Source organism: Anaerotruncus sp. 1XD42-93 (genome assembly GCF_009917605.1).
Taxonomy (GTDB): Bacteria; Bacillota; Clostridia; order Oscillospirales; family Ruminococcaceae; genus Anaerotruncus.
Window position 1 is genome coordinate 57,672 of the sequence record NZ_QZEG01000001.1, and the last position, 56,955, is coordinate 114,626.

A 56,955-nucleotide genomic window follows, 5' to 3' on the forward strand; every position below is an offset into this window, starting at 1 on the left:
CGGTCTATTATGTGCAATATGCCCACGCCCGGATCTGTTCGATCCTGCGCAAACTGGCGGAGGAAGGGGTATCGCCGCGCGCGTGTACCGCTGACGAGCTGGATGCAATGGACGGCCCGTTTGAAACCGAACTGATCCGCTGCCTGGCGCGGTTCCCACAGGAGATCGTCGAGACAGCGCGCAGCTATGACCCTGCCAAACTCACCAAATATGCGGTCGAAGCCGCCACCCTCTTCCACAAATTCTATGACAAGTGCCGGATCCGGGGCGAAGCAGAACCGCTGATGCAGGCCCGGCTGAACCTCTGCCTGGCGGTGCGGACTGTGCTGCGCAACGTGCTGACCATCCTGAAAATAACCGTCCCGGAATCCATGTGACGGTTGCAAATAAAAGAAAGGAACAGGAAAACTGTTATGAACGAAAACGGCCGATTGTGCCTGCCCCTGCTGCTTGATGGGGCAACCGGCACCCAGTATATGAAAGCAGGAATGCCCAGCGGCGTCTGTGTAGAACAGTGGGCGAGCGAGCACCCGGAGGTGATCCGCCAGGTGATTTGCGGCTACGCCGACGCGGGCAGTGACATCGTTTATGCCCCAACATTTCTCGCCAATGCCGGCAGCCTCGCGGCTTACGGCCTGGAGGGGCAGGTGTCCGCCCTCAACCGGAAGATCGTCGGAATCGCGCGGGAGGCGCTCGACGGGCGGGCTTCGGCCAAGCTTGCTGGGGATATGTCCACCACCGGGTTGATGTGCGAGCCGTTTGGGGAGGTCCCCTTTGCCCGTCTGCTCGAAATCTATGATGAACAGGCGCAGGCGCTCTCAGAGGCCGGAGTGGACCTGCTGGTAATTGAGACGATGAGCTCACTGTCCGAATGCCGGGCCGCGGTGATCTCTGCCCGTAAAACCGGTCTGCCGATCTTTCTGAGCATGACGGCCAACGGAGAGGGGCGCACCATGTGGGGGGACGACATCCTCGCCTCGATGCTGATTCTTCAGGACATGGGGATTGCGGCCTTCGGGCTGAACTGTTCGGAAGGCCCGGACGATATGGTTTCGCTTTTCGAGCGGATCGCACCCTATGCCAAAGTCCCGCTGATCGCCAAGCCCAATTCGGGAAACCCGCCGCTCACCCCGATCCAGTTCAGCGACCGCTGTGCGCGGCTCATGCGGCGCGGTGTGTCGATCATCGGCGGCTGCTGCGGCACCGACCCCGAGTACATCGCTGCCTTGCGGCATATGGTCGATAATTTCGATGTAGAGAAAGTCAGGATCAAGCCGGTTGATTATGAAATCCTGGCGGCAGCGCGCGACGTATACTATCTCGATAACGGTCTCGAATACTCCGAGCCGATCACCTGCGAGATGGATATGGCGGATGCACTGCTCGAAGTCTCGCATGAAAGCTGCGACGCGGTGCTCATCCGGCTGGATACCCCGGATGATGGCTACCAGTTTTCGCTCAACGCCCATATGGTGGATATGCCGGTAGCGTTTGAGTCCGAGTCGCTCGAGGCGCTCGAAAATGCGCTCCTGCACTACCACGGAAAGGCTTTGGTTGTTTCAACCTCCTGCGCGCTCGAAAAGGAAGAGCTGGAATTGGTGGCTGCGCGCTATGGTGCAACTGTGCTCTGATATTCCCGGCAGTTTGTCCGATTTCAAAATAGGAATGATGGAAAAGCCCCGGCAGAAGCCGGGGCTTTGATGTTTCCCTGAGGAATATTTTAAAGGGCTTTTACTTGCCAAAAGCCCTCTGTCCAACAGGAGCTTATCCCAATACCACTAACATAAAGTTTAATGTTGAAAAGAGATTGCACAAGCAATGAAAACAGATACTGACATATATATTCTTTTTCTTATATGCCATATACGCAGCCGGCGCAAATGCGAATATACGAAATAGATTATTAAAGGGAAGCCAAAGGTGATATAGCGAAAATAAAACAGTTATAATGATCGGTGTAAATGGCGTTTGCTTTTCATAATGTGATGTTAAATATCCTCTGAAAAATAATTCTTCTGTGATCGGTGCAACGAGCACATTGAACGCAGCATAATACACACAGGTTATCATCCGCACAGGTCTCGAGAAAGCTTTCAGATACTCGTAATTTGTCCAGTCAAAGCCTGCTGGCAGACGATTCAGTATATTGCTTCTTAACCCTGCAAAAAGCTGATTTTCAACCGGTGCAATCAGAACGGACAGCAGGCCTGCAATTATAAAAAATATAAACGCAACCGCCAGCGTCTTACAGATGGGAGGTTTTTCCTGCCCTGCAAACGCACTTCGAAGGGAATATTCACCATATTCACTTTTGCTTGCTTTCAAAATCATAGCAAGCTCTGCTGGTACTAAAAGAAACGTTCCCAAAATACAAAACAGCAAAATATGTGGTATACTGCAAAAAAGCCCCAGCACTAAATAGCTTAAACTAAAAACCACAGCAGGTGCAAATATTTTTAATAGAAGTACTTTTGTATCTATCTTGTACATCTTATCCCCCCGTTCAAACTCCGCTTTGCCATAAGCCAAGTATACTATCAATGCGAATGATATTCAACCCCATAGATACCGGCAGCAGCAAGCAATTCCATCAATGTATGCCTGACGCCGCTGATTGGCGGCCAACGGCTTTCAATCCCCTCGTGCACCGGCGCAGCTCCGAATGGACCAGAGCCGGGGAAAGGAAAGAGCGGCCCAGCCTCTGCCGGGTCGCTCCTAAAGCGTTCCGCGCCCTGCGGAGCGCGGCCAAAGGCTCTGCCTTTGGAAACCGCAATTTTTTGGAAAAAATTGAGTAAAACTTTTAATGCTGAACAGGCTTTAAGAGAGCTTCAGCTTTTCTGCGGAATAACGCTTGAACGCTGCTTCGTTATAGGTGACGTCCGAAAGTGCGATGGCCCACTCGGCGATCAGCGCATCAAACTCCTCGGCTTTCATCTCCGCGAGGATGCTCGCTTTGCGGGAGGTGAAATCATTTTCATTTTCGGTGATGTCATAACGGGTGAACAGGAAGATGCTGTTTTCATCCTCAAATACGGTCGGCACACCGTTTGCCGCGGCAAAAATCGCATCGGTCACCGGCTGGCCGTACTGGGAATTGTTGCGGTTCACAAAGGTGTACGAACTGCCCGCCTCCGGTTTTTCCAGGTCTTCGTCGCCGGTCGCCTGTTTGCGCGCTTCGTAAACCAGGTCTTCCATATCCTCCCCTGCGTCAGCGCGCTGCTTATAGCCGTTGATCGTATCACGGGTATTCTGGTCGGCCTCTTTCTTGGTTTCCTCGTCCTCGGAACCGCTGAAACTCAGCGGGATCACGATGATCTTGGCGTAGTCGGTCTCAAATTTGGCGCGGATTTCGCTTTCAGGGACCTCCTGGCTGCCGCCCTCCCCATAGATCGCGTTGAACACCTGCGATTTTTTGGTGGTATTCTCGAGGGTTTTGGTATACGAGTCGATCGAAACACCGTTGCGCTCATAGACCTGTCCAACATACTGCCAGTACATCTCCGCGTTCTGGGGGATCGCCTCAAACGCAAGCGGTTCCGGCGTCAGGCCAAGCTCGTCGAACTTTTCTTCCACCGCGATGTATGCATTGAGCGCGGCCCGCGCGTTGTCCGAGACCTTCTGCGATCCGGACTGCCCGTCGAACTGTGTTTTCAGCAGTGCATCATCCTCGACCCCCGATTCATCCAGCAGGCCATAGTAACCCTCGACCATCTGGATCAGGTAGACGCCAGCCGGGACCGTCTGATCGCCAAATTTCGCGACCCAGTTGGTATCGCCGCCGATGCTGCATGCACCCAGGCTGCCCGCCAGCAGCAATGCCATCGCCGACGCAGCGGTTTTTTTCAAATAGTTCATCCTTTTCCGTTCCTCCTAATGGGGTTTTTGCGGTGCGGTTTTGTGTTGCGAACCGGCAACTGCAAAAGGAAGCCTGCGGCACCGCCGCGGCAGGCTTCCGCGAGAGTGGTTTTTCATCGAATCGCCGGCAAGGCTCCGCGGTGTGAACCGCCGCTTTGCCTTTTGGCTTCTGCGCACCATTATAGCGCAGTTTACCGAAAAAGTCCACTAGAAATTATGAACAATGCTATGTAGCGCACAAGGAACAAAGCCTCTCAGTCCAGAAAGTCCTTGAGGCGTTTGCTCCGCGAGGGATGGCGCAGCTTGCGCAGCGCCTTCGCTTCGATCTGCCGGATACGTTCGCGGGTAACATTGAACTCCTTGCCCACCTCTTCCAGGGTGCGGCTGCGCCCGTCTTCCAGCCCAAACCGCAGGCGGAGCACCTTTTCCTCACGCGGGGTGAGGGTCTGGAGCACCTCGGAAAGCTGCTCCTTCAAAAGGGTGTGGGAAGCCGCCTCCGCAGGAGCGGGGGCTTCCACATCCTCAATGAAATCTCCGAGATGGCTGTCCTCCTCTTCACCGATCGGTGTTTCGAGCGAGACCGGCTCCTGTGCCACCCGCATGATCTCCCGCACCTTGTCAGCGGGCATATCCAGTTCGGCAGCGATCTCCTCAGCGGACGGCTCGTGCCCGTTTTTGTGCAGGAGCTGTGAACTGACCTTCTTGACCTTGTTGATCGTCTCTACCATATGCACCGGGATACGGATGGTGCGTGCCTGGTCCGCGATTGCGCGGGTGATCGCCTGCCGGATCCACCAGGTCGCATAGGTGGAGAATTTGAAGCCCTTGGTGTGGTCAAACTTCTCGACCGCCTTAATCAGGCCCAGATTGCCCTCCTGAATCAGGTCGAGGAACTGCATCCCGCGGCCGACATACCGTTTTGCAATACTGACCACCAGACGCAGATTGGCTTCCGAAAGGCGTTTGCGGGCTTCGATATCCCCTTCTGCCATCCGGACCGCGAGGTTGATCTCCTCATCGGCAGAGAGCAGCGGCACCCGACCGATCTCCTTCAGATAGACCTTGACCGGGTCGTCGATATTGATGCCTTCGGCGGCGAGCGCCACATCCAGATCGGTGTCCTTGCCGATGTTTTTGAAGTCCTCTTCCACCGGCGTGATCATATCCTCCACGATCTCGATGTTGTTCTGCTCGAACATATCATAGAGCTTATCCACCTGCTCAACATCGTAATCCAGCTCCTCGAGCGCGTCGCTCAGTTCCTTGGTGGTCAGCTTGCCCTTGGCCTTTCCGGTTTCGATCAGCTCTTTGAGTAATGCTTTCTTTTCCTGTGCTCCCATCAGTTTTTTGTCCCCCTGTTTTTTTTGGATGCAAGCGAGGTGATGTATGCCATCAGGTCGTCATCCGACATGGCAGCGACCTCGTCCTGCGATTTCTGTTCCCGGTAGCTTAATATGGTCTCGATGTACGCGTCCGCATCCGCGGGGTCAAACGCCATGCCCGAAATCGAATTCAGCAGTTCTGCGGCAATCCCCATCTGGTCGATCGAGAGCACCGCAGAAAGCATGGTCAGTTCAACCGACTGCCCGTTTTCCAGCCGGTCGAAAAGCACCTGTGCCAGCTCCCGGTTGCGGTCGGTTACAAAATCCCCGATCTGTATTTGCCCGGCAATATGCCGGTAATAGTCAGGATTTTTCATCAGGATCGCGAGCAGCTTGTCCTCGGCCAGCGCATACTTGATGTTGCGCGACCGCTGGAGGTCCACCGCCCCGTATGTTGGCCCGCGGGCCTCGCTATAGACCTTCAGTTCGGAAGCCTCCCGCCGTTTCCCCTTACGGGCGGCGCGTTTCAGCTCGTAGTTTAGCTGGGTGGTAATCGCGGTTTTATCGACCTCAAGCTCGGATGCCGTCTTTGCGATGTAGACATCCCGCTCGATCGGGTTGGAAACCCCGGTCATCAGCTTGACAAATTCCCGCAGAAAGCTGACCTTGCCATCCGCTGTCTCAACCGGGTATCTCTGCCGCAGCTTGGCAATCTCGAATTCGGTCGCATTGGAAGCGTTTTCGATCAGCAGGCTGAACCGCTCGGCCCCAAATGTTTTGATATACTCGTCCGGGTCCTTGGCGCCGCTCATCGTCAGCACCCGGATTTTGACCCCGGTTTCCGCGAGCAGCCCGACCGCGCGTCTGGTCGCGGTCTGCCCGGCACCATCCGAATCATAGGCGATCGTCACCTGATCGGTATATTGGGCGATCAGCCGCGCCTGTTCGCCGGTCAGAGCGGTCCCAAGGGTTGCAACCGCGTTGTCAAACCCCGCCTGATGCACAGCAATCACATCCATATAACCCTCGCAGAGCAGAAGCCCCTTGCGCTTGGATGCCTTGGCGAAGTTGAGCGCAAACAAATTGCGGCTTTTTTTGAATACCGGCGTATCTCCCGAGTTGAGGTATTTCGGCCCGCCGTCCGACCCCATGACCCGTCCGCCAAACCCGATCACATTGCCGCGCAGGTCGATGATCGGGAATACCACCCGGTTTCGGAACTGGTCATAAAGCCCGCCCCGGCTGTTCCGGGCGGCAACCGCAGCTGTGACCATCTCCTCATCGGTGAACCCCTTGCCGCGCAGATACCGGGCAGTCAGGTCCCAGCCGTTGGGCGCGAACCCCAGTCCAAACCGGATGATCGTCTGGTTGGAGAGCCCCCGCGCATGCAGATAGTCCAGACCCGTCCTGCCGGATGGCTGTTTCAGAAGGTCGTGATAATAACGGGCGAGTGTGCGGTTCAACTCAAAGACACGAACCTTCAGCCGGGCGGCCCGGTCATCCCCGACATCCTCGGGCATTGCCATCCCGGCCCGCTCCGCCAGAAACTTGACCGCCTCCACATATTCAAGGTTTTCGATCCGGCGGATGAAAGTGATAATGTCCCCTCCCGCGCCGCAGCCAAAACAGAAAAAGCTCTGGTTGTCCGGATAGACGGTAAACGAGGGGGATTTCTCGGAATGGAACGGGCAGAGCCCGGTGGAAATCCGCCCCCGCCGGCGAAGTCTGACATAAGAGGAGACGACTTGTTCAATGTCACTGTTGTTTTTCAGCTCCTGCAAAAACAGGTCAGAAATCAAGGGCTGCCCTCCTTTTCAACTGTTGGTTGCCCTTCGAACAGCGCTTCACCCGGAAAAGCACCGTTCCGGTGGACCGGGGGCTCTGCCCCTCGACCCCGCCACCTTTGAAAAGGTGGACGAAACTTTTGAATCAAGATCAGATGGAAAAGTGCTCCCTGCCTGCCGGGGTGGGGCCTATGGGGAGGGGGCACTGCCCCCTATCCCATAAGACAGCCCGCAGGGGCGTCGCGGCGTATGCCGCGCTTCGGGACCAAAGGCCCGAGAAGCCCCGAGGAAGGCGCCTCGCGCCTGAAAGTTTGGGCTGGAACCAAACTTTCACTGTCTCACTGCCCCTCGCCCCCGCCACCTTTGAAAAGGTGGACGAAACTTTTGAATCAAGATCAGATGGAAAAGTGCTCCCTGCCTGCCGGAGTGGGGCCTATGGGGGCGCTCAGATGCTCCAGGGCTGTGGCACATACAGCCGTTCATAAATCGCGACTGCATACCGGTCGGACATGCCCGAGATATAGTCACATGCCGCACGCGCCTCGTCCGAATCCTTCAGAATCTGCTGGTATTCCTGCGGAAGCTCCTTAGGATGTGCCGTAAAATAGGCATATAGCTGTTCTACAACCGCCTGTGCCTTTCCCTCTTCCCCTTTGGCGGCGGGACTGGTGTAGACCGCATCGTACATAAATTTGTGAAACTGCTTGAAAGCCGCACCTGTGGTGGGGTCCATTCGGATGTCTTCGCCGCTGTTTTGGACAATCGACTCGATCAGAGCGGTGATCCGCTGGGATTTGGTGCGCCCCAGGTCGTATTTGATCGTCCAGGGGATCTCTTCCTCCGAAAGCACCTGGGCGCGCATCGCATCTTCCAGGTCATGGTTGAGGTAGGCGATCTTGTCCGCATAGTAGACCACCCTGCCTTCGAGTGTCAGAGCAGCCCCCTCGGCGGATGGGTTGGAATACGAGTGGCAGCCGATCCCGTTGCGCACCTCAAAGGTGAGGTTCAAGCCTGCGCCGCCATTTTCCAGCTTCTCCACCACCCGCACGCTCTGCATCGGATGAGAAAAGCCGTAGGGACAGCAATGTTTGAGTGCCCGTTCCCCCGCGTGCCCGAATGGGGTATGCCCCAGGTCATGCCCCAGCGCGATTGCCTCGGTCAGCTCCTCGTTGAGCCGCAGGGCAGATGCGATGGTGCGGGCAATCTGGCTGACCTCGAGCGTATGGGTCAGACGGGTGCGGTAATGGTCGCTTTCCGGTGAGAGGAACACCTGTGTTTTGTGCATCAGCCTCCGGAAGCTCTTGCAATGGATAATCCGGTCCCGGTCGCGCGCATAGGCGGTGCGGATTGGGCAGTCCTCAACCGGGCGTTCCCGGCCGCGGGAATTTTGGGGAAGGCTGGCGTATTTTGAGAGGTTTTCCGCCTGCATGTGTTCGGTTTGTTCTCGGATCGTCATGGCTGTCCACCCTTCCTGAATGCTGTCATTCGGCCGGTTCCCGGTTTCGCTCTAATATATTATACTCCGCCAAAAGAAAAATTCCTGCCCTATGCAAAAATTTCTTGCAAAAGACAGGAATCGACCGGCTTATCCTTCGATACATGCAAACCGTTTTTCGATGGCCTGCGGTACCACCTGCGCCGCAGTCAGCTCGGTAAGCTCCTTTTCAAACGGTGGGAGGTCGCAGTCCCGCAGCAGGATCTGTAACCGTACCACTGCACCAAAGTCGGAAAAGGTCGTCCGGGCGTGATATTTGGGCAAAATATAGGAGATTTTCCCATAAAGGTCGTAGCCGAATTCCAACGCCAGCTCGGTGCATTCGCTCACTGTCATCCGCTCCGCCGCATCGACCGCGAGCTTTGCCCCATGCGAATAGGCGCGTACCAATCCGCCCGCGCCCAGCAGAATCCCGCCAAAATAACGGGTCACCACCACTACGATGTCGGTCAGCCCCTCCTTTTGCAGCACATCGAGCACCGGCATCCCGGCTGTACCCTGCGGCTCTCCGTCGTCCGAATAGCGCCGGGTCTGCCCTTCCCGCAGGATATAGGCATAAACGTTGTGGGCAGCATCCCAGTGCGCAGACTTTTTCTCATTGATGAACGCCACAGCTTCCTCTTCGGTGCGCGCCGGCCGGATGTACCCGATGAACCGGGAGCGCCGTTCGGTGAATTCGTCCGAAGCGTCCGAACGGACCGTTGTATATTCGATCATAGGCTTTCCCCCAGCCGTATCAGGGGCGGCCAAATACCACACCCTGCGGACGATTTAAAATGGTTCGGCGATACAAAAAACTGGCGCTGGAATCCCTCTCCTGCGCCAGGTACACACGCTGGAATCCATGGCACTGCCAGCGGCAGAACCATGGATTGGATGCATACGTCTTATTTTTCGTCGGAAGTTTCGGTGAATGCGATAACATCCTCTTCGACTTCTTTTTTGGCATTTTCATCAATGCCCAGCTTGTCCTGCACCTTTTTCTTGGCCCTGCGCCAATAGATGCCGATGACTGCACCCACTGCAACAATGACACCTGCTACCACCTGGATGGTATAGGTCATGACCGAGGGGTCGAGATAAGCGGATACGGCGGTGGAAAGGATCACCGTCAAACAGACCATCTGAAGAATACGGTTGAACAGTTTCATCTGAAAAAGACTCCTATACAGCATTTGTTAATTTTCACGTGCATTTTATCATATCGCTTTTTTTGTGAAATGTCAATGCCAAAACCGGGCCGGGATGTACAAAAATCCCGGCCTGTGCGGGGATTCAGGCAGGCCCTAGTCCCCAAACGAGATGCCGAGGCTCCGCGCAGTAAAAACCATCTGGTCGTCCGGGGTGACAAATTTGGTCTTGCCCGCTACATCGGAGAGGCTGTTATGCATTACCCGGTTGTTCTGCTCCGCGACCGCGACCCCGAATATCTTCTTGCTGACCAGCTCGGCGGCATATACGCCAAACTGAGAGGCGAGAACCCTGTCATAAGACGAGGGAGAACCGCCGCGCAGATAGTGCCCCGGCACCACCACACGGGTATCAAAGCCGGTCGCCTCAGCGATCTGGCGCGCAATCCGGTTGGTAGCGGTGGTCTCACCTGCGGCTGCCCGCCGCTCGGAGCGCTCCTTCTTTTTCATTTTGGCCTCAGCAGTGTCGAAGGCTCCTTCTGCCACCGCAATGATCGAAAAGCTCTTGCCATCATTGGCGCGCCGCTCCACCGCCTTAATCACTTTTTTTATGTCATAGGGGATTTCCGGGATCAGGATGATGTCCGCACCGCCCGCAATCCCGGTATAGAGGGTGAGCCACCCAGCCTTGTTTCCCATGATCTCAATGACCATGACCCGTTTGTGGCTGCTGGCGGTGGTGTGGATCCGGTCAACGACCTCGGTGCCGATATCCACCGCAGTGTGGAACCCAAACGTCACATCGGTGCCCCAGATGTCGTTGTCAATCGTCTTGGGAAGCCCGATAATGTTCATTCCCTCCTGCGAGAGCAGGTTGGCGGTCTTGTGAGTGCCGTTTCCCCCGAGCGTAAGCAGGCAGTCGAGCTTCATCCGCTTGTAGTTTTCCTTCATCTGTGCAACCTTGTCCACCTCGTTCTCGACAACCTTCATGCTTTTATAGGGGGTGCGCGCAGTGCCGAGGATGGTGCCGCCCTGGGTGAGGATTCCGGAGAAATCGGATGGCTTCATCTCGTGGTATTCCCCTTCGATCAGGCCCTTATACCCATCGACGATCCCCACCATCTGCACATCGTCCATCTTCTGGTACATCGCTTTCGCCACCCCGCGGATGGTCGCGTTCAGCCCAGGGCAGTCCCCGCCCGCCGTCAAAATACCGATTCTTTTTGCCATGTTCCATTCCTCCTGTCTTCAGTGTCTCCAGAAAAGCCATATCAGTATAGCGGCCTCCGCCAACGTAATCAGCGGTATGCCCCACACAAAATACCAGTGTTTTGTCTTATGGCGGAACAGGTACATCCCTGCCCAGACACCCGGCCCGCCGCCAAGCAGCGCGGTCAGAAAAAAACTGCGCTCCGGAATCCGCCAGCGTTTCCGTTTCGCTCTGCGCTTGTCCACTCCGCAGAGGAGCAGCCCCGCCAGATTAACCGCCAGCAGATACCCCAGCCCGCAGGCCATCCCCCATTCCATCTCAAGCCCCCTCTTTTCCTTCCTGCCGCCTGCCGGAACCTTTATCCGGCCTTTCTTCTTTGAACGTCCGGATGGCCGCGGGCACCCGCCCCGCCGGCTGTCCGGGGCCACAGATAATTGTGATATAATGGCCGCTTGTAACCATTATATCACAAATTTATCCAGACCACAACGCCCAGTTTCTTTTCCAGACGCAAAAGAACTGGGGCGCCGGTTTCGGTAATGCACAGGGATGCGGGGCGGAAAAAAGCACCGCAAGCGTTCATACGCTCGCGGTGCCATCAGCATCCCTGGTTTTGGCAGGCTCCTATTCCGGCATTTTGGCGAAAAGGGTGCAGGCATAGCCATGGGTATAGCCGTTGCGCTCCCCGACATAAACGCCGACCCCAACATGGGTATAGCCCTCTTTGATCATGTTCTCGTAGTGGGACTGGCTCTCGACCCACTCATCGAACCAGAAGTCAGCGGAAAGTGCATCATTGCAGTTTGGGTCGTCATATCTGGTGGTACAGAGGTTTTCACCCGCGAGCTTGTCATACGCGACCGGCACATCATCCTGAAGGACCGTAAACCAGCTGCGGTCATCCGGGCGGCGGTGGGCAAAGGTGTCACTGTCAAACAGCTCCTTGCTGCGGATGCGTGCGCCTTCCTGAAGTTCCTCCATAAAGACCAGCTCATTCAGCCCGATCCGGGCGCGCTCGGCATTGATTTTTTCGATAATCTGTTCTTCCACTGCGCTCTGGAATCCCGCACCGCCCGAAGGGGATTCGGCGGACAGCACCTGAGACATGCTGCTCCCATTGGTTTCCCCATCCGGCGCTGTCTGTACGGCGGAGGACTGGGGCTGTCCAGAGGATTCGGAAAGGGCTGCGGTGCTGCTGCACGCGGTCAGCAGGGTGAGCAGGGCAAGTAAAACCGCTAATTTTTTCAAAACGGCATCTCCTTTTTTCTATTTTCAAAGTAAGAACCTGTATTCATAATCAGAGGATGCCGGATGGGCGAGGGATTTTGCTGCCCTGCAAGGCGAAAAAACGCAGACAATACTTTGTGTATTGCAAGATTTTTCAACGCGGCAGGCCGGCAAAAGACCCGCTCAGACGGTGTCGAATGGTTGTGAATACGGGTTCTAAAATTTAGAAACGGCCTTTCCCTAATCCTAGCATAAATATCTGCCAAGTGCAAGATTTGCGGATTGGATTTTTCTGCTTGAAGTGTTATACTATACTACATCTACATGTCCGGATGTGCCGGAACCTGCCTGAGGACCGGGAATCGGCTTTGACGGTTCAGGCAGTCCACAGCGCGCACAGGGATGCAGACAGGAAGGAGAACAAGATGAAATTAGAAGACGCCGCGGAGCGGGTGAAGGAGCTGCGCGAAACCATCGAACGCCACAACCACAGCTATTATGTTCTGGATAACCCAACCATTTCCGACTATGACTATGACCGGCTTCTGCACGAGCTGATCGACCTGGAGGCGGAATTCCCCGCACTTGCGGCTGAAAATTCCCCGACCCGGCGGGTGGGCGGCGCGGCTTTAAACACCTTTGCGCCGGTGCGCCACGAGGTGCAGATGGGGTCGCTTCAGGATGTGTTTGACGTGGAGGAGCTGCGTGCGTTTGATACCCGGGTACGGGAAACGGTCGCGTGCCCGGTCTATACAGTGGAGCCCAAGATCGACGGGCTTTCGGTCTCGCTCGAATATCGAAACGGGCAGTTTGTGCGCGGTTCCACCCGGGGGGACGGGATCACTGGGGAGGATGTCTCGGAAAATTTAAAAACCGTCCGCTCGATCCCGATGTCGCTGCGGGAGCCGCTGCCATTCCTCGAGGTGCGCGGGGAGGTCTATATGCCGCGCGCCAGCTTTGACCGGGTGGTGGCCCGCCAGCTCGAGAACGAAGAGGAGCCGTTCAAGAATCCCCGCAATGCGGCAGCCGGTTCCCTCAGGCAGAAGGACAGCCGGGTCACCGCCCAGCGCGGCCTGGACATCTTCGTATTCAACATCCAACAGGTCGAAGGGAAAAACCTTTCGGCGCACAGGGAATCGCTCGATTTCTTACAGGAACAGGGATTCAAGGTGATCCCGACCTGTAAGCGGTTTTCCGAAATAGAATCTGCGATCGCCGAGGTGGAGCGGATTGGAGAAGCGCGGTACCAGTTCCCGTTCGACATTGACGGCGCGGTCATCAAGGTGGACAGCTTCGCCGACCGGGAACTGTTGGGTGCAACCTCGAAGTTCCCGCGCTGGGCAGTCGCGTTCAAATACCCGCCCGAAGAAAAGGAAACCACCCTGCGCGACATCCTGATTCAGGTCGGGCGTACCGGTGCGCTCACCCCTACCGCGGTTTTTGAGCCGATTACCCTTGCTGGAACAACGGTCAGCCGCGCGGTTCTCCACAACCAGGATTTTATCAACGAAAAAGGGGTGGCTGTCGGGGACCGGATCATCGTGCGCAAGGCGGGGGACATCATCCCCGAAGTGGTGGCGGTTGCGCACCATCAGGAGGGGGCGCCGCCCTACCAGATCCCTTCCATCTGCCCCTCCTGCGGCAGTATCGCTGAACGCGAGGAAGGGGAAGCGGTCCTGCGGTGTGTCAATATGGCCTGCCCTGCACAGGTGGCGCGCAATCTGGTGCATTTTGCCAGCCGCGATGCCATGGATGTGGATGGGCTTGGCCCGGCGATCGTCCACCAGCTTCTCGACGCGGGATTAGTGCAGTCCTTTGCCGACCTTTACACGCTGGAGGAAGGCCAGCTCGCAAAATTGGAGCGGATGGGAAAGCGGAGCGCCAAAAACCTCGTAAATGCCCTCGAAGCCTCCAAAAGCCGCGACCTTTCCAGATTGCTCTTCGCGCTCGGCATCCGCGGGATCGGCCAGCGTTCCGCGCAGCTTCTCGCGCAGCGGTTCGGGGAGATGGACGGGGTGATGTCCGCCACAGCGGAGGAGATCGCCGGTATCGAAGGCTATGGGGAGATCATGGCACAGAGCGTGGCGGACTTCTTCGCGCTCGAACAGAACCGGCGGCTGATCGAACGCCTGAAAGAGCTGGGACTCAATATGCGCTGCGATACCGTCCCTGCTGCCGGCACCCTTTCGGGAAAGACCTTCGTGCTGACCGGCACCCTGCCGACCCTCTCCCGCAGCGAGGCCAAAGCGATGATCGAAGCAGTGGGCGGCAAGGTGAGCGGGAGCGTATCCAAAAAGACCGGCTATGTGGTAGCCGGGGAAGAGGCGGGCAGCAAGCTCACCAAAGCGAACGCATTGGGGATTCCGGTAATCGGGGAAGACGAGCTGCGCGCCATGATCGAAAAAGGAGGGAATCCCCTTGCTGAATGAAGACCCAATCCTCAAAAAACTGCTGCCCTATATCGGGGTGACTGCACTGGCCTTCTACCTGCTTCCGCTCGCGGGGCGGGATACCGGCAGTTTCATCCTGATCCTTCTGGTGCTCATCCCGCTGATCTGCCTGTTTACCGCGGTGGTATTCGCGTTCCGCCACGGGCTGGTCTGGTGGTATTTCCTGCTGATCGGTGGGATGTTCCTGCCGAGCATCCCCCTCTATTACAACAGTTCAGCCGTTTTCTACGCGTGCTTTTTTGGGGTGATTGCCCTGTTGGGCAGTCTGGCAGGCGGCTATTTCCACAAAAAGAAATAGGACTGCCCGCAGCGGCATCCGTTTCCAGAGATGCCAATAAACGCTTGACCAGCCCAAAAAAGCGGACATTTCGATGCTTCCAACAGCCCTTATGCCATAAACCCGGCCAACAGGCCCTGGGCCATCGGCTGATAGGCGGAACTGCCATCCAGAATTGTTCCAAACGTGTCCACCCAATACGGGATATAACCGCATCGGTTCGCCACCATCCGCGAACCGATGTTTGTGACAGATGCCGAATAAAGCGGGACGATCCCGCGTTCCAGCGGTTCCCGCGTCAGCCCGCTTACCAGACGGGTCGCCAGACCTGCGTTTCTGTGTCCCTCCACGACATCCACACCCACCTCCCACACATCGTCCACAACAGATTCTGCGGAGCCTGCAATTTCAATGATCTCGTGCTGCTCTTTCGCGACACAAACAGCTTTCGTGGGGGTGGAACCGTTGGCATCAAATGCCAGCGCGTTTTCAAAGCCGGACAGCCCGTTCAGAGACTGAACCTCTCCCCCAAAGAGGAATGTACCGGAGGCATCCGGCCATGTGGGCCGACCCTCCCTGCCGCGGTGGCCGGGAACATAGTGGATTGTCTGTCCATAAACAAGCGGGACCTCAAACATTTCGTCCCTGCTTTTGCCCTGTAAGAGTTCCCGGACCTTTTTATGCAGGTCTTTTGAGGTACAAATGACCACACAGTTCCGATATGCCAGCAGTTTTAGGATGCGCTGCCCTTCCTCAGGGTGCACCGAATAGACCGTCTGTTTTCCGTTTCATTCCGCCCGGCTGCAGGCATACTCCTTTGACAGCAGCTCCTCGATTTTGTCTTTTATAAGCTCTTTCATCCGTCCTTCCTCCCTTCTCCCCATTATAGGACATGCCGCGGCCGATCGCAAGATATACCGCCAGAACCGCCTGTAACCACGGGAAAAGGGGACTGTCCCGACATTGACAGATCGGTGGTTTTGCTATAAAATCAAACTGGTGTATCATACTATAGATAAAGCACTGAAACACAAACACATGGCTCCCAGCGGCAGGCTTTTGCCCGCCAGCACACAAAGCATACCGGTTCGGGGAAGGAGGAAAGGCCGATGGTCCAAAAACTGCTGCGCATTGCGGCGGCACTGTCCCTCTGTCTGACCCTGTCCTCCTGCAATGGCTTTGATCCGGTGCTTGAAAACCTGATGAGCCCACCCCGCCTGACCGCCGGGCAGAAGGAGATTGAGGAGGCGCTGTCTGCCGCTGCGGTCACTGCGAACCCGATTCTGAAATACCCCAAAAGCGGTGACTACCGCTCGGCGTTTGTCTTTTATGACCTCGATCAGGACGGTGACGAAGAAGCGATTGCCTTTTATGCGACCGATTCGAACGACTATACCCGCGCCTGCCTGCTGGACCGCGACCCATCCGGGCAGTGGTACTCCCCCTGTGAGATCGCGGGCGCGGACAAGGACATTGATTTCATCGCATTTGCCAACATATCGGGCCGCAGCTCTCCGGATATTGTGATCGGCTGGAGCAACCCCGATGAGGAGAAGATGACGCTCGGCGTTTACACCTACGACACCCTGAAAGGGAGCCGCCCCCATCTGAACAGCCTTTTGAGCCATTCGGAGGATGTGTCCTTCAACCGCTATCTCATCAGCGATCTTGACAACGACGGCCTGGATGACATTTTCCTGCTGACCCACAACACCAACTCCTCCTGGATCAAGATGGTTTCGTACATCGGCTACAACGTCGGGGTGACAGATGACCTGCCGCTTTCGGACTCGATCGTCCAGTTTGCGGGGGCGGCCGCGGGCAGGCTGTTCCCCACAGACGGCCGGCTCTGCATCTTCATCGACGAGCTGCTTGCCGGAAACGAACTTGTGACCGAGGTTTTCACAATGGAAGCCGGTTCCCTGACCCCGGTCATTTTTCAAGAGATGGAACAGCCTGGCCCTGACCCGGTGACCGAAGAATCCCGGCCTTCCCTCTATGAACAGACCCGCCGGTCCAACACCGTCTCCTCCGGGGAGCCGCCCGCGCCGGTCTGCATGGATGTGGACGGCGATTCGGTGGTCGAAATCCCGACCGCCCGTCCCCTTCCCGGTTATGAAGACCGGGTCAGCGACGAATCCGAGCGGATTTATCTGACCGAGTTCCACCGGTTTTCCGAAGACGCCCTGGAACGGGTATTCGCCGGTGCATTTAACCGGCAGGCGGGTTACCGGGTCGAGTTCCCGCCCGAGTGGATCGATACTGTCACGGTGGTCAACCAGATTGAAAACGGTGAATGGATTTTTATTGTCTACAACGACACCCTGCGCCGGCCGCTTGAAGCCCTTTCGGGGGAGCTGGCGCGGATCCGGGTGGTGAGCACCTCGGATTATCAGGACAAATTCCTTGAAAGCTACATCCGGCTATGCGAGCCGCGCGGGGCATTCAGCTATTATGGGTATGTCCCGGAGACGCCCAACAGCACGCTTGCCGTTACCGCTGAGGTGCTGAAAGACGAACTGTTTTCCCTCATCTAGGGGTTGTCTGAAAAAGCAGGCCCCCAATCTTCCAACAGAAAGGTGGTTTTCCGGTTTATGAAGCGTATTCTGGTCGTTGAGGACGAAGATGTCATCCGCGATTTTGAAGTTATCAACCTCAAACGTTCGGGTTATGAGGTCGTCGATGTCCCCAGTGGGGAAGAGGCAATGCTTGTTTTCGATCGCAATCCGTATTATTTCGATGTTGCTCTACTCGATGTTATGATGCCGGGCATCGACGGATTCGAGGTCTGCCGCCGGATGCGGGAGAAAAACCAGTCGATCGGCATTATCATGCTCACCGCCAAAAGCCAGGAGATGGACAAGGTCAACGGCCTGATGATCGGCGCGGATGATTATGTTACCAAACCGTTCTCCCCATCCGAACTGGTCGCGCGGGTCGATGCGATCCATCGCCGGGTCACGATGGCGGCGGAAAAGGCACAGGCCCCGGTGGTCAGCGAGATGGCTTCCGGACCGTTTGTACTCAATACCAAGAGCCGCACCCTCACCAAAAACGGCAAGGCAATCGAGCTGACCCAGGTGGAATACCAGATCCTTGAGTTTTTTTTCCACAACCCCAACACCGCGCTGGGGCGGCAGGAGATTCTGGATAAGGTCTGGGGCGAGGGGTACTTCGGGGATATCAAAATTGTGGATGTCAACGTGCGGCGGCTGCGCATGAAGCTCGAAGATGAACCATCCAGCCCCAAACATCTGCTCACCGTCTGGGGCTTTGGCTACAAGTGGGTCCAGTGACAGCGTAAGCTTGGTTCCGGGCCGGCTTTACAAGTGCAAAACGTCCCCATCCCAGCCAAAACAGTTTCTGTTTTCCGTATTCTCGCGCAGCTTTGACGCTCGGGGGCATTTGGCGGCGAGGGAGCCGCCGCATACAAAAGATGCCTCACCGCTGTACAGAAAGGAGTGCGCCCGATGGCTGTCAAAAAGATCACGAAACGATGGCTTTTCAACAATCTGGGGGTCATTCTGGTGATCCTGATCGCGCTGGAAGTCATCTTTGCGTTTGGCATCCGGGAATTTTACTACAGCTCGGTGCGTTCAACGATTCTGGCACAGTCAAGCGTGATCACCAGCCAGCTCACCTCCTATGCGGAGGACAGTTCTGCGGTCTTTGCCTCGCAGGTGCGCACGCTGGTCGAAAACTTCCAGGAGCGCGAACGGATGGAACTGATGGCAATCGACATCAACGGCAAGGTCACCTTTACGTCGAGTGGGTTTGAACCGGGCAATGAGGTCTATATGCCCGATTTCACTGAGGCGCTGCGCTCGAACAGCGGCACAGCCGAAATGGTCGATGTCGTCAACGGCGAGAAGATCATGGCCATTACCGTGATCTCCCCGGTTGTCGGGGAACAGCTCGCGGCCATGCGGATCGCGGTTTCACTCGACCGGATTGACCAGCAGATCATCCTGTTTATCCTCGTTATCACCCTTGTGTGTGTGGCGATCCTGTTTTTCGTGATCTTCTCCAGCTCCTATTTTATCAACTCGATCGTCAATCCAGTAGGCGAGATCGGCGCAACCGCCCGCAAGATCGCTCAGGGGGATTTCGGGGCACGCCTGCACAAAAAGAACGACGACGAGATCGGCGAGCTCTGTGATACCATCAACTATATGGCCGAGGAACTTTCGGCCAACGAACGGATGAAAAACGATTTTATCTCGTCGGTTTCACACGAACTGCGCACCCCGCTGACCGCGATCAAGGGCTGGGCGGAAACGCTGAACGACATGCACGAGGAGATCGACCGGGAAACCCTCGGGAAGGGGATGCGGGTCATCAACGGGGAGACCGAGCGCCTGACGCAGATGGTCGAGGAGCTGCTCGATTTCAGCCGGCTTCAGAGCGGCCGCATCCAGCTGATCCGGGAGAATCTCGACCTGATCGCCGAGCTTTCGGATGCTGTGATGATGTACGAAGAGCGTGCAAAACATGAAAGCAAACAGCTTGTCTATGAGGAACCGGACCTGATCGCTCCTTTTTACGGCGACCGTAACCGGCTGCGCCAGGTGTTTGTCAACATCATCGACAATGCCCTGAAATATTCCGACAAAGGGGACACCATCACCATCCAGGCCAGGTTGTCGGAAGGGATGACCTGTATCGAGGTGGCGGACACCGGATGCGGCATCCGGGAAGCCGACCTTCCCCGGATCAAGGAAAAATTTTTCAAGGCGAACGCGACCCGGCGCGGCTCAGGGATCGGGCTCGCGATGGCGGACGAGATCGTCTCGATGCATGGCGGCTCGCTCGAGATCACCTCAAAGGAGACGGTCGGCACCCGGGTGACCATCCGGCTGCCGGTCGGGCAGGGTTGACTTGCCGGCGCGGTTCGGCGTATAATAGATTCTGCATCCTTTCCTGGAAAGCGCCCTGACGGTCCCCCAGCCGCCCCATTCTCATAAACGGTTCGCCAGCCCTTTCGAGGGCTGCACCGCTGCAGCGGCGGCGGGATAAAATAAGCAGCGAGAGAAATGGTGGATGCTTGGTAAAAACGAGCGGCCGCAAGGAAAAAGCGCGGGAATATCTGGCGTACTCCGCGCATTCTTTGATACAGCAGATGCCGCTTTTGGCAGAAAAAGCGGCTGTCCCGATTTTTCAAGCAGTCCCTGACCAGATACCTGCCGAACGGCGGAAAAAGGTGATGATTTGTCTAAACAATCCAGTTCAACCAAAAAGACCTCGATCGGCGGGCAAGCCCTGATCGAAGGGGTCATGATGCGCGGCCCATACACCTCCGCAATGGCGGTGCGCAAGCCGGACGGTGAAATCTATCTCGAAACCTGGGAGACCAACGGAACCGGCTGGTACACAAAGGTACCGCTCCTGCGCGGAGTCTGCAACCTGTTCCTTTCGCTGGCGACCGGCTATCGCTGCCTGATGAAGTCCGCCGAGATTTCAGGCATGGCAGAGGAGGAACAGCCCTCCAAATTTGACCTGTGGGTCGACAAGCACCTCGGCGACAAGGCGGTCTGGGTGTTCAACCTGTTGGTGACAGTGCTGGCGATGTTCCTGAGCATCGGCCTGTTCATGCTCCTGCCCTCCGCGATTGTCAAATGGGTCGGCAGCCGGTTTGCCGCCCCCGCGTTTGTCTTGACCTCCATTGAGGGGCTGATTAAAATTGCTGTTTTCATCCTCTACCTCTTCGCGGTAAGCCGGATGAAGGACATCTACCGGGTATTCCAGTACCACGGCGCGGAACATAAGACGATCGCCTGCTACGAAGCCGCTGCGGAACTGTCCCCTGATAACGCCAAAAACTATCCGCGGTTCCATCCGCGCTGCGGGACGAGCTTTCTGCTGATCGTTCTGGTCATCTCGATCCTCGTGTTCTCGGTGGTCACCTGGTCGAGCGTCTGGATGCGTGTCGCACTCAAAATTCTTCTACTGCCGGTGGTGGTAGGGATTGCCTATGAGATTATCCGGTTTGCCGGGCGTCACGACAACCCGCTGACCCGCGCGGTTTCCGCTCCGGGGCTGTGGCTCCAGAACCTCACCACCTTTGAGCCGGACGAGAGCCAGCTCGAAGTGGCGATTGCGGCAATGAAGCCCTGCATCCCGGACGATGGCACCGACAACTATTGAGGTCTTTCCATGACGGTTTTACAGCTTTATCAAACTGCATACCAGACGATTCTGCAAAACGCACAGGAACCGGGTTCCTGTGCGTTTGATCTGTCCTGCCTGCTCGAACTGGTCTTTGGCTTTGACCGGTTCCATCTGCCCTCCTGCGGCAGCCGGGAGGCTTCCCCTGCACAGGCAGAACAGTTCCAGGCCCTCTGTGCCCGCTATCTTTCCGGGGAACCGCTCCAATACCTGCTCGGCGAGTGGGAATTTTTCGGCCTGCCCTTTGCTGTCGGCGAAGGGGTGCTGATCCCCCGCCCGGACACCGAAACCCTCGTCGAAACCGGGCTTTCGCTCCTGCGCAGGACTGCCTCCCCTGTCATTGCCGACCTCTGTGCCGGCAGCGGCTGTGTGGGCATTGCGCTCGCCAGCCAGCGTCCGGATGCCACCGTCTACGCGCTCGAGCGCTCGGAGCAGGCGTTCGGCTATCTGCAAACCAATATCGGAAAGAACCATGCACAAGGCGTGCGGGCGCTCCTCGGCGACGCGCTCTCCCCGCCTGTACTGCCCCCCTTGGACTGCGTGGTCTCCAATCCGCCCTATATCCCGCGCTGTGAGATGGAAACCCTCCAGCCGCAGGTGAAGCACGAGCCGCGGATGGCGCTGTTCGGCGGCGAGGACGGGTATGACTTCTACCGGGCGCTGCCCGCCCTCTATCTGCCGCGGCTCAAGCCGGGCGGCGCGATCGCATTTGAGGTCGGCTATAACCAGGCGGAGCAGGTTTCCAACCTGCTCGCTGCCGCCGGTTACATCGGTGTGGGCGTCGAGCACGATCTCGCCGGGATCGCGCGGGTGGTTTACGGCAGGAAACCGCTGGACAGCCCGACACCGGTCCGCACAAAAAGTCACGCATGATCTTTCCAGCTGTTCTATAATGGAGGCACAGAGAGAAACGAAAGGGGGCTGTGGGGATGGACTGGACGACCGGGCTGCAACGGGCGATCGACTATGTAGAGGATCATCTGGCCGAGCCGCTTGACTATGCGGAGATTGCGCGGCAGGCATATTCCTCGAGCTTTCATTTCCAGCGGATTTTCAGTATTCTATGCGGTTATACGCTCGGCGAGTATATCCGCAGCCGCCGGCTGACCCTCGCAGGGAATGAACTGCTCAGAACCGACAGCAGGGTGATCGACGTTGCGCTCAAATACGGCTACGACTCCCCCGAGAGCTTCAGCCGGGCGTTTGCCAGATTCCACGGGGTCCTCCCTTCCCGGGTCAAATCCGGGACAATCCCCCTCAAATCCTTTTCCCGCCTCTCTGTGAAACTCATTTTAGAAGGAGGGTCTCTCATGGATTACAGAATCGAGACCAGCAAAGGATTCCGGATGCTTCTCAAAAAGACCCGTTTCAAACAGGGCAGCGAGATTACCAAGCCGCAGATCCACCAGTTTTGGGGCCAGTGCAACGCCGACGGTACCACCTCCATCCTGAGCCGGCGCACCCGCCCGGACAGCATGTTCGGTGATGCGATCATCGGGGTCTGTTTCAACGACCCGGAGCGCGGGGACTTCGACTACGCGATCGGCGTACCCTACGACGGCGGCGAAGTGCCCGAGGGGTTTGCAGTCGAAGAGATTCCCGGCGGAAGCTGGGCGGCATTCCGGTGCACGAAAAAACAGGAGCCAATTTCCGACTCGTTTCAGGCACTCTGGAAGCAGATTTACTCCGAATTCTTCCCCACAAGTGAATTCCAGCCCGCACATGGGGTTTCTCTCGAGCTTTATGAGAGCGATCGGGTCAACGAGGAAGGATATACCTTCGAAATCTGGGTTGCAGTGCGCAAGCAGTGACGAAAAAATACGGACGCCAGATAGAACATTTGGCGTCCGTATTTTTTTATTCGAATTCCGCATCTTCCGGGAATCCTTCCTCTTTCCGCGGCTCCGGCATCGGGAGATGTGCATTCAGCCAGCCAAGCAGGTCGCCGTACACCTGTACCCGGTTGACCTCCCCGAGCATCTCATGCCGCCCGCCCTCATACAGCTTGAGTTCCACGTCCCGCACGCCCGCCTTCCGGTAGCGCTCATACACCTGGGAAGGGCCTTTCCCGTACTCCCCTACCGGGTCCATTGTCCCCGCAAACAGCAGGATCGGCAGCTCCTTTCTGGCCCCCTCGAAGCAGGAACGGTCGTTAGACCGGCTCACGAGGGTGAACAGGTCGTAAAACCCCGCGGAGGTGAACAGGAACCCGCAGCGTTCGTCCGACACATACTGGTCAACCCATGCGGTATCCCGGGAGAGCCAGTCGGATTTGGTGCGCCACGGCTGGAACCCCTTGAGAAACGGGCCAAAGACCATCCGATTGAGGTCCCGGTCGATCGCGCCCGGCCCGTATTTGCGGACCGACCGCGCCGCGGCACGCTGCGCCAGCTCCACCTTCAGCCCGCTTCTGGCAGTGCCGCTCAGGATCATCCCACTGAGCGTAGAAGGGTATTTCATCGCATAAAGCCGTGTGACAAACGAACCCATGCTGTGCCCAAGGAGCACCGACCGTTCACAGAACGGCACCTCGCTGTGCACAATCTTGTGGAACTTGTATTGATCCTCGATAAGGGTGCGCCAGCCGTCTTTTTCCCCGAACCAGCCAAACTTGTTCTCGTAGGACGAGCGCCCATGCCCGATGTGGTCAACCCCGCAGGCGACATAGCCATGCTGCGCCAGAAACCGCATAAAATCATGGTAACGGCCCATATGCTCCGACATCCCATGGCAGATCTGCACGATACCCCGCATCTCCCCTGCCGGGATGTAAAGCCATCCGAAGATGGTGTTCAGCCCATTGGTACTTTTATACTCAATCTGTTTGACAGTAATATTCAAAGCTCATCTTCCTTTGCTCGCTTTACTGGACAGCGGGGGCGGCGTCCGAGGCCGGGTCCATCTTGGCCGGCGGCCGGTGGAAAGTCCGGTCGACTACCTCGTGCAGCTCCCCGCGCTGGGTCACCGTATAAAAACGGACGTTCAGCAGCCGCTTCCACATCTGCACAAGGATCGAGCGTTCGTTCTGCGGCATACCGGTCACCGCATTGACCACATGGTTTTCCCGGATATAATGGACAATGGCGCTCTTCGGGTTATCTGAAAACTGTACGGTCATCTGTGCGCTGTACTCCTTGGCTACTTCAAACAGGTGTTCCAATGCAGCAGGGTTGGTCTGCGAACCGTTTTTCATCACGCTCAGAACAAGCAGTTCGGTATCGGAAAGGTCGGCGATCACCCTGGCGGATTTGATAATACGTTCACAGGCAAACTGGTCTGTCACCAGAACAAGCGTGGCATATGCGGACATCTGTGTGCGATTCATGGCGATCTCCTTTTCATCATTGTCACTCTCAGCAGTGGTTTGCATTTCATAATTCAAGTATACAGCATATTTGTAAACAAATCTATGCAAACTGCGGGAATTTCAAAAAATTTTACCGGAATTTCACCTGGTAACCACACACTTTTCCATATACAATATCTCCCCCGGATTTGTTCATCCGGGGGAGATGGTTCCCCTTATGCGTCAGTTGAAGAAGTAGTTGAAGAACTCTTCAAACTGGTCGTAGCCAGGATTCTGGGTGCTGTCGGGGGTCTGCGTGTTATTGGGGGCCTGCTGCTGCGGAATCTGCTGTTGGTTGGCAGGGGTGGACGTCCCGCCCATATCCTCCATCAGCTCAACGGTGATATTGAAGAACCTGCCGCTCTCTCCATAGCGGCTGCCCTGACGGTAAACCTCCAGTTCGACCGTGTCGCCCGGTTTTTTCCCATCAAGCACATCACTGAGCGACTGGAACCCATCCAGCTCCTGCCCGTCCGCCTTGGTGATGATGTCATTGGGTACCACGCCTTTTTTCGAGATGTCCGAGCCTTCCTCGGTCGACTGCACCAGAAGCCCGGTCGGCCACTGGTTCAGGCGTGCGCGCACCTCGTCCACCGCCGAAGCGGTGATCCCGAGCATGACCCGCCCGGTAACCCGTCCATACTGGATCAGGTCATCAATAATCGGTTTGGCCTCGCTGGTCGGGATCGCAAAACCCATACCGTCCGAGCCGGTTGCAATCACCTTTGCCGAGTTGATCCCGATTACCTGCCCATATTCGTTCACCAGAGCGCCGCCCGAGTTACCCGAGTTGATCGCCGCGTCGGTCTGGATCAGGTTGGAATAGGTTGTCATTGAGCCGAGGTCGTCCCTAGCGGTGAGGGTCCGGTTCAGCCCCGAGACGATCCCCTGGGTCACACTGCCGGCAAACTCAAGCGACTGTGGGCTGCCGATCGCCAGCACCTTCTCACCCACCTTGGTCTCTTCCGAATTGCCGAATTCCGCCGGGGCCAGGCCGGTGGCATCCACCTTGATGACCGCGAGGTCGGTCTTGGTGTCAATCCCCACGACCCGGCCTTCATATTTGGTTTCCGCATCGCTCAGGATAACAGTAATCCCCTGTGCGTTTTCCACCACATGTGCGTTGGTGACGATATAGCCGTCCTCCCGCATGATAATGCCGCTGCCAAGCCCCTGCCCGCTGTAGCCCTGGGTCTCGAAATAGGTGGTGATCGCCACAATGGAAGGCTGGATTTTTTCGACGATCTGCTCGGTCGTGAGACGCCCGTTGGAAAGCTGCTCATCCGGCACATTCTGCGGCTTGTTGTTGAGCGTGATACTAGGCAGGTCGGATGCCGGAACCCGCACCGTCTGCTGGTCATCCGGAAGCTGTACCGTATCGGACGGAGCCGGGGCAAAGGTGGAATAGATGCCAACCCCCGCAAAGACGAGCACCGAAGCGGCAAGCACTGTCCCGAGCAGGATGCCGAACACCATCAGCCCCTTACGTTTTTTGCGCGGCTTGACCGCTGCGGCCTGTGCCTGCTCATATTCGGCGTAGTTCCACTGGTACGGCTCTTTCTCTTTTTCAGGGCCTGCGCCGGACCCGGCCCTCGGGTTGCCCCATCCCTGACCCGGCTGCTGGGTGAAGGGCGGCTGATAACCCTTACCCTCCTGCTGGGGCGGCGCCTGCCAGACGTATGGGTTGCCGTTTGGCGGCTGGTTGGGCTGGCTGGGCTGACCGTATCCGCCGCCGGAGGATTCCGGAGAATCCTGCATCTCGTTGGGGTTATAATTCATATTATCGCTCATATATTTCATCCCTTCTGGTCCAGTTCAGTCTGCTCTGATTCTTTGGATTTGTTTGATTATAGTATATCGGATAATTGTGAAATTAAAATAAACGGTATTTGAAAAGATTGTCTGATTTTGTGAAATACCGGTTAACAAACCAGTCTGTCTGCTGCCAAAATATGAAAAAGGGGAACAGCCTTGCAGACAGCTCCCCGATAAGCCGGAATTTATCGTTTTCCTGTCTTAATAAATTCAATTAGCTTTTCCACATCATCAAAATTATCATAATCACCAATGATTCCTTTACGATGATATCGGATTCCTCTTTTTTCATTTTCCTCAAGGCAGTCAAGAAGTTTCTCTATACCATATCTTTTTATAAACAATGTAAAACCATATGGCTTGATTTTGTTCAGTAATCCTCTTTTGCAATCCATTTCACAGGCATAACAGCCTAAGAATCCCTTTTCGATGGAGCATTTTCTATTTTCACATTGGGTGTAGTCCGGACAGTTATCCGAATAACAGCCATTGCATTTTATATTTTCTGAACACAGGCAACAAGCAAGTCCACATCTTGCGATTCCTAATTCTCGTTTCATTGTTTGCCCTCCCCCAATTCCGAGCAGGTTGGCGATCGAGCGCACGATATGCGGCTCCAGCCCCGCGCCCTCCCTTGTATGGTGTGGTGCGAAACTACTTTCTGTTTGGTTTTCTTTTGATTCTCAACAGTCTGATGAAATCATCAAACAAAGCGGTATCCGTTGGCTCAAACATCAGCCATTTCCCGTCATGATACGTTTGCGTTTCATCGTAAATCCTCTGCACTTCTTTGGAATAATTTTCCCTGTCTGCCTCAAATTTTAACCTTTCGTCTTTCCCTAAGATCACCATAAATCCTACGCAGTTTTCCTTCGCATATAATGCGCACAGCGTTTTTCCTCCCCGACGGTATTTATATTCATATTTCCACGCTTTCCCGCCTTGATCCCACGAACACTCCATGTCATATCTTTCATCAATAGCAGCATTTAATTGATTCCAAATATCGTACAGCGATCCCCCCACTAAAATTACCATCTCTTCCGCACCAGGTATAAGATCAAGCATCATAATAGCCTCCTGTCCAAATTTCAATTTGTGATTCTGATTTTACCATGCGCTTGGATGCGGGCAGGTTCTCAGGAAACCGGCGGTTCCTTCTCTTTTTCCCGTTCTTTTTCCTTGTCCTTCTCCTTTTTTGCCCGCGCCTTGGACTGTGGGTTCGGGATAGTAAAGACAAACTCGCTGTATTCCCCCTCTACACTGCGCACGATGATATCTCCGCCATGCAGGTTGATGATCGAGCGCACGATATGCAGCCCCAGCCCCGCGCCGCCCTTGTCCCGGCTGCGGGATTTGTCGGTCTTATAGAACCGGTCAAAGATGTGGGGAATCTCGTCCTTCGCGATGCCATCGCCCGAATTCTTGATCCCGACTGCGGTGCCTGCATCACTCTCTGTATAATTTACTTCAATATATCCACCTTCGTTGACAAATTTAAACGCATTTTCGATCAGGTTATAGACGACCTGATGGATCAGGTCGGGGTCGGCCTCGACCATCACCTTTCCGCGGTCCAGCCCGCGCACCTCGATCTGTTTTGCCTCAAGCGGCTGCTCAAAGGTGAACACCGTCTTGATAACGGTATCGTTCACATCGAACAGGTCGGGCTTCATCTCCAGTTCCCCTGCCTCAATCCGGGCGATGTTGAGCATCGAGCGCACCAGGCGGGAAAGCCGTTTGATCTCGTCCGAGACGATCCGCAGATAATCATCCCTCCTTTCAGGGGGGATAGTGCCGTCGAGGATGCCGTCTACAAACCCGGCGATCGTAGTCATGGGGGTGCGCAGCTCGTGGGATACATTCGCGGTGAACGACCGCCGGGCAACCTCGGTGGTCGCGAGGGAGGAAGCCATGTTGTTGAACGAAATCGCAAGCTGGCCGATCTCGTCATAGCTCTCGACCGGGACCCTCATGGTAAAGTCCCCCTTGGAAAAGCTCTGGGTTGCAGCGACCATCTTGCGCAGCGGGCGCACCAGATCGGCAGTGGTGAAATAGACCCCTGCAAATGCCAGAATCAGCACCGCCAGGGAGCTGACAATAAACATCCGGAGAATCTCGGAGAGGAATACGCTCAATGCGCCCGCCGAAGCGGAGACAAAAACTACGGCCGCACGTTTTCCATCCTCGGTATAGATCGGCGTGCCGACTGTATAATGCCCATCCTTGTAGATTCCGTTCATCTTGCCAAGCTCTTCATACTCGCCCTTGTCAAACGCAGCATTCAAGACCTCCTGCGGGATCTCCTTTTCCTCCCGTTCGGAGGAGGAGCCGCCTGCAAACAGCAGGATCTTGCCGTTGGTATCAGCCAGATAGATGTCCGCGTCGATCGAATTGGCAAGTACCGCGTAGGACGGCAGGACAATCCGCGCATTGACCGCCTGATACTCATTGTTTTTCAGGCTGGAATAGGTGAGGGTCGCCGCCAGCTCTGCATTATGCCCCAGCAGCTTGTAACGGTCCTGCTTAAAATACTGAGAGGCAAAGGTCAGCAGCACCGCCCCCAGAACAACCAGGCTCAACAGGATAATGGCTGAAACCATTATGAAGTGTTTGCTAAACAACGTCTTCCGCATAAAACCACCGTCTTTTAAAAAAGGCCGCCGGAACAGGCAGCCTTCTCGATTCTTATTCTTTCACTTCAAATTTATAGCCAACGCCCCAGACCGTTTTGAGCGTCCACTGATCCGAAACCCCTTCGAGCTTCTCACGGAGCCGCTTGACATGCACGTCAACGGTGCGGCTATCCCCATAGTACTCGAACCCCCACACCTCATCAAGCAGCTGGTCGCGGGTATAGACCCGGTTTGGGTTGCTCGCAAGATGGTAAAGAAGCTCCAGCTCCTTGGGCGGGGTATCCACCACCCTGCCATCCACTTTCAGCTCGTATCTGGTCATGTTGACAACCAGCTTGTCATAGCTGACCTCCTTGATGTCCGAGTCGGACGCGCTCTTGCCGGTGCGCCGCATGATCGCCTTGATCCGCGCGACGATCTCCTTGGGGTCGAACGGCTTGACCACATAATCGTCCGATCCCAGCTCCAGCCCAAGCACCTTGTCAAACGTCTCGCCCTTCGCGGTAATCATGATGATCGGGCAGTTGGACTTTTTGCGGATCTCGCGGCAGACCTGCCATCCATCCAGTTTTGGCATCATGATGTCGAGCAGGATCAAGTCCGGGGTATCCGCATTGAACTTTGCGAGCGCTTCTTCCCCATCATTCGCGATTGAGAGGGTGTACCCCTCCTTTTCGAGATAAAGCCGGAGCAATTCACAGATGTTGCGGTCGTCGTCACAAATCAGGATTTTTCCGATTGACATGATGTTGTTCCTCCCGTTTTAAAATCGGATCAGGCACAGGGATGCAGGCCAGGTCCAGCCCTTGTGTATATGATACCACCCTCGCGAAGTGATATGGTATAGTGGCTTGCTTTGCAGCTGTTATACCACAATTATACAGCAAAACAACCGGCTTTGGTGAATATTCTTTGAACGAAAGTTGTCCTTCCTGCGAATTTTGGCGACAGGCCCTAATCCTCCGGTTCTCTATGGGATTCGAGCTGTTCGACCCGTTTCTCCAGGCTGTCGATGCTGGTGAGCAGATGCATCAAAGCGGAGACCAGCAGCGCCAGAACCGCTGAACCAAAAAGCAGGAGCAGCCAGAAACTGCCCATAAGAACCGGCAAAATGAAGCAGCCAAAGACCAGATTAAACAAGAGACACGCCAAAAACGTCTCCACAAATCCCTTCATCAGGAAACATCTCCTTTTGCGATGCCATGTCAGCATCTCTTGCAGCGGCCTTTTTCTTCATGGGCAGGAGGGGTGGGGACTGTGCATCGCCTGTTTACAGGCCGCGACCGCGTCCTCCTGTGTTTCAGCGGTAATCAGGAACCGGTTGTTGTGGCAGAACCGCAGCCCCGGGATACCGGACAACTCCCTCAGCTCGCTGGCCGAACGGCCCGCCCAGGCCGCCGGGAACGGGCATTTGAGCGCATTCCCCTCCGGCTCGGACGGCACCCCTTGTGCGCTGAAACCGCCCCTTTGGGACGGATAGACTACAAACTGCGCTTCAGATGGGCAGAGCACCGCCTTCCACGGGGCAAACCGTTCGAGCAGGACGATCCCGTCCTGCATCTGCGAGAGCGCGCCTTCCACCATCTTTCTGGCGCGCTGGATGCTCCACACCAGCTCAAACCGTTTTTCCAGGATCAACTGCGCGATCCCGACCACCTGTGCAAAACACTCGTCGGAGGGCGCCTCCGAATCCCAGCTCGGATTAAACGAAGCAACCATCCCAGCCAGCGGATGCCCACATCCGGTATTGTCATCCAGGTCGAGCGGCTGGACAAAGTGAGCATCAATCCGGGCAGCCTCCTCTTCCCCGACCAGCCCCGGCCCATACTCCCGCCAGAGCAGGCCGAAAGCGGCGTAGGGGACGCCGTTCGGGCGCACCGGAGCGCCTGTCTGATGGTGGTCAAACCTGCCTCCGCCGATGTCGAATATCAGCCCGTCGAACCCCTCCGGAATCTCGAACGTCCTGCGGATTTCAATGCCGGGATAGCAGATGCGCAGGAGCGCGGATGCGAAAACATCGTCCGCATGAAATTTTCCACTGTGGGTCAATGCCAGCATTTCAGGCTTCCTCCTGTTTTCCGGAATAGAAAAAGGTGTTTTTATCGACCGCGCTGCACCACGACACATTTTGCAGGACCTTCAAAACTGCCGGACGTCCGGCGCGCCCGCTCAGTTCTTTGACCAGCTCGGAGACGGTGACCAGCTTCTCCTGGTGTTTCTGGAAATAGGCATAGAGCCATTTGACCAGTTCCGGCTCTGCAAAGGCCTTGCCGACGGGCTCCACGGCCTGCCGGACCGGCTGTGCAATTCCCTGTGTTTTGCAGTAGGAATCGTAAACCGCCTTGACCCGGCTGGCCAGAAGCGGTGTAAAACCCGGTTCCTTGCCGAGCAGATGGAACGGGCAGCGCGCCAGGTCCTCCATCGTTTGATAGCGCCGCTCCTGACAATATTTCAAGAATGGCAGATAGGTCGCCTTACTGTAAATCTCAACAATGCTGTTTTCCACAAATACCCTCCCTTTTTCTCTCGAACGGCAAAGCCCGTTCACGCCTCCAGAACCTCCTGTACCCGTCCAACCTGGTCCCCCTCCTCAAGCATCACCTTGATCCCGTGGGGGTGGCTGGGACTGTTGGTCAGAATACGCTTGACATGCCCGCGGGTCAGCTTCCCGGTGGGCTGGTCCTTTTTCAGCACGATGTCCACCAGTGCACCGGGCCGGATGTTGCTCCGCAGCTTGCCGGTCATGGCTGGGACTCCCCATCCAGCCACGCCAGTACATCCGCAGCATTGGTGTCCGGCTTGGCCTTCTCAAAGACCTTCTCGATCATACCATTTTCATCAATCACATAGGTGGTGCGGGCCACCCCCATGCTGACCTTTCCATACAGCTTCTTTTCCTTCCAGACATCATATGCCTGGATTGCCTCGAGCGCAGGGTCTGCGAGCAGCAGGAACGGAAGCCCCTGTTTTTCCGCAAAATTCCGATGGGAGCGCTCGCTGTCCTTGCTGACCCCGATAACCGCCACCCCGCGCCCTTCATATTCCGGCCAAGCATCCCGGAAGGCACATGCCTGCCGGGTGCAGCCGGGGGTATTGTCGCGCGGATAAAAATACAGGACCACCTTTTTGCCTGCGAAATCCGCAAGGCTGACCGGGTTCCCCTCCTTGTCGTTCAGGATGAACCCGGGTGCTTTTGTCCCCGCCTGTAACATCTGCCTCTCTCCTTTTCGGTTCTCTTTCCGATTGACTATAAAATGCCCACTGCCAGAGGGTTCCATGCACCTATCTGCGAAAGGCCGCGCCGTTTCCAACACCCCATTGCCCCCGCTCGGCGGCAAGCTCAAAATGCAGCTTCGCGATCCCGAGGTCGATGCTCTGATGGGTCGCATAATCCGGGACCTGCGCAGTCGCTTCCCCATTCGCCCATGTGAAGCGCACCGGCTGCCGATTGAGCGCGGACGGCGCCTTCTGCACCGCCCACATCCCCTCCAGGAACCATTCGGGCGGCTGGCTCGCCGCTTCATACATCTGCTCCACCGGTTTGGTCGAGCGGTGCGCGAGCCTGTAAACCAGCCGTTCCTTTCCGGCTGCCTCCCCGGTCGCCGGTTTTCCGGCCACGATCAGGCAGACCAGCTCTTCACCTGCTGCGGGCTGGACCGCGCACCGCTTGCGGTCGAACGTCCCGCCGACCCAGCAGGTTCCCAAGCCAAGCTTGGTCGCCTCCAGCACCAGCTTTTCCCCATAGTAGCCGACCTTCTCGTTCAGGCAGAGGTCGGCGGAACTGCCTGCCATTGCAAAATAATGCCGCACGCCGGAGAACATCCCATAGCTGCGCCGCAGGCTTCTGAACGCTGCGGGATCGTCCTGCACAAGCCGGATGTTCAGTTCCGCATCCCGGCTGCATTGGCGGGCCAGCAGTTCGAGCGCCTGCACCTGTTCCGGGTCCAGTGGTTCGGTCAGATAGGCGCGGCGGGAAACGCGCCGCTCGATCGCTTCCAGATCGGTCATTGTGCTTCCACCTCCTACTCACCGATGATCTTGATGAGAACCCGTTTATCCCGTTTCCCGTCAAACTCAAAGTAGAAAATCTGTTCCCATCTGCCGAAATCCAGCTTTCCTTCGGTCACCGCGACCACCGTTTCCCGGCCCATCACCGTACGTTTGAGGTGCGCGTCCGCATTGTCTTCGAAGCCGTTGTGCCGGTACTGGTCGTACGGCTTTTCGGGCGCGAGCTTCTCGAGCCATACCTCGTAATCCTGATGCAGGCCGCTTTCGTCATCGTTGATAAAAACGCTCGCGGTAATGTTCATCGCATTGACCAGCACCAGCCCCTCCTGAATACCGCTCTCTGTAATCGCTTCCTGCACCTGCCGGGTGATATTCACCAGCCCACGGCGGGCCGGCAAACGAAAATGCAGCTCTTTTCGATAGGATTTCATCTGCGAAGGTCGCCTCCTGTCTTTTTGTCCTCTCCGGATTGTTCGGTTTTTCAACGGATGCCGCTGGCCCGGCCTTTCTGCCCGCCCCGCAGAACGGAAAAAGCCAGTATACCGTATTATATCTGTTTTGCAAATTATGATAGCACAACTGTTTTCGGATGTAAAGTAAAATGGGAAAAGGGCTTGACATTCCTCCCATTCTGGTATAAAATAATTTTAGAAATTATTCTTATTATCGGTAAAGGAAGTATCCGGCTATGAAATATTCCAGACAGCGGGAACTGATCCTCGAAACGGTGATGGAGAATCCTGTCCATCCAACTGCTGATACCGTCTATGCGATGGTCCGCGAACAGGAACCGAATATCAGCCTTGGCACCGTCTACCGCAATTTGAACCTGCTTGCCGAGCAGGGCATACTGCGCAGAATTCCGATGCCGGCTGCTTCGGACCGGTTTGATGGCCGGACCGATTCGCACCACCATATGCGGTGCTGTGGCTGCGGCAACCTTTTTGATCTGCCGATTGCCGAATTTGCAGGGCTGGAAGAACAGCTGAAAAATCTTGCGGGATTCTCGATCACCGGCTACCAGATTCTGTTTGAGGGGTTCTGTCCTGCATGTGCTGGGAAACATCTGCCGGAACAAGGCGGTAGAAATATCGCAGAAAGAGGTTGATTGACATGGACAATTTAAAGGGCACCAAAACCGAAGCCAACCTGATGGCCGCCTTTGCGGGTGAATCCCAGGCGACCAACAAATACACCTATTATGCCTCCAAGGCAAAGAAGGAAGGGTTTGTACAGATTGCGAACTTTTTCCTGGAGACCGCCGGCAACGAGCGGGAACATGCGAAGATCTGGTTTAAGCTGCTGCACGACGGTGTACCGTCCACCACTGTCAACCTTGCGGATGCCGCTTCCGGCGAAAACTTCGAGTGGACCGATATGTACGCAAAATTTGCGAAGGAAGCCAAAGAGGAAGGGTTCGACCGGATCGCGTACCTCTTCGAGGCGGTTGGAAAGATTGAAAAGGAGCACGAGGAGCGTTACCGCGCCCTGCTCAAAAATATTGAAACCGAACAGGTTTTTGCACGCACCGGCGTTATGATCTGGCAGTGCAGCAACTGTGGTCATATCCATGTCGGCGAAAAAGCGCCTGAGATCTGCCCGGTCTGCGATCATCCGCAGGCATACTTCCAGATTCAGGCCAAAAACTATTAAGGGTTGCCTATCCTTCTCTTTTACGCAACCCCACCAGCTTGTCTTCCCACTCTTTTTATTTTTCATTGAGGAAGCTGCCTGCCTCAAATCATAGGCGGCTTCCTCCTTTTTTATTGCTATTTTTAGTAAATAGGCGTATAGTATAGGCAGCTCACTTGAAACATTCTGTTTTCAAGCAGTGGGCACCAGGCACAGGCATTGCCTGCTGTAATACGGAGCAGGGCCGCCTTTGGTGGGCTTCCTGTGGCCAGAGGGCCGCAGGTTTCAAAAGGATGTCCGGATTCTTCTGAAGTCCTTCGATGATAGGCGGTGCCGGAAAAAATTACAAAAGGACAGGTGTAATCTATGAACTGGGTAAACGAATCAATCTTCTATCATATCTATCCGCTCGGATTCTGTGGGGCGCCGCAGCAGAACGGCCAAGACGCCCCTGTTAACCGGATCGGGAAACTCTCCGGCTGGATTCCCCATCTGCGGGAACTTGGGGTCAATGCGCTCTATATCGGGCCGGTGTTTGAATCGAGCGAACACGGCTATGATACCCGCGATTACTATAACATCGACCGCCGCCTCGGCTCGAATGAGGATTTCAAACGTCTCTGCCGCGAGCTGCATGAAAACGGCATCCGGGTGGTGCTCGACGGTGTATTCAACCACGTTGGGCGCGAATTCTGGGCTTTTCAGGATGTGCAGAAAAACGGGTCCGCCTCCCCCTACTGCGGCTGGTTCCACAACCTCAATTTTGGCGGCGGCAGCCCGCTGGGGGATCCATTCTGGTACGAAGGCTGGCAGGGGCATTACAATCTGGTCAAGCTCAACCTGCGCAATCCGGACGTTGTGAGCCATCTGCTTGGCGCGGTGGGCATGTGGATCGACGAATTCGGGATCGACGGTCTGCGCCTTGACGCGGCTGACTGTGTTGACATGGACTTTTTCCACCAGCTCCGGAACTACTGCAAGGGCAGAAACCCCGATTTCTGGCTGATGGGCGAGATCATCCATGGGGATTACAACCGTTGGGCGAACCCCGGTGCGCTCGATTCGGTCACCAACTACGAATGCCGCAAAGGGCTTTACTCCTCCCACAACGACAAAAACTACTTTGAGATTGCCTATTCGCTCAACCGGCAGTCGGGCGGGAACGGCGGTATCTACCGTTCGCTCTGCCTTTACAACTTTGTGGACAACCACGACGTCAACCGGCTTGCTTCCACCCTGAGCAACCATTCCCATCTCTGCAATGTCTATACCCTGCTTTACACCATGCCCGGCGTCCCATCGCTCTACTATGGCAGCGAATGGGGCGTTCAGGGGGTCCGGCAAAACCATTCAGACGCGCCTCTGCGGCCCTGCCTCGACCTGGGCAGCATTCCCAGCCCCAACCTCGCGCTGCTCAACCACCTGAAAACGCTTGGAAAAATCCGTCACGCGCTGCCTGCCCTCCAATATGGCGGGTACGACCAGCTCACCGTGAAGAACGAGCAGCTTGCGTTTTTGCGTGCCACCCCTGAACAACAGGTTTATGTTGCGCTCAACCTTTCCGAGCATCCGGAGTATATCGAATTCCGCGGAAGGACCTCTGCGCTAGTCGATCTGTTCACCGGTACCCGGTTTGAAACCAACGATGGTAATTTCAAGCTCGAACTGCCCGCATATGGAGCGCGGATTTTTGTGGAGCCGCATGTCTATGAGCAGTATGTCCAGCAGGCAGACCTCCCTGCCGCGGTTTCCCAGCCGGAACCGGCCAGACCTGAACCCCGCACGTTAAAAATCGGGCGCTACCGCCATTTCAAGGGGAACGAATACGAGGTGATCGGCTGCGCGCGGCACAGCGAGACGCTCGAAGAGCTGGTTGTATACCGAGCGCTCTATGGGGAGCAGGAGCTTTGGGTGCGTCCGCTTGAGATGTTCCTCGGCGATGTCGAGCGGGACGGGAAACCCATCCCCCGCTTCACCTGGATCGGCTGACTCCGGAACGAAAAATTGGGCCAGCTCCTGCCCTAGTCAGGAGCTTAGAACCTGTTTCGCATCTAAAGTTTTACTCAATTTTTTTCAAAAAATTGCGGGGTCGAGGGGCAGAGCCCCCGACGCGCTCCGCAGAGCGCGGAATGCTTTAGCCTGTGAAGCGCGTTTTTCGGGTGAATTGCCGCGAAGCGGCAAGAGGGGGCTTTTTGCAAGTGAAAAAGCCCCCTTGCAAAAAAGAAATACAGAACAGGCCCTTAAAACCCGTACTCACAGCCATTCGATGCCGTCTGAACGGGCATCCCCTGATTATGAGTACACGCCCTAAAAAAGCTGCCGCCCGTTTTTCGAATTGGGAAAAACGGGCGGCTTTGCGTATTCAGGCTGGTTCCCGGACGAGCGGTGCGATCTTTGCCCCGACCAGCGGCAGCAGGTCGGATGGAGCCGCTTCTATCTGGCAACCAATCCGCCCGCCACTGACGATGACCGACGGCAGCGTTTCCACCGCAGCATCAAAAACTGTGGGAAACTGTTTTTTCATCCCGACCGGCGAACAGCCGCCGCGGATGTAACCGGTTATCTTGTTGATCTCGTTTACATGGATCATCTCAACCGCCTTTTCCCCCACTGCCTTTGCGGCTTTTTTGAGGTCCAGCTCTTTGGCGACCGGGATGACAAACACATAAAATCCCCCGTTCCCCCGCGTCACCAACGTTTTGTAGACCTGTTCCACCCGCTGCCCCAGCTTTTCCGCAACGCTCACTCCGTCGATCTTCCCGTCTGCATGGTCATAGGTGTGCGTCTGATAGGGCACCTTTGCCCGATCCAGCATCCGCATCGCGTTTGTTTTCTGTTCTGCCATCCGACATCCCTTCCCCTTTCTGACCATCAAAAATGGGAACCGGAGCGCCCCGATTCCCATTTTTCCCCGATCATACGGGGCTACATGCCCAGATATGCCTTGCGCACCTTGTCATCCGCAAGCATCTCCTTTGCATCCCCGCTCATGACGACTTTCCCTGTCTCGAGCACATAGGCGCGGTTTGCAATTCCCAGCGCCATCTTCGCGTTCTGCTCTACCAGCAGGATGGTCATACCGCTCTGGTTCAGCTCCTCGATGATTTTGAAAATCTCCTTCACCAGCAGCGGTGAAAGGCCCATCGAAGGCTCATCCATCAACAGGATACGGGGCCGGGACATCATCGCGCGCCCGATCGCCAGCATCTGCTGTTCACCGCCTGAGAGGGTGCCGCCCGCCTGTTTATACCGCTCCTTGAGACGGGGAAAATGGCGGTAGACGTTCTCCACATCCTCCGCAATCTGCGCCTTGTCGCCCACGATAAACGCTCCCATCTCCAGATTTTCCTGCACCGTCATTTGTGAAAAAATCCGCCGCCCCTCTGGGACATGCGCCATCCCCAGCGTGATGATCTTCGCCGGATCGGTGGCAAGCAGGTTATGCCCCTCTAGAGAAACCTCTCCCGAAGTCGCTTTTTTCAGACCGGAGATGGTATGCAGCGTGGTGGTTTTACCCGCGCCGTTCGCGCCGATCAGTGAGACGATCTCCCCCTCGTTGACCTCCAGACTGATCCCGTGGATCGCGTGGATTGCCCCATAGGACACATGCAGATCAGTAACTTTCAGCATCGGTTTCCCTCCTATTCTCCAAGATATGCGCCGATCACACGCGGATTGTTGGCGATCTCCTTCGGCGTGCCGTGGGCGATGATCTGCCCATAGTCGATTACAACGATCCGCTCACAGACATTCATCACCAGGCTCATGTCGTGCTCGATCAGCAGGATCGCAATTCCAAACCGTTCCCGGATCAGCGAGATGGCCTGCATCAGTTCAGCGGTCTCGGTCGGGTTCATGCCCGCGGCTGGCTCATCGAGCAGCAGGACTTTCGGGTTGGTCGCGAGCGCGCGTGCGATCTCCAGCTTGCGCTGCTGGCCATACGGCAGATTTTCCGCTACGTGGTCGGCAAGCTCCTCCATATGGAACACGCTGAGCAGGTCACGTGCCTTACGGTCGATCTCCTGCTCCTCCTTCCAGTAGGAAGGGGCGCGCAGAATCGCCTGTAACCCGCTGTACTTCATGTTGTGGTTAAACGCGACCTTGACATTCTCCAGCACGCTCATCTTTTTGAACAGCCGGATATTCTGGAACGTCCGCGCGATCCCTGCCGCAACCATCTGATGCGGCTTTTTCCCGATCAGCGCGGTCCCGTTCAGATAGACTGCGCCCTCGGTCGGCTGATAGACGCCGGTGAGCAGGTTAAAGACGGTGGTTTTTCCCGCACCGTTCGGCCCGATCAGGCCGATCAGCTCTTTCTGCTCGATCTCGACATGAAACCCCTCAACCGCCTTGAGTCCGCCGAAGGTAATGCCGAGGTTCTCCGCTTTCAGCACTGGTACACTCATTCGGACGCGCCCCCTTTCCCTGCCGCGGACGGCTGTTTTTTCTGCCTGCCGGTCAGCCGGTCGATCAGCCGGGTCAACGAGAACTCATAGGTACCAAGCAGGCCGGACGGCTTGAAGATCATAACCAGCACCAGCACCACCGAATAGATCAGCATCCGATAGTCGGCGAGCGAGCGCAGGACTTCAGGCAGGATGGTCAGCCCGACCGCCGAGACAATCGACCCGGTGAGCGACCCCATGCCGCCCAGCACGACAAACACCAGGATGTCGATCGACTTCATGAAATCGAAGTCGGTCGCGCCGAGGATACCGAGGTACTGCCCGTAGATGCCGCCTGCGATTCCTGCAAAGAACGCTGCAAAGGTGAACGCCAGAACCTTGTAATAGGTATTCGGGATGCCCGAAGCCTCGGAGGCGATGTCGTCCTCACGGATCGCCATGATCGCGCGCCCATGCCGCGAACGGACGAAGGCAAACATGACCATCACGCAGACAACCATAATGATGTAAACGACATTCAGGGTCGCGGTCTTGGGGATACGGTTAAGCCCCTGCGCACCGCCGGTAAACGAAAAGAACTCGATCATTGTGCGGATAATCTCACCAAAGCCGAGCGTAATGATGGCGAGATAATCCCCCTTTAGGCGCAGCGCCGGGATCCCGACCAGCAGCCCGAACAGAGCCGCCACCAAACCAGCCAGCAGAAGCGACAACAGGAAAAATCCAGTACCCGCGGGGGAAACGTTCCCCTTCTGCGCGAGCGTGATCCCCACTGTCTCCTGAATATATTTCACAAACAGGGCCGCTGTATATGCACCGATCGACATAAATCCCGCATGTCCAAGTGCAATCTGACCCAGGAAACCGGTTGTCAGGTTGAGGGAGATTGCCAGAATAATATTGATAAAAATGACCATCAAAACGCCGGTCTGATACCGCCCGAGCAGGCCGGTGCGTGTCCCGACATTCATCAGGACAAAGAGCAGTACAACCGCTATCAGATTGATGACATAGGAGCGCATGGTCTCTTTTCTGCTTTTCAATCCAACCACCTACACTTTCTCGCCGATATTTTTGCCGAAGATCCCCGCCGGGCGGACCAGCAGGACAACAATCAGGATTCCGAATACCACCGCATCCGCGAGCTGGGTGGAGATATAGCCTTTGGTCATGCTCTCGACAAGGCCGATCAGCACGCCGCCAAGCATCGCGCCCGGGATATTGCCGATGCCGCCAAGCACCGCCGCAACAAACGCTTTCAGGCCGAGCATCGAGCCCATATACGGCTGGACCTGCGGGTAAGCGGAACAATACATGACCGCCGCGACACCCGCCAGCCCGGACCCGATCGCAAAGGTGAGCGAGATAGTCCGGTTGGTGTTGATGCCCATGAGGATCGCCGCTTTCCCATCCTCCGAAACCGCCCGCATCGCCTTGCCCATCCGGGTCTTTTTGATAAAGAGCTGCAATCCCGCCATGATCGCAACCGAAAGCAGGATGGTCACCACCGAAACGCCGGTGAGCTGGACCGAACCGAAAACGATCGGCGGCACATGAAAGATATTGCTGACCGAACGGGGCGCGGAGGAAAAGAGGATGAGCGCAAGGTTCTCGAGGAAGAGGCTCATCGCGATCGCCGTAATCAGAACCGAAAGGCTGGGCGCGCCACGTAGCGGCTTATAGGCGATCTTTTCGGTCAAAAAGCCGATCAGCGCGCAGACCACGACCGAAAGCAGTATGCAAAGCCAAGCCGGAAGCCCCGCACTGGTGAGCAGCGGGATCGAAAATACCGCCATATATCCGCCTACCATGATGAAATCTCCGTGTGCAAAGTTAATTAGCTTTACGATACCGTATACCATTGTGTAGCCCAGTGCGACCAGCGCATAAACGCTGCCCACCTGAAAGCCGTTGATAAGCTGTTTGATAAAAAGTGTCACGTCTACCAATCCCTCGCCTTTCCCAGCCCCTCAAACAGGCTGTGTCTCTGATCTGCGGCTCTCTCACGGGGGCTCTGCCCCTCGACCCCGCCACCTTTGAAAAGGTGGACGAAACTTTTGGTTCTAAAAAGCAGGTTTTAAAAATCTTCCCGCAGGCCGGGCAAACCGGATGGAACTGACCCACCCAGCCTGTTGGGGTGGGGCCTGCGGGGAGGGGTCGCCGACCCCTATCCCGCAAGACAGCCCGCAGGGGCGTCGCGCTTTGCGCGCTTCGGGCTGAAAAGCCCGAGAAGCCCCGAGGAGGGCGCCCTGCGCCCGGAAGGCTGGTCTGGAACCAGACTTCCGCTGTCCCTAGCCCCGAGGAGGGCGCCCTGCGCCCGGAAGGCTGGTCTGGAGCCAGACTTCCGCTGTCCCTAGCCCCGGGGAGGGCGCCCTGCGCCCGGAAAGCTGGTCTGGAGCCAAACTTCCACTGTCTCAATGCCGGATACCCGCAAAAGGGCAGAGCCGTCCGGCCCTACCCCTTTGCAAACATCCTATCACTTCTGTTGTTGCGGGGCCATTACGCCTCGACCTTCGCCTCGAGCACCGCAGCGCCGTTGGAGCACTTCAGAACCGAAACCGTCTTGATCGGGTCGCCGTTCTCATCAAAGGTGATATGTCCGGTGATCCCATCATAATCAGCTGCTGCCATCGCGTTGATAATCGCCTGGCTGTCGGTCGAACCGGCATTCTCGATCGCCTGTGCGATGATATAAGCCGAGTCATAGCCCAGCGCCGAGAACGAGCGGCCATCCAGATTGAACTTCGCTTTGTAGTCCGAGAGGAACTTCGCCGCTTTCTCGTCCTCGTCCGCATAGTGGTTTGCAAAATAGGTGTTCTCGGTAACCGACATCTTATCCGCCGAAATGATGTTCAGGACACCGTCCCAGCCGTCGCCGCCCAGCACCGGGCCTTCATAGCCGGCTGCGCGCACCTGATCGAGGATCAGCGCTACCTTGCCGTAATAGTCGGGCACGAAAATCGCTTCGGGACTCTGCGCGATCAGGTTGTTGATCTGCACATTGAAGTCGATGTCTGCGCCCGCATACGCCTCCTCGCTTACAATCTCGATCCCTTTGACAGCCGCCTGCGCTTTAAATGCCTGTGTCAGGCCGCTCGAGTATTCCTCGCTGTTGTTGCTCAGGATCGCTACCTTCTTCGCGCCGAGGTTGTCTGCTGCGAAGGTCGCCATGATGGTGCCCTGGAACGGGTCGGTGTAGCAGGTGCGGAATACGTTGTCACCGGTCAGGGTGATGCCCGCCGCGGTACCGGTCGCAGTCAGCATCGGCATGTTATCCTCTACCGCCACATCCGCAACCGCCTGACAGGGCTTGGAGGTGACGTCACCGATCACAGCGACAACCCCCTGGCTGACCATGCTGTTGTATGCGTTGACCGCCTCGGTCGGGTCGCCTTTCTCGTCCATGAGAACCAGCTCGACCTGCTGGCCCAGAATGCCGCCGTTCGCGTTGATCTCCTCGAACGCCATTTTGATGCCGTTGGATGTCGCGATTCCGTAGTCGGAAACCTCGCCGGTCAGCGGGGCAAGTACGCCAATTTTGATGCTGTCTCCAGAAGGTGCCGCGGCAGGAGCCTCGCTCGATGCGGCCGGTGCAGAGCTGCCTGCATCAGGCGCGGAAGATGCAGCAGGCGCCGAACTGCTCCCGCTGGAACCGCATCCTGCAAAGGCACCAGCGACCATTGCCGCCGCCAGCATAGATGCAAATACTCTTTTCATGTTCTTTTCCTCCCTATGTTTGGATCTGTTTTACACTAGAGTCCTGCTACTACTTTAAAGTGGTAACCTTATCAAAAAGTATATTGCAAATCCGCCATAAAATCCATTGCTTTTTTCGCCAATCATCTGCAAACAATCCCCGCCAGTTTTATAAATATTCATAAAATTATCGTATGAATCCCTCATTTGAACCGCTCCATGCAGCAGAAAAACCGGATTTTGGAACCTCTTGGCCATCTGAACAGGCTGCCCTGTTTTGCACATTTCTCTCATCCAAAAGCGGGCCGTGTGTATCCGCCTTGTAATGCGGCGGACATCCATGCTGCTTTTTCCGTCTGGCCGACATACGGATTTCTCGTATTTTCGATGGATTGCAAAGCAATTCACGCTGCTCTTCAAAATTCGTGCTTTTTCGCTTTACAAATTAGTCTGTTTTGGGTACAATACTCTTAAAAAGCAAATCAGCGAAAGGGTGAGCCGAATATGCCGCGCAGAAGTAAAAAAGAAATCAGGATGTCTTACGAGGAGCAGATTCAGGAGATCGAAAACAAGATCGAAGAACATAAGGAAGCGATTTCCCGACTGAAAAAAGAACTGAAAGAGAAACGTGCCGCCAAAGAGCAGGCCGATCTGGAAAAGCTCGCCGCCTTTGTGAAGGAATCGGGCAAAAGCCCGGAGGAAGTCCTCTCAATCCTGCAAAATCGGGAGTAAAACAGGATATATGGTGCAAAATGGGGCCCCTTCTGCAATAGAGGACTTTTCATCTGTATCCACAATCACTCCAACCGTTTGGACAGCTGTGCATCCATACTCAAAATATAGGAAAGAGATTGTGTTCCACAAGCACAGTCTCTTTTTTCATGGTGTGACAGCACACGCAGGATTCCCCGCTACGACCGCACTCCCTTTTGTAGCACTGTAAGCGGGAGGGCCCCGCCGATAAATTACTGGACGGGCGGCGCATAACATCAATGCTATTGACCGGGATTTTTGAGACGGTTCCGCAGTTCTTTGAAAAAAGCGGACAGGAGGCCCGCGCACTCGTTTTGAAGCACGCCGGAAACGATCTCTGGTTTATGGTTGAACGGCAGGGCATTGAAATCGCTGACCGAACCAAAGCAACCCGCTTTGGGGTCGGACGCGCCGTAGACCACCCGCCGGATGCGGGCATTGACAATCGCGCCCGCACACATCGGACACGGCTCCAGCGTCACATAGAGGTCGCACCGATGTAGGCGCCAGCCTCCAAGCCTGCGGCAGGCCATGTCGATCGCCTCCAGCTCGGCATGGGCAAGGGCATTTTTGCCGGATTCACGGCGATTATACCCCTCTCCGACGATCTGACCGTCACAGACTACGACCGCCCCCACAGGCACCTCCCAGATCGCGGCAGCCATTTGTGCCAGTTCGAGTGCGCGTTCCATATAAACCTGATCTTCCACCATCACACCTCCCAGATTCAGTGGTAAAAACTCAGCCAGATCACCCAGGCAAACAGAAGCATCAGCATCACCATTGGGACGTTCAGAAGCAGCCCGGACCACAGTTTCCCCTCGCCTACCGGGCTGTTCAAACGGCGCAGTGACAGGTCCACTTTTCGCACAATCAGAAGGTAGACCAGCCCCATGACAGCAGCCCCTCCGTAAAAGAACATGCGGCAAAGCTCCAGAAGGGCCAGCCTCCAGCCATTCATCTGAAGGCTTCCAACAGCCAGCAGCAGGACAATCAAGTTATTCATAAGATGGATGAATATCCCGGTCCAGAGCGAATGGGTTTTCACGACAAAGAAGCCCAGCGCCAGGCCCATCAGGAACGCGTGCGGAATCTGGGTCATATTGCGGTGGAGCAGGGCAAAGAGCGCGGCAGAAACCACAACTGCCAACCGATCCCCAAACCTGCGAAGGGACCCGAGTATGATGCCTCGATTTACAAATTCCTCCAGAAACGCGGGCAGAATCACCGTGTTGATGACAAACAGAAACGCAGCAAAAGAATCGGCGGGCAGATGCATCGGAATCGGAGGGGAAAACAGGCCGAACAGCGCGAAAACGCTCGCTACCATAGCGGTCAGGACCGAGCCGGCCAGCGATACCCCCAAAGCAACCCCGGTACAGGCAAACAGTACCGGCGGATAAGGCGGATCATGGGGAATTTCCCGATAGGGAAAGCGCACCATGTGGGCATAGACAAGATAAGGCAGAAGAAAAGCCGCCAGATAAAGAAAGATCGTAAAAAGCTCGTTGACTGCGTCAGAAGAGAGGAGGACCGGAGGGAACCGCCGGAACCATCCCCGCAGCAGCCAGACCCCCGCCGTCTGGAGGAGGTAAAGGATCAGGATATTGATGATGACCGCGAGCGCAAGCAGACCGCTTTGTATCCGGAGATGCTCAATAAAAGCTGTCTGGGCACGAAAACGCCGGTATGCGGACAGCGGATTCTCGGTGGGGCTGTACATGGGAATTTCTCCTTCTGGCCATAAGTTTTGATATGACAGCGATGATACCACGCATCAAAGGGATTTGGTGTCATTGGTCATCGGGGCCGGCGCGGACTCTGCACACGCATTGCCCTTGCCATAGCCCTGGTATCATAGCTGTTTTATAGCTATGATACCACATCTTTTGTCTCCCCGGAAAGGATATGCAGATTGCGCAGCAGGATATTTTTGCCGCGCCAGCCGTATGATTTGGTTTTGCAGAGAAGAGCGGCGTTTTGGGCGTCCACCACCGGGGCAGGATTGCGATAAAATCCCTCCACCCTGCTTTTGGCAGCACTCCGATTGACCGGACAGGCTTCGGTACACCGGTCACAGCCCCAGACAAGCCCTCCTTCCCGAATCTGCTCCTGCTCCCAGAGGGTCAGCTCCCCTTTTTTCTGGGTGAGCTCCGAGCGGCACCGTTCCCGGGTAAAACGGCCCTGTGCGAGCGCCCCGGAAGGGCAGGCCGCGCGGCACGCTCCGCACCGGGTACAGAGCTGCTGCGGCTGCGGCGGTGGGATTTCCAGCGGCAGGGTGGTCACGATCTCTCCAATAAAGCAGTAGCTGCCGTAGACCGGATTCAGCAGCAGGCCGTTCAGACCAACCTCCCCCAGCCCTGCGAGGGCAGCCGCCGCGACCTCGTCAATCGGGGAGCTGTCGATAAACGGGACAAACGCTTCCCCCGGAAACCGCTCCGCACAGGACGCCGCGACCTCCGCAAGCAGCGGACGCAGGATGCTGTGATAATCGTCCGGCACCGCGTATCGTGCGATGTTGCGGTCGGGAAAGGCTTCGGTATAGTATCCGAACAGGAAAACCAGCACCGATTGGGCGTTTTGGGGGATGCGTTCTCTGGAACGCACCTCCAGAAGCGGGGGCAGCTCGGAAAACCGGCAGGCCCCCCATTGGTCGATCCCAAACGGTTGCATACATGCGCGCAGACGTTCCACCGTCCTCCCCCTTCCGATCAAAATGCTGGCAAGGGCGTTTTTCCCTGCCGCCCTTACAACCCCGCTTTGCAGATCCCCACTTCAGGAAACACAAAAGTGGAGCCGCGCTGCAAAGATATGGGACTGCGGGTCAATCTCGATCTGTAGGAACCCGCCGCCGCGTTCGACAATCTGCCGCACCGATACCAGGCCAATCCCATGCTGGAACCGGTCGTCCTTGCGGCTGACCGGGTTCCCTTCCCCATCCAGCTCGATCTCCCCGGCAAACGGGTTGCGCAGCTCGACCGTGACCCATCCGCCGTTGCTGCTGCTCGTGAGCGACAGGAACCGTTCGCTGCTTTCCGGAACTTCAGAGCAGGCCTCAAACGCATTGTCCACCAGGTTGCCAAAAATCCGGCAGAGTTCCAGGTCGCTCAATCCGATCCGCCCGGGCAGGTTGACGGTGGCGGAGAACGCAATTCTGTTGTCCGCGCACCGTCCGGCGCATTCCTGCAAGATCGCATCAACGACCACATGGTTGGCGTAACGGGTATAGTGCAGGGAGTTTTCCATCTCGTGGTTCATCTGCCCAAGCAGCTCGAGCGCGGTCTCCCGTTCCCCTGTCTCGACCATCCAGCGGACTGCGTCGGCCATCCGCTGATAGTCGTGTTTGAACGCCCGCAGCTCCTGAACATAACGGGTGAACTGCTGGTAATGGCTGACCTGCCGCTGGAGCTGTTTTTCAACCTGACGGGTTTTCAGTTCATATTCGATGTAGGTGCTGATGTCGATTGCATACCAGAGCACCGTATAAAAGCAGGCCACAGCCACCACACTGGTGAGCAGATGGAACGCGAGCGTCCAGATGTGCGGGAAGTCGTAGTAGTAGACATAGCTTTCCAGCACGAGATAGGCAAACAGAAGGCACAGACTGGTGCTGGCGAGGCCGGCCTGTTCCTTACAGGCCAGCAGCAGGCGCAGGTGCTCATCCGGGAACATCCGCCGCTGGAGCCAGAGCAAAGGGCAGCAGAGGAACAGGGAAACGGCAAGCGAAACGCTGTACCAACAGGGGCTGGCAACCACGCCGTACAGGTTGGTTCCGGCTGTAAGTGCAAAGAATGGGATCATGACCCCGCGCACCCCCAGCAGGACAAACGGAAACAGCACCCCGACAAAAAGGGCGTGCAGCGGCCTGGCATGAAAGAGAAGGGCATTCTCCGCCAGATAGAGCGCGGTCATCAGCAGATAAACGGTAAAGATGTGCAGCGGTGACCAGGCGAGCACCGCAAATATCCCGGTATTCACACAGCAGAGCGGGAGCGTCCAGCGTTTTGCGCGGCGCCCGCAGGCGAACAGCCGCCGGGTATACCGGAATGCCTGAAGATGGAACGCAAAGATTCCCAAAACCGCGAATGCCCCTGCAAGGAAGGTCCGGTTCATGCCATCCCCCTATCCGGCATCCGTTCTGCCCGTATGATGAGAAAATTCGGCTTGTGCAATTCCCGGCAGAGCGACGGGTCTGCCGCAAGGGCGGCTTCGCCGGGCGAGGTCTCCCGCAGGATGTCGATCCGGAACCCCCCCTGTGCAAGGGCGGTCACAATCTCCCCCATCGTGCGGTGCCAGACCACCACCCCGTCGATAATCCAGTGGGACTCCCGCCGCCCGGGGCGGTTGTAATCGGAGAGCAGGAACGCTTCGGGGTTCCCGCCCGCATCCCGAACCCAGCTGGGCCGGTCGCTCCGCGGCGCGGTGACAACCGGGTGTTCCTGCGAGAAGAGCAGCGTCCCGCCCGGCCGGACAAGCCCCGCCAGCACCCGCACGAGGGCCGCAAAATCCGGAATGTAGTGGAACGCGAGCGAACTGTAGACAAGGTCAAACCGCTCCCCCAGCCCTCCGGCCCGGCTGATGTCCATCCTCCGGTAGACGATCTTCGGGTCCGCATTTTCGCGGCGCGCAACCTCGAGCATCCGCTCTGAAAGGTCGATCCCCACCACCCGGCAGGCGCCGCGGGCAACCGCATCCGCACAGCTGCGCCCATAGCCGCAGCCCAGGTCAAGCACCGTTTTCCCGCTGAGATCGGGCAGCAGGGCACGCATCACCGGCTGTTCCAGCAGGTCGTTGTAGTTGTTTTTCTGTGCGCGTATCTGGCGGTAGCCTTCAAAAAAGACCGGATTGTCGTAAATGGATTCGTATTCCATCGGATTCCCCGCTTTCAGACGGTCAGTCCGCCGTCCGAAAGGAACCGGGAAAGCACCTCCCTGACTTTTTTTGCATGGGTCCGACCGAGCGGGACCTCTTCCCCACTGGTGAGCAGCAGCGTTTCCTGCCCCATCCGCCGGATCCGCGCCAGACTGACCAGAAAGGCCCGGTGGGTACGGACAAACCCTTTGTCCAGCAGGCGGGTTTCCAGCTCGTCCATACTCGAATAGAAGGCAAACGCCCCGCTGTCGTAATGGACGGTGACAATCCGTTTGCTGACCTCGAAATAGACGATCTCCCGCAGCGGGATCGCCCGGCATTCCGCGCCCCGCTCGCAGCGGAACAGTTCGCCCGTATTCCGCCGGGCCAGCCTGACCGCCTTGAGAAAGGTCTGTTCAAATTTTTCGCAGGTGAACCCGCCTTTCACCAGATATTGCAGCGGCGCTGCATCGAAGCTCTCAAAGACAGCCTCCCGCATCTGGGTCAGGAAGATGATCTGCGCCCGGCAGCCGGCCTCCCGCAGACGCCTGGCCGCGTCGATGCCGGACATCCGCTCCATCTGGACATCCAGATAGAGGATATCCGCATCCCCGGGGGAATCCTCCAACGCAAACAGCAGCGATTCCGCGCTCGGAAAACAGGCGGTGCGTATCTCAATCCGATGCTTTTGGGCAAGCCGTTCGACCCGACCGGCATACTGTGCGAGGATCTGCGGGTCGTCATCACAAAACAGGATCTGCAACAACCGGATTCCCCCCTTTTTTCTGTCACCATCCTATCACAAAACAGGGCGGAAACACAATCACCTTTTGATAAAACTTGAAAAAATCCCACTTTCTTTTCGCAATTTTTTTCAATCTGTGGTATACTATAGCGTAGTATCCTGAAATCAAACAGCCTGATTGGGGGAATGGTTTATGAATGATTCTGCGGAGATTCTCTGTATCGGCACCGAGATTCTGCTCGGCAATATTGTCAACACCAATTCGCAGGTGATCTCGCGCGGCCTTGCCGACGCGGGGATCAACCTTTATCATCATACGGTGGTCGGGGACAACCCCGAGCGTTTGAAAGAGGCGCTCGAGCTGGCGTTCTCCCGCAACAGCATTGTGATTACGACCGGCGGGCTCGGCCCCACCTATGATGACCTGACCAAAGAGACGATTGCGGGATATTTTGGGAAAAAGCTCGAGATGCACGAACCGTCCCGGCAGGCGCTCCTCCGCTTTTTTGAGAAGTTCCGCCGCCCGATGACCGAAAACAACCTCAAACAGGCGATGATGCCCGAAGGGTGCATCGTTCTGGAAAACCGCAACGGCACCGCCCCCGGTGCGATCATCGAAGGGGAAGATGGGAAAATTGCGATTATGATGCCCGGACCGCCGCGCGAGATGGCCCCGATGTTCCAGAACCAGGTGATGCCCTATCTGGTCAAGCGGTCAGGGCATGTCCTGCGCTCCCACTGCCTCTATTTCTTCGGGATCGGCGAAAGCCAGCTTGAATCCGAGCTGCGCAAGGAGATGGAGGAGATGACCAACCCGACGATCGCCCCCTATGCCAAAGAAGGGGAGGTCATGCTCCGGGTGACTGCCTCGGGCGACAGCGAAGCGGAAGCGGAACAGCGGATGGAACCGGTGATCGCGCAGCTTCAGGAGCGGTTTTCCAAGTACGTATACGGGGTGGATGTGGACAACCTGCAAACGGCTGCCGTCCATCTGCTGACGGAAAAAGGGCTGAAAGCCGCGGTTGCGGAGAGCTGCACCGGCGGCTATGTGGCCAAACGGCTGACCGATGTAGCAGGCAGCTCGGCGGTATTCGACTGCGGGGTGGTCAGCTACTCCAACGAAATCAAAACGGAGCTGCTCGGCGTTTCGCGCGAGACGCTCGAAACAGTTGGGGCGGTCTCCCCGGAAACCGCAAAACAGATGGCGGACGGGGTGCGCCGGGTATCCGGCGCGGATATCGGCATCTCAACGACCGGCATCGCAGGCCCGGACGGTGGGACCGAAGAGAAACCGGTTGGCTTGGTCTATGTCGGGGTGAGCAGCGAGTGGTATAACGATGTGCTGGAACTGCGGCTCTCCCGTGGATATGTGGATGGGGCGCGGGAGTTTATCCGCTACCTCGCCTCCTCGCACGCGCTTTCCGCCCTGCTCAAGGCCATAAAAGCGCATGGCTGACCTGTGCAGGGTGGTGCATGAAATTCCGCCGGTCTATGACGCCCGTTCCCGTGTGCTGATCCTCGGGACAATCCCCTCGCCCAAATCGCGGGAGTACGGTTTTTTCTACGGGCACCCGCAGAACCGGTTCTGGAAGGTGCTTGCCGCGCTTTTTCAAAGCCCGATCCCTCAGACCAACGAACAGAAGCGGGGGTTCCTGCTCGACCGGCGGATTGCGCTTTGGGATGTGCTCGCGGCCTGCGAGATCGAAGGTGCGTCGGATGCATCAATCAAAAATGCCACGCCCAACGACCTCTCCCCCATCCTGCAAACCGCCCGCATCCGGGCGATCTGCACCACCGGCACAAAGGCCGCTGCCCTTTATCGAAAGTATACACAGCCGGCGACTGGGATTCCCGCGGTGGCGCTGCCTTCGACCAGCCCCGCAAACTGCGCCTGTTCGCTTGAATCCCTCTGCGCCAGCTATCAAATGATTTTAAACTTTTTGGAGGACTGAATCATGAAAAAAATTGCAAGTTTCTGTGTCGACCACACCAAACTCAAAAAAGGAATCTACGTTTCCCGCGTAGACGGGGACGTCGTTACATACGATCTGCGGATGTGTACCCCAAACGCCGGCTCCTATCTCGAGAATGCAGCCCAGCATACGTTTGAGCATCTGTTTGCGACCTATGCCCGCAACAGCAAGTATACCGACAGCGTGGTCTATGTCGGGCCGATGGGCTGCCGCACCGGGTTCTATTTCCTCGTAAGGGACACCATGTCCCATGCCGAGGTGATCGGGCTGCTCAAGGATGTCTGTGCCTTCATCGCAGGCTACGAGGGTGAAATCCCCGGGAATTCGGAGGTCGAATGCGGCAACTATCTCGACCATGACCTGCCGGGTGCGCGGAAGATGGGTGCAGCATTTGGCGAAGTCATCCAAAATTGGACCCCCGAAATGACTTCTTATGAATGAGATCAGAGAATTTCTTTTATTTTAATAAAAGAACCGAAGGTATATACCTTCGGTCGGTGACACCGCATGTCATAAGCAAATAGGACTGGAGTTGCAAAAGTTGTTAAAAAATCTGAAAAAAGAAAAAGTGCTAATAGCTGTTGCAGGTTTCATACTAATAGCATTTTTAATACTGCTGTCATGGAACAATTTTTTTGTATGCAGAAGCCGCCTAGATTCCGATATGGCCTCCGAGTTAATACTGGAACAATCCCTCTCAGAACGAAATCAGATGTTTCATTCTGGATGGTATTATTCGACCGAACTGCGGATTTTGAACACGCTTCTGGTCAGAGCGCCTTTGTTTAAAATTTTCAGCGACTGGACAACGGTTAGAACGGTCGGGAACGCGCTGTTGTTTTGCTTTATGCTCTGCTCGTATCTTGTGCTGTTGAAATATCTGAAAGTAGATCTAAAATTCAGTTTACTGACCGCTGCAATGCTGCTGTGCCCTTTTAGCAGGATATGGCTGAACATTATGTATGAAGGGGCATACTATATCCCGCATGTTACAATTACATTCTTCTATCTCACCCTGTTCCTTATGGTGGAAAAAGCAGGGCATGAAGCGAACCGGATTAAAAAAGGGGGTATTCTCGCGGGATACCTTCTTTTATCTGTCATATTAGGGATGTCGGGAATCCGATATATGCTAAATATCCAACTTCCCATACTGATGGCATCCGCTCTTCTGGTTCTTTTTAACCGAAATTATCAGGAAATCCGCGAAAAACCCACTGCGGAGAATTTCAAAAAGGCTCTGAAATGGAAGCCGACGCTTTATTTTTTGATAAGCCTAGCCGGAGTGGCGGCAACCATGCTGGGATATTTCATTTCTGAACGCTTGCTGCACAATGTCTTCCGGTTTCATTCCTATTCAAATAATAAATTTAAGAGTTTTTCCGATGTTCCCTTATTGACACAACTTAGCAGGATTATGGAAGGCCTATTGGAGCTACTGGGGTACAGCCAAGGTGTAAAGCTGTTTTCTCTACAGGGAATCCGGAATATAGTTGTTTTGCTGCTGCTTCTGCTATTTATTTTAATGTTTATAAAAATATTAAATACCAAAAACTTGTCCTACGAAAAAAAATTTACAGCTGTGTTTTTCATCAGTTCATTTCTGATCAGCAGCGCAACCTTCGTCCTTCTGGATAGCTATACAAGCCGGTACTATATCCCTGTTCTAGCCGCAGCTGTACCGGCGGCAGCGATCTATTTGCAGGAGGAAGAAAAGAAGCTGGACCGGATATTCATAGGAGGGGGCTGCATCGCGGCCGCATTGATCATCGGGTTACTGGTCTGGAAAGAGTACGCTTTTGACTGCCGGGACAACAGAAATAACCGGGAAGATGTGCTTGCGTACCTTCTGGATAATGACCTGACTTTTGGATATGCGACCTTTTGGAACGGGAATGTATTGACAGAACTAAGCAACGGCGAAGTGGAAGTGGCCGGGGTCAGCACGATCAACAAGGATTCCATAGGCTATCACCAATGGCTGACTTTTGCAAAATACCATGAACCGGGCTACCATGAAGGAAAGGTTTTTATCCTGCTTGCCCAGAGCGAACTGGAGGCATTCCAAAGCACAGAGCTGTCCAAAGAAGGGGAACTGGCCTATCAGGACAGCGGTTATACCGTATATGTATTTCAGGACAATCAGCCGATCTACAGCCGGATCGCAGGCATTATGAACGGCATGGCCACACGCGGACAAGCTGAAAAACTGGAACCGCAGGCAGCAGTTATCCGCCAGGGCGGGGAAATTTACAGGGACGATATAAAACAGAATAAGGGGACCCACTACCTGATGTTTTTCTGCGATACCCAAAATGCAGATCAGGCGGGTGTAAAAATTCGGAAGGGCGACCAGGTTCTGGCGGAGTCTAAAATCCATAAAGGATTCAATAGAATATCGTTTAAACTGAAAGAACCCATGGAAAACATCAGTTACGAAATTTACAACAACGGCCCGGAAGAGATGATGGTTTTTGATTTGAACGATCAGTGAAAGCAGAGGGAAATTTGAAGATGATAAAGTTATTTTTGGTGATACCATGTTATAAAGAACAGGAAGTCCTGCCGGAAACATCGGCAAGATTAAAAAGAAAGATGCAGCAGATGATCGAGCAGAACCGAATCAGTCCGGCAAGCAGAGTCGTTTTTGTCAATGACGGGTCAACGGATAAAACATGGGAAATGATCCAGGAACTCCATAAAGAAGACCGCCTTTTCAGCGGGATTGATTTGAGCCGTAACCGCGGCCATCAAAATGCTTTACTGGCAGGTCTGATGACTGTCAAGGACATAGCAGACGTGACCATATCCATGGACGCTGATTTACAGGATGATATTGATGCAATAGATCAGATGCTGGATCAATATTTCAATGGCTGCGACATTGTTTATGGCGTCCGAAGCAAGCGGCAGACAGATACTTTTTTTAAACGTTTTACTGCGGAAAGCTTCTATCATCTTATGAGATGGTTAGGGGCAGATATTGTTTTTAACCATGCTGACTATCGTCTGATGAGCCAGCGGGCATTACAGGGGCTATCCCAATTCAAAGAAGTCAATCTGTTCTTACGAGGGCTGGTACCATTGGTTGGTTACCGGTCTGGGATTGTGACATATGAGCGGCATGAGCGGTTTGCAGGGGAGAGCAAATACCCTCTCAAAAAAATGCTGGCATTTGCAGTGGAAGGAATCACTGCGCTGAGCACACGTCCCATCCGCTTCATTTCCCAGTTGGGGGTTGGCATTTTTCTCTTCAGTATTTTCATGCTGCTGTATTTTCTGCTACGGTATTTTACAGGAAATACCGTAACCGGCTGGGCCAGTATTGCAGTATCTGTATGGGCGATCGGCGGCCTGCAACTGCTGGCGATCGGCGTGATCGGAGAGTATATCGGGAAAATCTATCTGGAAAGCAAATCCAGGCCCCGCTATATCATCGAACAATTTTTGCATGAGGAAGGATAAGCATCAGCAAATGGCAGGATCAAGAGGATTCTCTCCTTAGAACCCGTATTCACAGTCATTCGACACCGCCTGAGAGCGGGCCTTTTTCTGGGCCGCTGCATTTTTTCGCCTTGCAGGGCAGCAAAATCCCTTGCTTATCCGGCATCCCCTGATTATGAATACAGGTTCTTATTGCAGTACGCACACAAGGGAATCCTCTGCCCTGTGAAATATTTTATATGTGAGACTCCCTCCCAGACAATGGAAAGAACCGGATCGACAAGCGATCCGGTTCTTTCTGTATGTGTGGAAGAGAGAAGTAAGCAGATTTGTTGTAAACGGGCATTTTCTGCCTTTTTAGAAGAGAAACGATGCTCTGTTTTTCTTCTGCGGTTATTGTATCACGTCCACCCCACAAAATCAAGAGAAAATTTGCGATTTTTTTCACAAAGTTTACTTCCGATTTCAGATTTGATATAATCATAATCACGAAAGGAAGTGCAGAAGATGGAAAAAAGCAAGCTGGAACGGATCAGCGAGCTGACCCGCATCTCGCGGGAACGGGCACTGACCGAAGCGGAACAGGAGGAGCGCACAATGCTGCGCCGCCAGTACGCAGATGAAATGTGCGGTAGCCTGAAGGCGACACTGGACCACACCTGGGTAGTGGACGGGCAGGGCAACCGCAAGAAACTGGAGCAGAAAAAATGTGAACAGCGGAGGGGGAATTCGGATGGGGCAGCAGAATGAACTGCAGGCGCTGGTATCCGAAAGCAGGCGGATTGTTTTTTTCGGCGGCGCGGGGGTATCGACTGAAAGCGGCATCCCGGATTTCCGGAGTGTGGACGGGCTTTACAGCCAGCAGTGGAAGTACCCGCCTGAAACCATCCTGAGCCATACTTTCTTTGTACGGCATACCGAAGCATTTTTTGAATTTTACCGGGCGAAGATGCTCTGTCTCGACGCGAAGCCAAACGCCGCGCACCATACCCTCGCCGCGCTTGAGCGGGCCGGAAAGCTCACCGCAGTGGTGACACAGAACATCGACGGCCTGCATCAGGCGGCGGGCAGCAAAACCGTCCACGAGTTACACGGATCGGTGCACCGGAACTACTGCATGGACTGCGGCAGGGCATACGACGCGGCGTACATGCTCTCATCCGAAGGGATTCCCCGCTGTACCTGCGGCGGGATCATCAAGCCGGATGTGGTCCTTTATGAAGAGAGCCTGAATGGGCGGACGCTCGAGCAGTCGGTTGAAGCGATCTCCAGCTGTGACCTGCTCATCATCGGCGGAACCTCTCTGGCGGTCTATCCGGCGGCCGGGTTGGTCAACTACTGCCGGGGAAAGATCGCGGTTGTCAACCGCTCATCCACCCCGCTCGATGCAAAGGCAGACCTGCTGGTTCAGGGGAGCATCGGCGAAACCTTCTCCGCTCTGGCCATCTGAATGAATGTGTCCCTTTTTTCCGGTCAACCAGGTTATTGGAGATAAGAGAATGATTTGGCAGGAGGGAGAAACACAGGATGACACGCTTTCAGATGCTGCTCAAAGAAGAAACCGGCGCAGGCTTCCTCGCGCGGATGGCGGTAATGCTGCCGGTCTTTCTGATCGTCTACCATCTTTCAGCGGGTCCTGTCCGCGGGCGGTACACGCTGCCTGCCACGACGCCCGAACAGCTCGTTTCGGAGGAGAGCCGCGCCGGAATAAAACGCAGGTTGGGAGACGGAACCATGCTGGTCGGATTCAGCCTTTACGGGGGCAACCCGGATGCGTTGAGCCTGGTCCTGCTCCAACGGGACCGGGTCTGGATCGCCAGCCTCCCGGACGCGGGCAAACCAGCGAAGATGACCCGTCTCACCACACGGGTTGATCCGCAGGAGTTTCTGTTCAGCCACCCGCTTGACGAGGGGCTTGGGCTGATACGACATATTTGGGATGCACAGGAACCGCTTTTTTCCAGGTTAGAGGCACAGGGCCTTTCCCGGGACCGGCTTTTTATACAGGCTCCGACAAACGTATCTTTTTTTCCTGCCCCGCAGCCGGCGGTTCAGCCGTTTTTGATAACACTCGGCCCGAGCGGGTCTGCTGCGATCGAGCCCCTTGCGGACAGTCCGTCCGCCGAGTGGTGCGCTGTCTGTGAGCTGGCGCTTGAGGATGCCCCGCTTTCGGAAACACCTGACCGGCTTGTCGGCTATCTACAGATGCCCTGAGCACTGTTCGAGGCTTCCCGACCTCAACCCGCAGCGTATACAAGCGCCGGATTGTTTTCCCCTGCTTTTCAACTGGAATTTTTTGTCCTGTAAACAACAAGCCCTGCTTTCGAGAGGAGTTGACCTTGTATGAAAACTGCGTGGATTCTGGCGACGCTGCTCCTGCTTTCTGGATGTACCCCCACCCTGCTGAAACCCGTCCCTGACCCATCAACCCCGGTTTCCACAAGTTCCGTTCCAGAGGAACCTGAAGCCCCCGACAGCTCATCGGATGCTTCCGGGGCCCCGGAGGAACAGCCTGAGGAACCATCGTCCCTGCCGGATGCGCAGCCTCCCGCTTCTGCAGGTTCCTCCGTAAAAGGGGAACCCGCAGTGGAATTGCCGGTCCCGGACGGGATGCCGCCCGCCGCTTCCGATGCGCTCAAGCTGCCCGCACAGTATGTGTGGTCGGAGGCGGGCTATGGGCTGGAGCTGCTCACCCCGGTACAGTATGAACCGGGCCATTGGGACCCGGATTCCCG

General features: G+C 55.8%; 61 protein-coding genes (2 of these 61 running past the window's edge). 23 read left to right on the forward strand and 38 right to left on the reverse strand.

Going from position 1 to position 56,955, the window contains the following annotated elements; all coding sequences use genetic code 11:
- Both argS and D5269_RS00260 read left to right on the forward strand, forming a co-directional pair.
- A protein-coding gene (argS, locus tag D5269_RS00255) for an arginine--tRNA ligase (RefSeq protein WP_120481644.1) crosses the window boundary here: on the forward strand, nt 1-377 show its 3' portion. Its footprint begins 1,318 nt before the window's first position; the window shows 377 of its 1,695 coding nt (coding positions 1,319-1,695); its start codon lies off the left edge, out of view; the stop codon is at nt 375-377.
- A 36-nt stretch (nt 378-413) separates the two neighbouring features.
- Nucleotides 414-1,631 (forward strand): homocysteine S-methyltransferase family protein, encoded by a 1,218-nt coding sequence (locus tag D5269_RS00260; protein ID WP_120481546.1) that lies wholly within the window; start codon nt 414-416, stop codon nt 1,629-1,631.
- A 133-nt stretch (nt 1,632-1,764) separates the two neighbouring features.
- Here the strand turns inward: D5269_RS00260 and D5269_RS00265 are convergent, their stop codons facing one another.
- The 10 genes from D5269_RS00265 to D5269_RS00310 all read right to left on the reverse strand — a co-directional run bounded on the left by D5269_RS00265 (nt 1,765) and on the right by D5269_RS00310 (nt 12,044).
- The gene (locus D5269_RS00265; RefSeq protein ID WP_120481547.1) at nt 1,765-2,490 is read right to left on the reverse strand and encodes a CPBP family intramembrane glutamic endopeptidase; all 726 of its coding nucleotides are present in this window, start codon (nt 2,488-2,490) and stop codon (nt 1,765-1,767) included.
- 327 nt (nt 2,491-2,817) lie between these two features.
- Nucleotides 2,818-3,855 (reverse strand): hypothetical protein, encoded by a 1,038-nt coding sequence (locus D5269_RS00270; protein WP_016316538.1) that lies wholly within the window; start codon nt 3,853-3,855, stop codon nt 2,818-2,820.
- A gap of 254 nt (nt 3,856-4,109) precedes the next feature.
- Nucleotides 4,110-5,195: an RNA polymerase sigma factor RpoD gene (gene rpoD / locus D5269_RS00275; protein WP_016316537.1), complete on the reverse strand. Its 1,086-nt coding sequence runs from the start codon at nt 5,193-5,195 to the stop codon at nt 4,110-4,112.
- On the reverse strand, nt 5,195-6,976 hold the full coding sequence (gene dnaG / locus D5269_RS00280; protein ID WP_120481549.1) for a DNA primase: 1,782 nt from the start codon (nt 6,974-6,976) through the stop codon (nt 5,195-5,197). Before dnaG ends, rpoD begins: the two co-directional genes overlap by 1 nt.
- A gap of 430 nt (nt 6,977-7,406) precedes the next feature.
- Nucleotides 7,407-8,417 (reverse strand): deoxyguanosinetriphosphate triphosphohydrolase, encoded by a 1,011-nt coding sequence (locus D5269_RS00285; protein WP_120481550.1) that lies wholly within the window; start codon nt 8,415-8,417, stop codon nt 7,407-7,409.
- A 129-nt stretch (nt 8,418-8,546) separates the two neighbouring features.
- The gene (locus D5269_RS00290) at nt 8,547-9,173 is read right to left on the reverse strand and encodes a YigZ family protein (RefSeq protein ID WP_016316534.1); all 627 of its coding nucleotides are present in this window, start codon (nt 9,171-9,173) and stop codon (nt 8,547-8,549) included.
- A gap of 170 nt (nt 9,174-9,343) precedes the next feature.
- Nucleotides 9,344-9,607, reverse strand: a complete 264-nt coding sequence (locus D5269_RS00295; protein WP_016316533.1) for a hypothetical protein — start codon at nt 9,605-9,607, stop codon at nt 9,344-9,346.
- Nucleotides 9,608-9,742: 135 nt separating this feature from the next.
- Complete coding sequence (locus tag D5269_RS00300; protein WP_016316532.1) at nt 9,743-10,816, reverse strand: ATP-dependent 6-phosphofructokinase; 1,074 nt, start codon at nt 10,814-10,816, stop codon at nt 9,743-9,745.
- An 18-nt stretch (nt 10,817-10,834) separates the two neighbouring features.
- Nucleotides 10,835-11,113 (reverse strand): DUF1294 domain-containing protein, encoded by a 279-nt coding sequence (locus tag D5269_RS00305; RefSeq protein ID WP_016316531.1) that lies wholly within the window; start codon nt 11,111-11,113, stop codon nt 10,835-10,837.
- 307 nt (nt 11,114-11,420) lie between these two features.
- Nucleotides 11,421-12,044 (reverse strand): CAP domain-containing protein, encoded by a 624-nt coding sequence (locus D5269_RS00310; protein ID WP_120481552.1) that lies wholly within the window; start codon nt 12,042-12,044, stop codon nt 11,421-11,423.
- 404 nt (nt 12,045-12,448) lie between these two features.
- Between D5269_RS00310 and ligA the strand changes: the two genes are divergently transcribed.
- Together ligA and D5269_RS00320 are read left to right on the forward strand one after the other, a co-directional pair.
- Nucleotides 12,449-14,452, forward strand: a complete 2,004-nt coding sequence (ligA, locus tag D5269_RS00315; protein ID WP_016316529.1) for an NAD-dependent DNA ligase LigA — start codon at nt 12,449-12,451, stop codon at nt 14,450-14,452.
- Nucleotides 14,442-14,771: a hypothetical protein gene (locus D5269_RS00320; RefSeq protein WP_016316528.1), complete on the forward strand. Its 330-nt coding sequence runs from the start codon at nt 14,442-14,444 to the stop codon at nt 14,769-14,771. Before ligA ends, D5269_RS00320 begins: the two co-directional genes overlap by 11 nt.
- Before the next feature lie 89 nt (nt 14,772-14,860).
- On the opposite strand, the gene D5269_RS00325 is transcribed toward D5269_RS00320, so the two are convergent.
- Nucleotides 14,861-15,514, reverse strand: a complete 654-nt coding sequence (locus D5269_RS00325) for a GNAT family N-acetyltransferase (RefSeq protein ID WP_243126522.1) — start codon at nt 15,512-15,514, stop codon at nt 14,861-14,863.
- 345 nt (nt 15,515-15,859) lie between these two features.
- Here D5269_RS00325 and D5269_RS00330 point away from each other — a divergent pair, with 345 nt between their 5' ends.
- From D5269_RS00330 to D5269_RS00340, 3 genes are all read left to right on the forward strand, one after another.
- Nucleotides 15,860-17,287, forward strand: a complete 1,428-nt coding sequence (locus tag D5269_RS00330; RefSeq protein WP_016316527.1) for a hypothetical protein — start codon at nt 15,860-15,862, stop codon at nt 17,285-17,287.
- A gap of 57 nt (nt 17,288-17,344) precedes the next feature.
- Nucleotides 17,345-18,046 carry a response regulator transcription factor gene (locus D5269_RS00335; protein ID WP_016316526.1) on the forward strand — a complete coding sequence of 234 codons (702 nt, stop codon included), beginning with the start codon at nt 17,345-17,347 and terminating at the stop codon, nt 18,044-18,046.
- Nucleotides 18,047-18,220: 174 nt separating this feature from the next.
- Nucleotides 18,221-19,627, forward strand: coding sequence for a HAMP domain-containing sensor histidine kinase (locus tag D5269_RS00340; RefSeq protein WP_016316525.1), 1,407 nt, complete (start codon nt 18,221-18,223; stop codon nt 19,625-19,627).
- Between the two features lie 81 nt (nt 19,628-19,708).
- Here D5269_RS00340 and D5269_RS00345 read toward each other — a convergent pair whose 3' ends face one another.
- Nucleotides 19,709-19,984, reverse strand: a complete 276-nt coding sequence (locus D5269_RS00345) for a hypothetical protein (protein WP_147407883.1) — start codon at nt 19,982-19,984, stop codon at nt 19,709-19,711.
- On the opposite strand from D5269_RS00345, the gene D5269_RS00350 reads away from it, so the two are divergent.
- Genes D5269_RS00350 through D5269_RS00360 form a run of 3 tightly spaced genes read left to right on the forward strand, consistent with a single transcriptional unit; the run spans nt 19,959 to nt 22,726 of the window.
- Nucleotides 19,959-20,894, forward strand: a complete 936-nt coding sequence (locus tag D5269_RS00350; RefSeq protein ID WP_016316524.1) for a DUF1385 domain-containing protein — start codon at nt 19,959-19,961, stop codon at nt 20,892-20,894. The two genes, D5269_RS00345 and D5269_RS00350, sit on opposite strands and share 26 nt — an antisense overlap.
- Before the next feature lie 9 nt (nt 20,895-20,903).
- On the forward strand, nt 20,904-21,788 hold the full coding sequence (prmC, locus tag D5269_RS00355; RefSeq protein ID WP_120481554.1) for a peptide chain release factor N(5)-glutamine methyltransferase: 885 nt from the start codon (nt 20,904-20,906) through the stop codon (nt 21,786-21,788).
- A 56-nt stretch (nt 21,789-21,844) separates the two neighbouring features.
- Nucleotides 21,845-22,726: an AraC family transcriptional regulator gene (locus tag D5269_RS00360; protein WP_120481555.1), complete on the forward strand. Its 882-nt coding sequence runs from the start codon at nt 21,845-21,847 to the stop codon at nt 22,724-22,726.
- A gap of 46 nt (nt 22,727-22,772) precedes the next feature.
- On the opposite strand, the gene D5269_RS00365 is transcribed toward D5269_RS00360, so the two are convergent.
- The 14 genes from D5269_RS00365 to D5269_RS00430 form a co-directional block, all read right to left on the reverse strand.
- Entirely contained in the window at nt 22,773-23,756 is a 984-nt protein-coding gene (locus D5269_RS00365) for an alpha/beta fold hydrolase (RefSeq protein ID WP_016316521.1), read from the reverse strand.
- Between the two features lie 22 nt (nt 23,757-23,778).
- Nucleotides 23,779-24,240, reverse strand: coding sequence for a hypothetical protein (locus D5269_RS00370; RefSeq protein ID WP_016316520.1), 462 nt, complete (start codon nt 24,238-24,240; stop codon nt 23,779-23,781).
- A gap of 204 nt (nt 24,241-24,444) precedes the next feature.
- Nucleotides 24,445-26,052: a trypsin-like peptidase domain-containing protein gene (locus D5269_RS00375; RefSeq protein ID WP_016316519.1), complete on the reverse strand. Its 1,608-nt coding sequence runs from the start codon at nt 26,050-26,052 to the stop codon at nt 24,445-24,447.
- A gap of 209 nt (nt 26,053-26,261) precedes the next feature.
- Nucleotides 26,262-26,636, reverse strand: coding sequence for a hypothetical protein (locus D5269_RS00380; protein ID WP_016316518.1), 375 nt, complete (start codon nt 26,634-26,636; stop codon nt 26,262-26,264).
- A gap of 94 nt (nt 26,637-26,730) precedes the next feature.
- Nucleotides 26,731-27,144 carry a DUF3788 domain-containing protein gene (locus D5269_RS00385; protein ID WP_022788480.1) on the reverse strand — a complete coding sequence of 138 codons (414 nt, stop codon included), beginning with the start codon at nt 27,142-27,144 and terminating at the stop codon, nt 26,731-26,733.
- A 71-nt stretch (nt 27,145-27,215) separates the two neighbouring features.
- Complete coding sequence (locus D5269_RS00390) at nt 27,216-28,679, reverse strand: ATP-binding protein (protein ID WP_166545111.1); 1,464 nt, start codon at nt 28,677-28,679, stop codon at nt 27,216-27,218.
- Nucleotides 28,680-28,764: 85 nt separating this feature from the next.
- Nucleotides 28,765-29,457 (reverse strand): response regulator transcription factor, encoded by a 693-nt coding sequence (locus D5269_RS00395; protein WP_120481557.1) that lies wholly within the window; start codon nt 29,455-29,457, stop codon nt 28,765-28,767.
- Between the two features lie 209 nt (nt 29,458-29,666).
- On the reverse strand, nt 29,667-29,888 hold the full coding sequence (locus tag D5269_RS00400; protein ID WP_120481558.1) for a hypothetical protein: 222 nt from the start codon (nt 29,886-29,888) through the stop codon (nt 29,667-29,669).
- Nucleotides 29,889-29,945: 57 nt separating this feature from the next.
- Entirely contained in the window at nt 29,946-30,770 is an 825-nt protein-coding gene (locus D5269_RS00405; RefSeq protein WP_120481559.1) for an MYG1 family protein, read from the reverse strand.
- A gap of 1 nt (nt 30,771) precedes the next feature.
- Nucleotides 30,772-31,218 (reverse strand): hypothetical protein, encoded by a 447-nt coding sequence (locus D5269_RS00410; protein WP_147407884.1) that lies wholly within the window; start codon nt 31,216-31,218, stop codon nt 30,772-30,774.
- 38 nt (nt 31,219-31,256) lie between these two features.
- A complete protein-coding gene (locus D5269_RS00415; RefSeq protein WP_016316511.1) occupies nt 31,257-31,457 on the reverse strand; it encodes a YwbE family protein in 201 nt (66 codons plus the stop codon).
- Complete coding sequence (bcp, locus tag D5269_RS00420) at nt 31,454-31,924, reverse strand: thioredoxin-dependent thiol peroxidase (RefSeq protein ID WP_120481561.1); 471 nt, start codon at nt 31,922-31,924, stop codon at nt 31,454-31,456. The genes D5269_RS00415 and bcp overlap by 4 nt, the downstream gene beginning before the upstream one ends.
- A gap of 70 nt (nt 31,925-31,994) precedes the next feature.
- Nucleotides 31,995-32,720, reverse strand: coding sequence for a nitroreductase family protein (locus D5269_RS00425; RefSeq protein ID WP_120481562.1), 726 nt, complete (start codon nt 32,718-32,720; stop codon nt 31,995-31,997).
- 14 nt (nt 32,721-32,734) lie between these two features.
- Nucleotides 32,735-33,151 carry a secondary thiamine-phosphate synthase enzyme YjbQ gene (locus tag D5269_RS00430; protein WP_016316508.1) on the reverse strand — a complete coding sequence of 139 codons (417 nt, stop codon included), beginning with the start codon at nt 33,149-33,151 and terminating at the stop codon, nt 32,735-32,737.
- 257 nt (nt 33,152-33,408) lie between these two features.
- Here D5269_RS00430 and D5269_RS00435 point away from each other — a divergent pair, with 257 nt between their 5' ends.
- The 3 genes from D5269_RS00435 (at nt 33,409) to D5269_RS00445 (ending at nt 36,341) form a co-directional block, all read left to right on the forward strand.
- Nucleotides 33,409-33,828: a transcriptional repressor gene (locus tag D5269_RS00435; protein ID WP_016316507.1), complete on the forward strand. Its 420-nt coding sequence runs from the start codon at nt 33,409-33,411 to the stop codon at nt 33,826-33,828.
- Nucleotides 33,829-33,833: 5 nt separating this feature from the next.
- Nucleotides 33,834-34,373, forward strand: coding sequence for a rubrerythrin (gene rbr, locus D5269_RS00440; protein WP_016316506.1), 540 nt, complete (start codon nt 33,834-33,836; stop codon nt 34,371-34,373).
- A 345-nt stretch (nt 34,374-34,718) separates the two neighbouring features.
- On the forward strand, nt 34,719-36,341 hold the full coding sequence (locus D5269_RS00445; RefSeq protein ID WP_120481563.1) for a DUF1653 domain-containing protein: 1,623 nt from the start codon (nt 34,719-34,721) through the stop codon (nt 36,339-36,341).
- A gap of 373 nt (nt 36,342-36,714) precedes the next feature.
- On the opposite strand, the gene ybaK is transcribed toward D5269_RS00445, so the two are convergent.
- From ybaK to D5269_RS00475, 6 genes are all read right to left on the reverse strand, one after another.
- The gene (ybaK, locus tag D5269_RS00450) at nt 36,715-37,197 is read right to left on the reverse strand and encodes a Cys-tRNA(Pro) deacylase (RefSeq protein WP_120481564.1); all 483 of its coding nucleotides are present in this window, start codon (nt 37,195-37,197) and stop codon (nt 36,715-36,717) included.
- 80 nt (nt 37,198-37,277) lie between these two features.
- Nucleotides 37,278-37,982: an ABC transporter ATP-binding protein gene (locus tag D5269_RS00455; RefSeq protein ID WP_016316503.1), complete on the reverse strand. Its 705-nt coding sequence runs from the start codon at nt 37,980-37,982 to the stop codon at nt 37,278-37,280.
- Between the two features lie 11 nt (nt 37,983-37,993).
- The gene (locus D5269_RS00460; RefSeq protein WP_120481565.1) at nt 37,994-38,758 is read right to left on the reverse strand and encodes an ABC transporter ATP-binding protein; all 765 of its coding nucleotides are present in this window, start codon (nt 38,756-38,758) and stop codon (nt 37,994-37,996) included.
- Entirely contained in the window at nt 38,755-39,810 is a 1,056-nt protein-coding gene (locus tag D5269_RS00465) for a branched-chain amino acid ABC transporter permease (RefSeq protein WP_347707277.1), read from the reverse strand. The genes D5269_RS00460 and D5269_RS00465 overlap by 4 nt, the downstream gene beginning before the upstream one ends.
- Nucleotides 39,811-40,707, reverse strand: coding sequence for a branched-chain amino acid ABC transporter permease (locus D5269_RS00470; RefSeq protein WP_016316500.1), 897 nt, complete (start codon nt 40,705-40,707; stop codon nt 39,811-39,813). It abuts the gene before it with no gap.
- Nucleotides 40,708-41,257: 550 nt separating this feature from the next.
- Entirely contained in the window at nt 41,258-42,475 is a 1,218-nt protein-coding gene (locus D5269_RS00475; RefSeq protein WP_016316499.1) for an ABC transporter substrate-binding protein, read from the reverse strand.
- Between the two features lie 483 nt (nt 42,476-42,958).
- On the opposite strand from D5269_RS00475, the gene D5269_RS00480 reads away from it, so the two are divergent.
- Complete coding sequence (locus D5269_RS00480; RefSeq protein ID WP_120481567.1) at nt 42,959-43,186, forward strand: hypothetical protein; 228 nt, start codon at nt 42,959-42,961, stop codon at nt 43,184-43,186.
- Between the two features lie 263 nt (nt 43,187-43,449).
- On the opposite strand, the gene tadA is transcribed toward D5269_RS00480, so the two are convergent.
- The 6 genes from tadA to D5269_RS00510 form a co-directional block, all read right to left on the reverse strand.
- A complete protein-coding gene (tadA, locus tag D5269_RS00485) occupies nt 43,450-43,920 on the reverse strand; it encodes a tRNA adenosine(34) deaminase TadA (protein WP_016316497.1) in 471 nt (156 codons plus the stop codon).
- A 14-nt stretch (nt 43,921-43,934) separates the two neighbouring features.
- Nucleotides 43,935-44,930, reverse strand: coding sequence for a type II CAAX endopeptidase family protein (locus tag D5269_RS00490; protein ID WP_016316496.1), 996 nt, complete (start codon nt 44,928-44,930; stop codon nt 43,935-43,937).
- Between the two features lie 149 nt (nt 44,931-45,079).
- On the reverse strand, nt 45,080-45,901 hold the full coding sequence (locus D5269_RS00495) for a QueG-associated DUF1730 domain-containing protein (protein WP_016316495.1): 822 nt from the start codon (nt 45,899-45,901) through the stop codon (nt 45,080-45,082).
- Between the two features lie 81 nt (nt 45,902-45,982).
- The gene (locus tag D5269_RS00500) at nt 45,983-47,320 is read right to left on the reverse strand and encodes a sensor histidine kinase (RefSeq protein WP_120481568.1); all 1,338 of its coding nucleotides are present in this window, start codon (nt 47,318-47,320) and stop codon (nt 45,983-45,985) included.
- Entirely contained in the window at nt 47,317-48,078 is a 762-nt protein-coding gene (locus D5269_RS00505) for a class I SAM-dependent methyltransferase (protein ID WP_166545112.1), read from the reverse strand. The genes D5269_RS00500 and D5269_RS00505 overlap by 4 nt, the downstream gene beginning before the upstream one ends.
- Nucleotides 48,079-48,092: 14 nt before the next feature.
- Nucleotides 48,093-48,824, reverse strand: a complete 732-nt coding sequence (locus D5269_RS00510; RefSeq protein ID WP_016316492.1) for a LytTR family DNA-binding domain-containing protein — start codon at nt 48,822-48,824, stop codon at nt 48,093-48,095.
- 172 nt (nt 48,825-48,996) lie between these two features.
- Between D5269_RS00510 and D5269_RS00515 the strand changes: the two genes are divergently transcribed.
- The 9 genes from D5269_RS00515 to D5269_RS00555 all read left to right on the forward strand — a co-directional run.
- Complete coding sequence (locus D5269_RS00515) at nt 48,997-50,259, forward strand: competence/damage-inducible protein A (protein WP_016316491.1); 1,263 nt, start codon at nt 48,997-48,999, stop codon at nt 50,257-50,259.
- On the forward strand, nt 50,252-50,755 hold the full coding sequence (locus D5269_RS00520; RefSeq protein ID WP_166545113.1) for a DNA-deoxyinosine glycosylase: 504 nt from the start codon (nt 50,252-50,254) through the stop codon (nt 50,753-50,755). Before D5269_RS00515 ends, D5269_RS00520 begins: the two co-directional genes overlap by 8 nt.
- Nucleotides 50,756-50,758: 3 nt before the next feature.
- Nucleotides 50,759-51,217 carry an S-ribosylhomocysteine lyase gene (locus D5269_RS00525; protein ID WP_161909900.1) on the forward strand — a complete coding sequence of 153 codons (459 nt, stop codon included), beginning with the start codon at nt 50,759-50,761 and terminating at the stop codon, nt 51,215-51,217.
- A 100-nt stretch (nt 51,218-51,317) separates the two neighbouring features.
- Nucleotides 51,318-53,270, forward strand: coding sequence for a hypothetical protein (locus tag D5269_RS00530; protein WP_166545114.1), 1,953 nt, complete (start codon nt 51,318-51,320; stop codon nt 53,268-53,270).
- A 20-nt stretch (nt 53,271-53,290) separates the two neighbouring features.
- Nucleotides 53,291-54,241: a glycosyltransferase family 2 protein gene (locus D5269_RS00535; RefSeq protein ID WP_016316487.1), complete on the forward strand. Its 951-nt coding sequence runs from the start codon at nt 53,291-53,293 to the stop codon at nt 54,239-54,241.
- Between the two features lie 486 nt (nt 54,242-54,727).
- Nucleotides 54,728-54,970, forward strand: coding sequence for a DUF896 domain-containing protein (locus D5269_RS00540; protein WP_016316486.1), 243 nt, complete (start codon nt 54,728-54,730; stop codon nt 54,968-54,970).
- Nucleotides 54,954-55,670 carry an NAD-dependent protein deacylase gene (locus tag D5269_RS00545; RefSeq protein WP_120481574.1) on the forward strand — a complete coding sequence of 239 codons (717 nt, stop codon included), beginning with the start codon at nt 54,954-54,956 and terminating at the stop codon, nt 55,668-55,670. Before D5269_RS00540 ends, D5269_RS00545 begins: the two co-directional genes overlap by 17 nt.
- Nucleotides 55,671-55,747: 77 nt before the next feature.
- The gene (locus tag D5269_RS00550) at nt 55,748-56,434 is read left to right on the forward strand and encodes a hypothetical protein (protein ID WP_120481576.1); all 687 of its coding nucleotides are present in this window, start codon (nt 55,748-55,750) and stop codon (nt 56,432-56,434) included.
- A gap of 129 nt (nt 56,435-56,563) precedes the next feature.
- Nucleotides 56,564-56,955, forward strand: partial view of a WG repeat-containing protein gene (locus tag D5269_RS00555; protein WP_120481578.1) — the 5' end (the start) only. 1,333 nt of this gene lie beyond the right edge of the window; the window shows 392 of its 1,725 coding nt (coding positions 1-392); the start codon lies at nt 56,564-56,566; the stop codon falls past the right edge of the window.

Coding starts and splice junctions, on each gene's coding strand:
- D5269_RS00260 (WP_120481546.1), top strand. CDS start 414: ATGAACGAAAACGGCCGATTGTGCCTGCCCCTGCTGCTTGATGGGGCA.
- D5269_RS00265 (WP_120481547.1), bottom strand. CDS start 2,490: ATGTACAAGATAGATACAAAAGTACTTCTATTAAAAATATTTGCACCT.
- D5269_RS00270 (WP_016316538.1), bottom strand. CDS start 3,855: ATGAACTATTTGAAAAAAACCGCTGCGTCGGCGATGGCATTGCTGCTG.
- rpoD (WP_016316537.1), bottom strand. CDS start 5,195: ATGGGAGCACAGGAAAAGAAAGCATTACTCAAAGAGCTGATCGAAACC.
- D5269_RS00285 (WP_120481550.1), bottom strand. CDS start 8,417: ATGACGATCCGAGAACAAACCGAACACATGCAGGCGGAAAACCTCTCA.
- D5269_RS00290 (WP_016316534.1), bottom strand. CDS start 9,173: ATGATCGAATATACAACGGTCCGTTCGGACGCTTCGGACGAATTCACC.
- D5269_RS00295 (WP_016316533.1), bottom strand. CDS start 9,607: ATGAAACTGTTCAACCGTATTCTTCAGATGGTCTGTTTGACGGTGATC.
- D5269_RS00300 (WP_016316532.1), bottom strand. CDS start 10,816: ATGGCAAAAAGAATCGGTATTTTGACGGCGGGCGGGGACTGCCCTGGG.
- D5269_RS00305 (WP_016316531.1), bottom strand. CDS start 11,113: ATGGAATGGGGGATGGCCTGCGGGCTGGGGTATCTGCTGGCGGTTAAT.
- ligA (WP_016316529.1), top strand. CDS start 12,449: ATGAAATTAGAAGACGCCGCGGAGCGGGTGAAGGAGCTGCGCGAAACC.
- D5269_RS00330 (WP_016316527.1), top strand. CDS start 15,860: ATGGTCCAAAAACTGCTGCGCATTGCGGCGGCACTGTCCCTCTGTCTG.
- D5269_RS00335 (WP_016316526.1), top strand. CDS start 17,345: ATGAAGCGTATTCTGGTCGTTGAGGACGAAGATGTCATCCGCGATTTT.
- D5269_RS00340 (WP_016316525.1), top strand. CDS start 18,221: ATGGCTGTCAAAAAGATCACGAAACGATGGCTTTTCAACAATCTGGGG.
- prmC (WP_120481554.1), top strand. CDS start 20,904: ATGACGGTTTTACAGCTTTATCAAACTGCATACCAGACGATTCTGCAA.
- D5269_RS00360 (WP_120481555.1), top strand. CDS start 21,845: ATGGACTGGACGACCGGGCTGCAACGGGCGATCGACTATGTAGAGGAT.
- D5269_RS00370 (WP_016316520.1), bottom strand. CDS start 24,240: ATGAATCGCACACAGATGTCCGCATATGCCACGCTTGTTCTGGTGACA.
- D5269_RS00375 (WP_016316519.1), bottom strand. CDS start 26,052: ATGAGCGATAATATGAATTATAACCCCAACGAGATGCAGGATTCTCCG.
- D5269_RS00380 (WP_016316518.1), bottom strand. CDS start 26,636: ATGAAACGAGAATTAGGAATCGCAAGATGTGGACTTGCTTGTTGCCTG.
- D5269_RS00385 (WP_022788480.1), bottom strand. CDS start 27,144: ATGCTTGATCTTATACCTGGTGCGGAAGAGATGGTAATTTTAGTGGGG.
- D5269_RS00390 (WP_166545111.1), bottom strand. CDS start 28,679: ATGGTTTCAGCCATTATCCTGTTGAGCCTGGTTGTTCTGGGGGCGGTG.
- D5269_RS00395 (WP_120481557.1), bottom strand. CDS start 29,457: ATGTCAATCGGAAAAATCCTGATTTGTGACGACGACCGCAACATCTGT.
- D5269_RS00400 (WP_120481558.1), bottom strand. CDS start 29,888: ATGAAGGGATTTGTGGAGACGTTTTTGGCGTGTCTCTTGTTTAATCTG.
- D5269_RS00405 (WP_120481559.1), bottom strand. CDS start 30,770: ATGCTGGCATTGACCCACAGTGGAAAATTTCATGCGGACGATGTTTTC.
- D5269_RS00415 (WP_016316511.1), bottom strand. CDS start 31,457: ATGACCGGCAAGCTGCGGAGCAACATCCGGCCCGGTGCACTGGTGGAC.
- bcp (WP_120481561.1), bottom strand. CDS start 31,924: ATGTTACAGGCGGGGACAAAAGCACCCGGGTTCATCCTGAACGACAAG.
- D5269_RS00425 (WP_120481562.1), bottom strand. CDS start 32,720: ATGACCGATCTGGAAGCGATCGAGCGGCGCGTTTCCCGCCGCGCCTAT.
- D5269_RS00430 (WP_016316508.1), bottom strand. CDS start 33,151: ATGAAATCCTATCGAAAAGAGCTGCATTTTCGTTTGCCGGCCCGCCGT.
- D5269_RS00435 (WP_016316507.1), top strand. CDS start 33,409: ATGAAATATTCCAGACAGCGGGAACTGATCCTCGAAACGGTGATGGAG.
- rbr (WP_016316506.1), top strand. CDS start 33,834: ATGGACAATTTAAAGGGCACCAAAACCGAAGCCAACCTGATGGCCGCC.
- D5269_RS00445 (WP_120481563.1), top strand. CDS start 34,719: ATGAACTGGGTAAACGAATCAATCTTCTATCATATCTATCCGCTCGGA.
- ybaK (WP_120481564.1), bottom strand. CDS start 37,197: ATGGCAGAACAGAAAACAAACGCGATGCGGATGCTGGATCGGGCAAAG.
- D5269_RS00455 (WP_016316503.1), bottom strand. CDS start 37,982: ATGCTGAAAGTTACTGATCTGCATGTGTCCTATGGGGCAATCCACGCG.
- D5269_RS00460 (WP_120481565.1), bottom strand. CDS start 38,758: ATGAGTGTACCAGTGCTGAAAGCGGAGAACCTCGGCATTACCTTCGGC.
- D5269_RS00475 (WP_016316499.1), bottom strand. CDS start 42,475: ATGAAAAGAGTATTTGCATCTATGCTGGCGGCGGCAATGGTCGCTGGT.
- D5269_RS00480 (WP_120481567.1), top strand. CDS start 42,959: ATGCCGCGCAGAAGTAAAAAAGAAATCAGGATGTCTTACGAGGAGCAG.
- tadA (WP_016316497.1), bottom strand. CDS start 43,920: ATGGTGGAAGATCAGGTTTATATGGAACGCGCACTCGAACTGGCACAA.
- D5269_RS00490 (WP_016316496.1), bottom strand. CDS start 44,930: ATGTACAGCCCCACCGAGAATCCGCTGTCCGCATACCGGCGTTTTCGT.
- D5269_RS00500 (WP_120481568.1), bottom strand. CDS start 47,320: ATGAACCGGACCTTCCTTGCAGGGGCATTCGCGGTTTTGGGAATCTTT.
- D5269_RS00505 (WP_166545112.1), bottom strand. CDS start 48,078: ATGGAATACGAATCCATTTACGACAATCCGGTCTTTTTTGAAGGCTAC.
- D5269_RS00515 (WP_016316491.1), top strand. CDS start 48,997: ATGAATGATTCTGCGGAGATTCTCTGTATCGGCACCGAGATTCTGCTC.
- D5269_RS00520 (WP_166545113.1), top strand. CDS start 50,252: ATGGCTGACCTGTGCAGGGTGGTGCATGAAATTCCGCCGGTCTATGAC.
- D5269_RS00525 (WP_161909900.1), top strand. CDS start 50,759: ATGAAAAAAATTGCAAGTTTCTGTGTCGACCACACCAAACTCAAAAAA.
- D5269_RS00535 (WP_016316487.1), top strand. CDS start 53,291: ATGATAAAGTTATTTTTGGTGATACCATGTTATAAAGAACAGGAAGTC.
- D5269_RS00540 (WP_016316486.1), top strand. CDS start 54,728: ATGGAAAAAAGCAAGCTGGAACGGATCAGCGAGCTGACCCGCATCTCG.
- D5269_RS00545 (WP_120481574.1), top strand. CDS start 54,954: ATGGGGCAGCAGAATGAACTGCAGGCGCTGGTATCCGAAAGCAGGCGG.
- D5269_RS00550 (WP_120481576.1), top strand. CDS start 55,748: ATGACACGCTTTCAGATGCTGCTCAAAGAAGAAACCGGCGCAGGCTTC.